At 60.2% G+C, this 55,855-nt stretch carries 59 protein-coding genes and 1 pseudogene (2 of these 60 running past the window's edge); 30 read left to right on the forward strand and 30 right to left on the reverse strand.

The features are described 5' to 3' along the window. The first annotated feature begins 171 nt into the window (after window positions 1-171). From AS026_RS22145 to AS026_RS22155, 3 genes are read left to right on the forward strand one after another with little or no spacing between them, the layout of a single operon-like run. Window positions 172-1,758 carry a Mu transposase C-terminal domain-containing protein gene (locus AS026_RS22145; RefSeq protein ID WP_235777076.1) on the forward strand — a complete coding sequence of 529 codons (1,587 nt, stop codon included), beginning with the start codon at window positions 172-174 and terminating at the stop codon, window positions 1,756-1,758. 2 nt (window positions 1,759-1,760) lie between these two features. Then, a complete protein-coding gene (locus AS026_RS22150) occupies window positions 1,761-2,639 on the forward strand; it encodes a TniB family NTP-binding protein (RefSeq protein WP_028746973.1) in 879 nt (292 codons plus the stop codon). Then, window positions 2,636-3,658, forward strand: coding sequence for a TniQ family protein (locus AS026_RS22155; protein WP_028746974.1), 1,023 nt, complete (start codon window positions 2,636-2,638; stop codon window positions 3,656-3,658). Before AS026_RS22150 ends, AS026_RS22155 begins: the two co-directional genes overlap by 4 nt. Before the next feature lie 29 nt (window positions 3,659-3,687). On the opposite strand, the gene scpB is transcribed toward AS026_RS22155, so the two are convergent. Beyond that, a complete protein-coding gene (gene scpB / locus AS026_RS22160) occupies window positions 3,688-4,380 on the reverse strand; it encodes an SMC-Scp complex subunit ScpB (protein ID WP_051321166.1) in 693 nt (230 codons plus the stop codon). A 2-nt stretch (window positions 4,381-4,382) separates the two neighbouring features. After that, complete coding sequence (locus AS026_RS22165; RefSeq protein ID WP_028748909.1) at window positions 4,383-5,342, reverse strand: DUF1403 family protein; 960 nt, start codon at window positions 5,340-5,342, stop codon at window positions 4,383-4,385. A gap of 127 nt (window positions 5,343-5,469) precedes the next feature. Between AS026_RS22165 and AS026_RS22170 the strand changes: the two genes are divergently transcribed. Then, window positions 5,470-6,582, forward strand: coding sequence for a tyrosine-type recombinase/integrase (locus AS026_RS22170; RefSeq protein WP_028748910.1), 1,113 nt, complete (start codon window positions 5,470-5,472; stop codon window positions 6,580-6,582). A 446-nt stretch (window positions 6,583-7,028) separates the two neighbouring features. After that, window positions 7,029-7,946, forward strand: a complete 918-nt coding sequence (locus tag AS026_RS22175; protein ID WP_007539569.1) for a recombinase family protein — start codon at window positions 7,029-7,031, stop codon at window positions 7,944-7,946. A 2,914-nt stretch (window positions 7,947-10,860) separates the two neighbouring features. On the opposite strand, the gene AS026_RS44040 is transcribed toward AS026_RS22175, so the two are convergent. The 4 genes from AS026_RS44040 to repA form a co-directional block, all read right to left on the reverse strand. Next, window positions 10,861-10,986 (reverse strand): hypothetical protein, encoded by a 126-nt coding sequence (locus AS026_RS44040; RefSeq protein ID WP_268871461.1) that lies wholly within the window; start codon window positions 10,984-10,986, stop codon window positions 10,861-10,863. Between the two features lie 499 nt (window positions 10,987-11,485). Continuing rightward, window positions 11,486-12,700, reverse strand: a complete 1,215-nt coding sequence (repC, locus tag AS026_RS22195; RefSeq protein WP_062371842.1) for a plasmid replication protein RepC — start codon at window positions 12,698-12,700, stop codon at window positions 11,486-11,488. 185 nt (window positions 12,701-12,885) lie between these two features. After that, entirely contained in the window at window positions 12,886-13,893 is a 1,008-nt protein-coding gene (repB, locus tag AS026_RS22200; protein ID WP_007539588.1) for a plasmid partitioning protein RepB, read from the reverse strand. Window positions 13,894-13,990: 97 nt separating this feature from the next. Then, complete coding sequence (gene repA, locus AS026_RS22205; RefSeq protein ID WP_085989880.1) at window positions 13,991-15,223, reverse strand: plasmid partitioning protein RepA; 1,233 nt, start codon at window positions 15,221-15,223, stop codon at window positions 13,991-13,993. 358 nt (window positions 15,224-15,581) lie between these two features. Here repA and traI point away from each other — a divergent pair, with 358 nt between their 5' ends. From traI to AS026_RS22265, 12 genes are all read left to right on the forward strand, one after another. Continuing rightward, window positions 15,582-16,205 carry an acyl-homoserine-lactone synthase gene (gene traI, locus AS026_RS22210; RefSeq protein ID WP_028749343.1) on the forward strand — a complete coding sequence of 208 codons (624 nt, stop codon included), beginning with the start codon at window positions 15,582-15,584 and terminating at the stop codon, window positions 16,203-16,205. Window positions 16,206-16,216: 11 nt separating this feature from the next. Then, a complete protein-coding gene (trbB, locus tag AS026_RS22215) occupies window positions 16,217-17,194 on the forward strand; it encodes a P-type conjugative transfer ATPase TrbB (RefSeq protein WP_007539593.1) in 978 nt (325 codons plus the stop codon). After that, complete coding sequence (locus AS026_RS22220; protein ID WP_007539595.1) at window positions 17,184-17,561, forward strand: TrbC/VirB2 family protein; 378 nt, start codon at window positions 17,184-17,186, stop codon at window positions 17,559-17,561. Before trbB ends, AS026_RS22220 begins: the two co-directional genes overlap by 11 nt. Beyond that, on the forward strand, window positions 17,554-17,853 hold the full coding sequence (locus AS026_RS22225; protein WP_007539597.1) for a conjugal transfer protein TrbD: 300 nt from the start codon (window positions 17,554-17,556) through the stop codon (window positions 17,851-17,853). The genes AS026_RS22220 and AS026_RS22225 overlap by 8 nt, the downstream gene beginning before the upstream one ends. 10 nt (window positions 17,854-17,863) lie before the next feature. Beyond that, window positions 17,864-20,320 (forward strand): conjugal transfer protein TrbE, encoded by a 2,457-nt coding sequence (locus tag AS026_RS22230; protein WP_028749344.1) that lies wholly within the window; start codon window positions 17,864-17,866, stop codon window positions 20,318-20,320. After that, window positions 20,292-21,095 (forward strand): P-type conjugative transfer protein TrbJ, encoded by an 804-nt coding sequence (gene trbJ, locus AS026_RS22235; protein ID WP_007539602.1) that lies wholly within the window; start codon window positions 20,292-20,294, stop codon window positions 21,093-21,095. Before AS026_RS22230 ends, trbJ begins: the two co-directional genes overlap by 29 nt. After that, window positions 21,089-22,279 (forward strand): P-type conjugative transfer protein TrbL, encoded by a 1,191-nt coding sequence (gene trbL / locus AS026_RS22240; RefSeq protein ID WP_007539603.1) that lies wholly within the window; start codon window positions 21,089-21,091, stop codon window positions 22,277-22,279. Before trbJ ends, trbL begins: the two co-directional genes overlap by 7 nt. Before the next feature lie 23 nt (window positions 22,280-22,302). Further along, window positions 22,303-22,965 (forward strand): conjugal transfer protein TrbF, encoded by a 663-nt coding sequence (locus AS026_RS22245; RefSeq protein WP_007539606.1) that lies wholly within the window; start codon window positions 22,303-22,305, stop codon window positions 22,963-22,965. A gap of 16 nt (window positions 22,966-22,981) precedes the next feature. Next, window positions 22,982-23,788, forward strand: coding sequence for a P-type conjugative transfer protein TrbG (trbG, locus tag AS026_RS22250; RefSeq protein ID WP_062371844.1), 807 nt, complete (start codon window positions 22,982-22,984; stop codon window positions 23,786-23,788). Window positions 23,789-23,790: 2 nt separating this feature from the next. Next, window positions 23,791-24,225, forward strand: coding sequence for a conjugal transfer protein TrbH (gene trbH, locus AS026_RS22255; RefSeq protein ID WP_028749346.1), 435 nt, complete (start codon window positions 23,791-23,793; stop codon window positions 24,223-24,225). A gap of 10 nt (window positions 24,226-24,235) precedes the next feature. Beyond that, a complete protein-coding gene (gene trbI, locus AS026_RS22260; RefSeq protein ID WP_007539610.1) occupies window positions 24,236-25,558 on the forward strand; it encodes an IncP-type conjugal transfer protein TrbI in 1,323 nt (440 codons plus the stop codon). A gap of 224 nt (window positions 25,559-25,782) precedes the next feature. After that, window positions 25,783-26,487 carry an autoinducer binding domain-containing protein gene (locus tag AS026_RS22265; protein WP_028749347.1) on the forward strand — a complete coding sequence of 235 codons (705 nt, stop codon included), beginning with the start codon at window positions 25,783-25,785 and terminating at the stop codon, window positions 26,485-26,487. 3 nt (window positions 26,488-26,490) lie between these two features. Here the strand turns inward: AS026_RS22265 and AS026_RS22270 are convergent, their stop codons facing one another. Further along, entirely contained in the window at window positions 26,491-26,811 is a 321-nt protein-coding gene (locus AS026_RS22270) for a transcriptional repressor TraM (protein ID WP_007539614.1), read from the reverse strand. A 207-nt stretch (window positions 26,812-27,018) separates the two neighbouring features. Between AS026_RS22270 and AS026_RS22275 the strand changes: the two genes are divergently transcribed. After that, window positions 27,019-27,255 carry a helix-turn-helix domain-containing protein gene (locus AS026_RS22275; RefSeq protein WP_007539616.1) on the forward strand — a complete coding sequence of 79 codons (237 nt, stop codon included), beginning with the start codon at window positions 27,019-27,021 and terminating at the stop codon, window positions 27,253-27,255. On the opposite strand, the gene AS026_RS22280 is transcribed toward AS026_RS22275, so the two are convergent. The 5 genes from AS026_RS22280 to traA all read right to left on the reverse strand — a co-directional run bounded on the left by AS026_RS22280 (window position 27,252) and on the right by traA (window position 33,765). Continuing rightward, window positions 27,252-27,968: a nucleotidyl transferase AbiEii/AbiGii toxin family protein gene (locus AS026_RS22280; RefSeq protein WP_100248189.1), complete on the reverse strand. Its 717-nt coding sequence runs from the start codon at window positions 27,966-27,968 to the stop codon at window positions 27,252-27,254. The two genes, AS026_RS22275 and AS026_RS22280, sit on opposite strands and share 4 nt — an antisense overlap. 139 nt (window positions 27,969-28,107) lie before the next feature. Next, window positions 28,108-28,722 (reverse strand): TraH family protein, encoded by a 615-nt coding sequence (locus tag AS026_RS22285; protein WP_007539621.1) that lies wholly within the window; start codon window positions 28,720-28,722, stop codon window positions 28,108-28,110. 15 nt (window positions 28,723-28,737) lie between these two features. Further along, on the reverse strand, window positions 28,738-29,901 hold the full coding sequence (locus AS026_RS22290) for a conjugal transfer protein TraB (protein WP_007539623.1): 1,164 nt from the start codon (window positions 29,899-29,901) through the stop codon (window positions 28,738-28,740). Continuing rightward, on the reverse strand, window positions 29,891-30,457 hold the full coding sequence (traF, locus tag AS026_RS22295; protein ID WP_028749348.1) for a conjugative transfer signal peptidase TraF: 567 nt from the start codon (window positions 30,455-30,457) through the stop codon (window positions 29,891-29,893). Before traF ends, AS026_RS22290 begins: the two co-directional genes overlap by 11 nt. Beyond that, complete coding sequence (gene traA, locus AS026_RS22300) at window positions 30,454-33,765, reverse strand: Ti-type conjugative transfer relaxase TraA (RefSeq protein WP_062371846.1); 3,312 nt, start codon at window positions 33,763-33,765, stop codon at window positions 30,454-30,456. Before traA ends, traF begins: the two co-directional genes overlap by 4 nt. Before the next feature lie 257 nt (window positions 33,766-34,022). Here traA and traC point away from each other — a divergent pair, with 257 nt between their 5' ends. From traC to traG, 3 genes are read left to right on the forward strand one after another with little or no spacing between them, the layout of a single operon-like run. Beyond that, on the forward strand, window positions 34,023-34,319 hold the full coding sequence (traC, locus tag AS026_RS22305; RefSeq protein ID WP_028749704.1) for a conjugal transfer protein TraC: 297 nt from the start codon (window positions 34,023-34,025) through the stop codon (window positions 34,317-34,319). 4 nt (window positions 34,320-34,323) lie between these two features. After that, entirely contained in the window at window positions 34,324-34,539 is a 216-nt protein-coding gene (traD, locus tag AS026_RS22310) for a type IV conjugative transfer system coupling protein TraD (RefSeq protein ID WP_028749705.1), read from the forward strand. Continuing rightward, on the forward strand, window positions 34,532-36,454 hold the full coding sequence (traG, locus tag AS026_RS22315) for a Ti-type conjugative transfer system protein TraG (RefSeq protein ID WP_062368636.1): 1,923 nt from the start codon (window positions 34,532-34,534) through the stop codon (window positions 36,452-36,454). Before traD ends, traG begins: the two co-directional genes overlap by 8 nt. A 6-nt stretch (window positions 36,455-36,460) precedes the next feature. On the opposite strand, the gene AS026_RS22320 is transcribed toward traG, so the two are convergent. After that, on the reverse strand, window positions 36,461-36,688 hold the full coding sequence (locus tag AS026_RS22320) for a hypothetical protein (protein ID WP_028747014.1): 228 nt from the start codon (window positions 36,686-36,688) through the stop codon (window positions 36,461-36,463). Between the two features lie 605 nt (window positions 36,689-37,293). Here AS026_RS22320 and AS026_RS44240 point away from each other — a divergent pair. From AS026_RS44240 to AS026_RS42090, 3 genes are all read left to right on the forward strand, one after another. Further along, window positions 37,294-37,521 (forward strand): thermonuclease family protein, encoded by a 228-nt coding sequence (locus tag AS026_RS44240; protein WP_328285770.1) that lies wholly within the window; start codon window positions 37,294-37,296, stop codon window positions 37,519-37,521. Between the two features lie 735 nt (window positions 37,522-38,256). Continuing rightward, a complete protein-coding gene (locus AS026_RS22330; RefSeq protein ID WP_037075330.1) occupies window positions 38,257-38,514 on the forward strand; it encodes a WGR domain-containing protein in 258 nt (85 codons plus the stop codon). Between the two features lie 206 nt (window positions 38,515-38,720). After that, on the forward strand, window positions 38,721-39,038 hold the full coding sequence (locus tag AS026_RS42090) for a hypothetical protein (protein ID WP_007539635.1): 318 nt from the start codon (window positions 38,721-38,723) through the stop codon (window positions 39,036-39,038). 297 nt (window positions 39,039-39,335) lie between these two features. Here AS026_RS42090 and AS026_RS22340 read toward each other — a convergent pair whose 3' ends face one another. Beyond that, on the reverse strand, window positions 39,336-39,647 hold the full coding sequence (locus AS026_RS22340; protein WP_007539638.1) for a DUF736 domain-containing protein: 312 nt from the start codon (window positions 39,645-39,647) through the stop codon (window positions 39,336-39,338). 441 nt (window positions 39,648-40,088) lie between these two features. Here AS026_RS22340 and AS026_RS42785 point away from each other — a divergent pair, with 441 nt between their 5' ends. Further along, on the forward strand, window positions 40,089-40,265 hold the full coding sequence (locus tag AS026_RS42785; protein WP_202902590.1) for a hypothetical protein: 177 nt from the start codon (window positions 40,089-40,091) through the stop codon (window positions 40,263-40,265). 7 nt (window positions 40,266-40,272) lie between these two features. On the opposite strand, the gene AS026_RS22345 is transcribed toward AS026_RS42785, so the two are convergent. The 6 genes from AS026_RS22345 to AS026_RS42425 form a co-directional block, all read right to left on the reverse strand. Continuing rightward, the gene (locus AS026_RS22345) at window positions 40,273-41,196 is read right to left on the reverse strand and encodes an ArdC family protein (RefSeq protein ID WP_007539640.1); all 924 of its coding nucleotides are present in this window, start codon (window positions 41,194-41,196) and stop codon (window positions 40,273-40,275) included. Window positions 41,197-41,498: 302 nt separating this feature from the next. Further along, window positions 41,499-42,086, reverse strand: a complete 588-nt coding sequence (locus AS026_RS22350; RefSeq protein WP_007539642.1) for a hypothetical protein — start codon at window positions 42,084-42,086, stop codon at window positions 41,499-41,501. A 555-nt stretch (window positions 42,087-42,641) separates the two neighbouring features. Continuing rightward, complete coding sequence (locus tag AS026_RS43540) at window positions 42,642-42,860, reverse strand: hypothetical protein (protein ID WP_007539644.1); 219 nt, start codon at window positions 42,858-42,860, stop codon at window positions 42,642-42,644. A 53-nt stretch (window positions 42,861-42,913) separates the two neighbouring features. Continuing rightward, window positions 42,914-43,150, reverse strand: a complete 237-nt coding sequence (locus AS026_RS22360; protein WP_051177341.1) for a hypothetical protein — start codon at window positions 43,148-43,150, stop codon at window positions 42,914-42,916. 62 nt (window positions 43,151-43,212) lie between these two features. Further along, complete coding sequence (locus AS026_RS22365) at window positions 43,213-44,394, reverse strand: DUF3991 and toprim domain-containing protein (protein WP_007539646.1); 1,182 nt, start codon at window positions 44,392-44,394, stop codon at window positions 43,213-43,215. 137 nt (window positions 44,395-44,531) lie between these two features. Next, window positions 44,532-44,702 (reverse strand): hypothetical protein, encoded by a 171-nt coding sequence (locus AS026_RS42425; RefSeq protein ID WP_007539647.1) that lies wholly within the window; start codon window positions 44,700-44,702, stop codon window positions 44,532-44,534. Window positions 44,703-45,053: 351 nt separating this feature from the next. Between AS026_RS42425 and AS026_RS22375 the strand changes: the two genes are divergently transcribed. Both AS026_RS22375 and AS026_RS22380 read left to right on the forward strand, forming a co-directional pair. Further along, window positions 45,054-45,353, forward strand: a complete 300-nt coding sequence (locus AS026_RS22375) for a hypothetical protein (RefSeq protein WP_007539648.1) — start codon at window positions 45,054-45,056, stop codon at window positions 45,351-45,353. 690 nt (window positions 45,354-46,043) lie between these two features. Then, window positions 46,044-46,247 carry a cold-shock protein gene (locus AS026_RS22380; RefSeq protein ID WP_007539649.1) on the forward strand — a complete coding sequence of 68 codons (204 nt, stop codon included), beginning with the start codon at window positions 46,044-46,046 and terminating at the stop codon, window positions 46,245-46,247. 264 nt (window positions 46,248-46,511) lie between these two features. Here AS026_RS22380 and pmtA read toward each other — a convergent pair whose 3' ends face one another. From pmtA to AS026_RS22420, 8 genes are all read right to left on the reverse strand, one after another. Further along, complete coding sequence (gene pmtA, locus AS026_RS22385) at window positions 46,512-47,102, reverse strand: phospholipid N-methyltransferase PmtA (RefSeq protein WP_007539650.1); 591 nt, start codon at window positions 47,100-47,102, stop codon at window positions 46,512-46,514. Between the two features lie 231 nt (window positions 47,103-47,333). Next, the gene (locus tag AS026_RS22390; RefSeq protein ID WP_007539651.1) at window positions 47,334-48,029 is read right to left on the reverse strand and encodes an HAD family hydrolase; all 696 of its coding nucleotides are present in this window, start codon (window positions 48,027-48,029) and stop codon (window positions 47,334-47,336) included. Further along, complete coding sequence (locus tag AS026_RS22395; RefSeq protein ID WP_007539652.1) at window positions 48,026-48,835, reverse strand: phosphodiesterase; 810 nt, start codon at window positions 48,833-48,835, stop codon at window positions 48,026-48,028. The genes AS026_RS22390 and AS026_RS22395 overlap by 4 nt, the downstream gene beginning before the upstream one ends. Before the next feature lie 57 nt (window positions 48,836-48,892). Then, a complete protein-coding gene (locus AS026_RS22400; protein ID WP_028747010.1) occupies window positions 48,893-50,149 on the reverse strand; it encodes an ABC transporter substrate-binding protein in 1,257 nt (418 codons plus the stop codon). Window positions 50,150-50,194: 45 nt separating this feature from the next. Beyond that, entirely contained in the window at window positions 50,195-51,028 is an 834-nt protein-coding gene (locus AS026_RS22405) for a carbohydrate ABC transporter permease (protein ID WP_007539654.1), read from the reverse strand. Then, entirely contained in the window at window positions 51,025-51,975 is a 951-nt protein-coding gene (locus AS026_RS22410; RefSeq protein ID WP_007539655.1) for a carbohydrate ABC transporter permease, read from the reverse strand. Before AS026_RS22410 ends, AS026_RS22405 begins: the two co-directional genes overlap by 4 nt. Beyond that, window positions 51,976-53,124: an ABC transporter ATP-binding protein gene (locus AS026_RS22415; RefSeq protein WP_007539657.1), complete on the reverse strand. Its 1,149-nt coding sequence runs from the start codon at window positions 53,122-53,124 to the stop codon at window positions 51,976-51,978. A gap of 346 nt (window positions 53,125-53,470) precedes the next feature. Beyond that, window positions 53,471-54,292, reverse strand: coding sequence for a MurR/RpiR family transcriptional regulator (locus AS026_RS22420; protein ID WP_007539659.1), 822 nt, complete (start codon window positions 54,290-54,292; stop codon window positions 53,471-53,473). A 290-nt stretch (window positions 54,293-54,582) separates the two neighbouring features. On the opposite strand from AS026_RS22420, the pseudogene AS026_RS40250 reads away from it, so the two are divergent. The 3 genes and pseudogenes from AS026_RS40250 to AS026_RS44620 all read left to right on the forward strand — a co-directional run. Then, window positions 54,583-54,814 (forward strand): annotated as a pseudogene (locus AS026_RS40250) (IS110 family transposase); the annotation flags it as partial. Window positions 54,815-55,129: 315 nt separating this feature from the next. Then, window positions 55,130-55,429 (forward strand): hypothetical protein, encoded by a 300-nt coding sequence (locus AS026_RS22425; RefSeq protein WP_028747009.1) that lies wholly within the window; start codon window positions 55,130-55,132, stop codon window positions 55,427-55,429. A 23-nt stretch (window positions 55,430-55,452) separates the two neighbouring features. Then, complete coding sequence (locus tag AS026_RS44620; protein WP_412770328.1) at window positions 55,453-55,602, forward strand: hypothetical protein; 150 nt, start codon at window positions 55,453-55,455, stop codon at window positions 55,600-55,602. Window positions 55,603-55,650: 48 nt separating this feature from the next. Here the strand turns inward: AS026_RS44620 and AS026_RS43545 are convergent, their stop codons facing one another. After that, window positions 55,651-55,855: the 3' portion of a type II toxin-antitoxin system RelE/ParE family toxin gene (locus AS026_RS43545; protein WP_081593648.1), read on the reverse strand. 41 nt of this gene lie beyond the right edge of the window; 205 of the gene's 246 nt are visible here — the last part of the coding sequence; its start codon lies beyond the right edge, outside the window; it ends in the stop codon at window positions 55,651-55,653. Beyond that, on the reverse strand, window positions 55,845-55,855 hold the 3' end of the coding sequence (locus tag AS026_RS22435; protein WP_028747008.1) for an efflux RND transporter permease subunit. 3,160 nt of this gene lie beyond the right edge of the window; 11 of the gene's 3,171 nt are visible here — the last part of the coding sequence; its start codon lies beyond the right edge, outside the window; the stop codon is at window positions 55,845-55,847. The genes AS026_RS43545 and AS026_RS22435 overlap by 52 nt, the downstream gene beginning before the upstream one ends.

Below are 55,855 nucleotides of genomic sequence, written 5' to 3' on the forward strand. Positions count from 1 at the left end.
TGTGGCTTTTACTTTCGGATTTCAAATCGGAAAATGTCATACAGGCGTTAGGTTTAGACGCTAAATCGGTGTCGATTTTTCGCTAACGATTTCAAATGAAGCCCCTTGCCAAAGCGATTTCACGATCGAACCTTGCCGGCGGATCGCCCGATCTCGGACGAGCAGTGGTCGATGGCGCGTCGCATTGCCCGCGAGTTGGACAAGATCCTCGACGGTCGCGGCCCGAGGCAGGCTACCATCACGCGCGCGGCGGCTGAACTGCGCCTAACCACACGGCAAATCTACAATCTCCTCGCCCGATATCGCGCCGATCGGACGGTGACGGCCCTGCTGCCTCGCACTGCGGTCAGTCGGCGCAAACGGCTGTCGGAACAGATCGAGGAGATCATCGCGACCACACTTCGGGAGAAGTGGCTGACGCTCGAGCCGACCGGACTTGCTCCCGTGGTCGACGAGATCCGCGCGCGCTGCGAGGAAGCCGGTCTTGCCGTGCCGTCCTATGTGACGGTCGCTCGACGCATCCCGGTCTTGTTTTCGCCTGAAGAGATCGCCAAGAAGCGTTCGGCCAATCCGAAGCACTTTTTGCGGCTGAAGCCGCGACCCGGCTATATCCATGCGCCGCACCCGCTCGCCGTCTGCCAAATCGACCATACGCCGACCGATATCAATTTCGTGGAGGTTGTTGACGGGGCTGGTGTGTTCGTCGGCCGCCCTTACCTGACTGTCATCACCGACGTGGCGACACGATCCATCCTCGGCTTCTGCCTCACCTTGGAGAAGCCGTCGGTGCTGTCTGTCGCGCTATGCCTCGCCCAGGCCATGTGTCCGAAAGACGCATGGCTTGCCGCGCGCAATCTCAATCACGCCTGGCCGATGTTCGGTCGACCGCGGCTGCTGGTCGCGGACTCGGCGATGGAGTTCAAGGGGCATGCATTCCAACAAGGCTGTGAGGATTACGGCATTCGGATCCGCCCCCGCGATCGTGGCAGGGTCCATCACGGCGGCGTGGTTGAACGGCTGTTGGGCAAAGTCAACGGAGTTCTCGCTACCTATCCGGGCTCCTCGGGGCGTTCCGTCGCCCACCGCGATGAATATCCATCCGAGCGGCGCGCCTGCCTGAGCTTCGCCGATCTCGAGCGCTGCGTCGCGCTGGCCGTGATCGATCACAATCTGCAGGAAAATTCCAAGACCCTGAAGGTGCCGCTGACCGAATGGCAACGCAACGGTTCGGCATTGCCGGTCTTCGGCGACGATCCGCAACGCGTGCTGCTGTCGTTTCTACCAAGAACGGAGAGGCAATTGTCGCCGCAAGGGATCAGCATGTTCGCCCTGCACTATTATTCGGCGTGGCTGGGCGTCTTCGTTCCAGAGCGGGACCGGCTCGGAAAGCTCGAGGTGCGATACGATCCCCGCGACATCAGTCATGTCTATGTCCGCGACCCGGAAACAAGACAGTTTCGGCCGGTCGAGCGACGCGATGGCCAGTTGTCGCCAGTGACCCTATGGGAACATGCGGCCGAGCGCACCCGTCGGCGCACAACCAATCGACGCTCAAACGTCGAGAAGGTGGCGGTCCGCCGCGAGATCGCAGCCATAGCGGAGACCGCAAAGGCTTCCAAGCGCCAGTTGCGCGACGCTGTCCGCAGCGCACATGCCGCCACAGCGGACAAGCCTTATGCGGTCATGCGGCCGCCGGCGCCTCTACCGGCAGAGCATCCGCCGCGCCAAAAGAGCCGGTTGCCGGTCGAGGATTGGTAGCCATGTCGGATCATTTGCTCGAGCATGTCCGGCCATATCTCGGCCGTGATCGGGAAGAGCGGATCGCCTATATCCGCGCACCCCGTTGGATCGGGCATCATGTCGCCCAGGACAGCCATCGGCGGCTGGCCGAGCTCCTGGAACGACCTCCGTCTTTGCGAACCCAGGGGCTGATGTTGGTCGGCCCCTACGCCAACGGCAAGACGATGATCGCCGAACGCTTCGCCGTCGAGCACCTGAGAGCCGCGCCCGCGCAAAAAGTCTGGATGGTCCAGACACGCGAAGGCGCCGGCCTCGGCCATTTCTATGCCAGTATTCTGCAGGCGCTGCGCGCTCCCGGCGGCGATATGTGGGATGTCGGTCGCAAGGCGGAGCAACTCGACCACTTGCTGGAGAGCCTCAAGCCGAAGGTGCTGATTCTCGACGAGTTCCACAATGCGCTGCGGGGCCGTGCCCGCGACGTCGAAGCCGTCTTTGCCTTCCTGCGGCGGATCGGCCGCCAGTACGACATCTCGCCGGTGCTGATCGGCGAGGTGGCCGTCTGCGATTTCATCAACGCCACCAGCGAGATGGCGAGCCGCTTCGAGCTGGTCGCGGTCCCACGCTGGCAGTATGACGAAAACTATCTCATGCTGCTCGACAGTCTCGAGGCCGCATTGCCGCTGGCCAAAAGCTCCGATTTGTCGAACGAGCCGTTGGCGCGTCGGATATTCAGCCTCTCGGAAGGCTTGATCGGCGAGATCGTCACCATCGTCACCAAGGCGGCCGTCGCGGCGATTGGATCCGGAACCGAACGCATCAGCAAGGCCAGCATCGACGAGCTCCGCCACGTGCCGGTTTCTAAGCGGCGCAACGCGGCTCTGCGCGAGAGCCTTCTATGACGACGGTCGACGCGCCTGCACCGACGATCAGCATCCGTGAACACTATCGTGACGTCGCGTCCGACCGCTGGCCGGTCACCGTCGTGCCCCAGGCAGACGAGTTGCTGTCGAGCTGGCTACACCGGCTTGCACATGCCAATGGTGTTCCGCCGCGAGCCTTCGCTCGCGTGCTCCGGCGCAATGCGGTAATGTGGTCGCCAGCCCTTGATTTCCGGCTGCCGGGTGAAATCGCAAAGCTGCTGAGCGCCAACACCGGTATCGCGCCCGATGAGCTGGCGGCGATGATGTTGCCGCACGCCCTGCCGAGGCAGCTTCTGCTGCCGCTTCGCAACGGCGGACATCGGACAGAGTCAACCTGGCTGCAGTTTTGTTCTTACTGTCTCGCCGAGGATGCACAGCCCTATTTTCGGCGGAGATGGCGACTGGCAACCCGGGTTTCATGCTCGAAACATAGCTGTCGATTGCGCGACCGATGTCCGTCCTGCCAAAGCTGCATCGCGGTCTTTGACCAAGCTGAACTGGTGCCGCAACATTACTGTGCCCGCTGTGGCTACGACCTGCGTCGCGCATCGAGAATTGGCATCAGTCCAGCGGCAAGACAACTCGATCGCTGCATCGACGACATCTGTCGATTGGAAGGGATGAGAAATACGCCATCCAGCCGTTCGCTCATTCGACGCCTTTTGAACCTGCCCGATGGCATCTATTCGACGGCGAACCTGATCAGCCTGTCCACGGCGGCACGGGCGCACTGCATTGCGTGGGCAGCAAACCGACCGGACGACGACTGGCTGACGGCCGGCGACGAAACGGCAGCCGCGCAGTGGCGACTTCTGATCTTGGCGGCGAAGGGCCACCGGAGGCTCATCGAGCGTTTTGCGGACTGCCTCGAGAAACGAAGAGAACTCCGGGAACGCCAGGCTAAGACGACTGTCCAGCCAAAGCCCGTGGACGTGGCCGCCCTGCTCGGAGCGTATGCGCGTGTGATGGAGCGTGGTCGACGTCGTCGATCGGCGTGAGACAGGCCGAAACATAGCTCTTGGATGAATCAGTCGTTCTCCGATGCTTCGCTCTCGCGCATCGGCAGTGCATCCCCCTCGAGCGCCTGCCGGCTGAGCAGTCCCGCGTCCTCCAACCGTTCGAGGTCGGGAAGATCGCGTAGCGTCTCGAGGCCGAACGCCGACAGGAAATGCCTGGTGGTCACATAAGTATAGGGCGCGCCGGGTGTCGGGCTGCGCGGCCCGGAGCCAAGAAAGCCGGCGTCGCGCAAACTGGCGATCGTGTCGCGGCTCACCTCTTTGCCGAACATCTTCGACAGCTCGCCGCGGGTCACCGGTTGCAGGTAGGCGATGGCCGCCAGCACCGCGGCTTCGTGCTCGGACAGCGACACCGGAGACGACCGCGTCGGCGCCTGCGACGCGCGGATCGCGGCCGCATAGGCCGAGCGGCTTCGGTGCTGCCAGCCGCCGGCGACCGTAACGATGTCATAAGGACGCGACCGCAGGTCCTCGCGCAGATCATCGATGAGCAGCTCGATGCTGCAGCTCTTTCCGACCACCCGCGCCAGCGTCTCGCGGCTAACCGGTTCCACGGCGGCAAAAATGACCGCCTCCACCCTCAGCATCCATTCGCGCCAGCGCAGCTCCGGCGGTAGATCCTCAAGTTCCCGGTCATAGAGGATTTCATCCTCCGACCTCGATTTCCTTCCTCGATGTGTCCTGGTTGCCCCCGATCCGGTCATCGTCACAATCCAAAAATCCGGAAGGACGTGCGGCCGGAGAGTTCGCGCACCGCGCCAAAACTCTCGAGCCGCTCGAACAGCCGCGTCGCCGCCCAGCGGGAAAGATCGCTGCCGGGCGCGGAAGCCGGCACGGCATCCTCGTCGAGCAGCTTTTCGAAGACGACACCGGCGCCCTTCGTCCGCACCTTCGGCGCCGCCGCCAGCAATGCCTCGGCGCGCCGGCCGATGTCATTGGCCTGCCGCAGGGCCTCGGTCGTCCCTGACACGAGCGCCAGGCACACTGCCCGCGCAAAGCCAGGCTCGCCGGACCGCACCCGTCCGCGGCCGCCGATCGTCTTAAATGCGGCGCCATAGCGTTCGGCCATCAGCAGCGGCACGCCGCACGCCCAGCCGAGTTTTTCCGCCAACAGCCGATCGGCCAACCACCAGGCGAGGATTTCAGCGTCGGGCCGGGCGGCGCAGATTTTCGCCACCAGCTCGGCGACGGCGAAGGGTGCTGTGCGCGGCGACTGCAGCGCGGCGTCGAACAGATCGGCGAGCTCGTCCAGGCCGTCGCGGCGCAAGCCGATCAGTGCCGCCAACCCCTGCAGAACCTTGCTGCCGATCGTCCGCTTCTTCGCCGCCAGCCTTTGGAAGGCCAAAACCATTGTGCCGGCCGGTCCGGGATCGTCGTCGGGTGTGGTGAGCAGCAGCGCATCGCGCAAGGCCGGTTCGCTCTCGGTGCGGCCGATCAGCTGCACCGCCGATTGCGCGCATCTGAGCGCCAGCCGTTGACGCCAGCAGCCGGCCCAAGCGGGTTCGGTGCGCACCAGATCGTCCAAGGATTTCAGGGCGATGCCGGCGGCGAAGGCGGCGTCCGCCTCACCCAGCTCGCCGCCGCGCGGCAAAACCCAGGCCGGCAGGGGCGGCACGGCCGTGGGCGGAACTGGGGTGACGAGAGGCGAGCGGGAGCGCGAATCCATGCTGCCGAGCATAATCGAAGCGTGCAGTTTATGCCATGCGGTTCTGCCGAAACCGCACGGCCCGTCAACACTGTTTTATGTCCGGTAACCTTCCATTACCGGACATAAAGTGATAGCATCCCGAACCATGGAAAATCCCCCGGCAAACACGCCCAAAATCGACGATTCTAGCACCAACGTCGTCGATCCCGGCAGCGAATTGGGCGCTTCACCTCCCGCCCCCGGGCCGACACCCCGTGTCCCGGCGCGGCTGGAAGCCTTGGTCGAGACCGCGACAGCTTATGCCAACGCCGCCAGTTCCGAAAACACCCGCGATGCCTACGCCAAGGACTGGCGGCATTTCACCGCCTGGTGCCGCCGCGAAGGTTTTGAACCGCTGCCCCCCTCAAGCCAGGTGATCGGCCTCTATATCGGCGCCTGTGCTTCGGGCATCTCTGCCGAAAACCCGAAACGCAGTGCCCCTGCCCTCTCGGTGGCGACGATCGAGCGACGTCTCTCCGGCCTCGCCTGGAATTTTACCCAGCGCGGCGTGCCGATGGATCGCACCGACCGGCATATTGCGACGGTGCTCGCCGGCATTCGCCGCAAGCACGCCAAGCCGCCGCGACAGAAGGAGGCCGTGCTTGGCGACGACATCAAGGCGATGGTCAACACCCTCGGCCACGATCTGAGGGGCCTGCGTGACCGGGCCATCCTGCTCCTGGGCTTCGCCGGCGGCCTGCGGCGCTCCGAGATCGCCGGCCTCGACGCTGTCCGCGACGACAAGAGCGATGGCCATGGCTGGATCGAGATTTTTCCCGACCAAGGCGTCCTGGTGACGCTGCGCGGCAAAACCGGATGGCGCGAGGTCGAGGTCGGCCGCGGCGCCTCCAGCGAGACCTGCCCCGTGGCAGCCCTCGAGAGCTGGATCCGCTTCGGCCGGATTGCGCGCGGCCCCCTCTTCCGCCGCATCTTCAAGGACAACAAGACGGTCGACGTCGAGCGGCTTTCCGACAAACATGTCGCCCGTCTGGTCAAGCAGACCGCACTCGCCGCAGGCGTCCGTTCCGATCTTACGGAAGGGGAACGTGCGTTGCTGTTCTCAGGCCACTCGCTGCGCGCCGGCCTTGCCTCCTCAGCCGACATCGAGGAGCGGTATGTTCAGAAACAGCTGGGTCACGCCTCGGCGGAGATGACGCGTAAATATCAGCGGCGGCGCGACCGCTTCCGCACCAATCTGACAAAGGCGTCAGGGCTTTAAGAGGCCCCTCCCCTCGCCCGGCATGAAATCGTTAGGTCAAAATTGCGTGCCGGATTTTCAGCTTAGCGCTTCAATTGAAATCGGGAAGCAAAAGCCACAGCGGCATCCGAAATCGGCCGCAGCAGGCTTGTGATAGGCAATTTGGAAAAATCATAACGCATTGAATTTATGATAAATGATTTGGTGAACAGACGCTATCTGATAGTTAGTGTCCGTCACTGGGTAATGTCACGGACACGTGGCTCACCTCAGATACGTAGGGCATATCGAATTGAACAAAGCGCCCTGGACGGAACGCTTCTTGGCCAAGGAATCCCTGCTTTCCAAGGCATTCAGGCCAGCCCGCTGCTGGAGAAATTGCGCTAGAGACGTTTACAAACGATCATTTTCTCACGCATTCCTTATCTGTACAAAGCATCTTTAAACCAAACTCGTAAAGGCGCGCCATGGCGAAGCCACAACCCGTCAATCCCCACCTGCGTCCTAAGCGGCTGATCGGCTACGCCCGTGTGTCGACGGACGATCAGGTCCACGATGCCCAGATCGATGAATTGAGGGCCGCCGGCTGCGATCGGATCTATCAGGAGCACGGCTCCGGTGCATCGCGCGCCCGACCAGTATTGACGCGGCTGCTCGGTGAGCTCACCACCGGCGACGTCCTAGTCGTCGTCCGGCTTGATCGGCTGGCCAGATCGGTGAGCCATCTCTTATCCGTGATCGAGGACCTCGAGGAGCGGGGCGTGCATTTCCGGTCGATACGTGACCCGATCGATACTTCGACGCCACAGGGCATGTTTTCCCTTCAGGTGCTCGGCGCGGTCGCGCAGCTCGAGCGTGCTCTGATCGCCGAACGTACCAAAGCTGGCATCAAGGCCGCGAAGGCGCGCGGCAAACTTCCTGGAAACCCGGGTCTGCGAGAAAGACGACCGCAGGCAATCAAAGCGGTCTCGCAAGCGCGGGAGAAACGCTATCTCGATGAGCTCATTGTCTCGGCGCAGACATGGCTGCCGGTGGTGCGACAACTTCGGCCGCAACATAGCTGGGACAATGTTGTGCGGGTTCTTAATCGCCGCGGTCACGACTGGACCGTCGAACGCCTCCGTCGCGCCGTTCGTCGCCTAGTCCGCGAAAAGCTCGCGGAAAACGAACTGTTGGGCCGGTCCCCTCGCCGCGCGCCGGAGGACCATCTGATGAAGCTGGTAGCAGCGATCGCCATTGCCGATCCTGATCTGTCGCTTCGCGACATTGCCGCTCAGCTGGACCAGATGGGAGAACGGCCTGCGCGAGGCGGCAAAAAATGGCAGCCCTCCTCCGTCCGGCACCTACTGAACGAGGCCCACCGGTTCGGCCTTATCCGGCGCTGAGGTCGTCGTTCATGGGCAACCATCGTGCGATTCTCTTTCCTGCCGAGGAGGGTCGACCGGCTCACAGGTTCGGCCTGTTGAAGATTCCTGTAACTGCTCTTCGACTGTCGGTGATCATCTCGTCAGCCAAACACATCTTCGACCTAGCGGTGATTGCAGACCCTGTCTACCAGCCCATCCATGGCGTTGGCGAATTGCATCGGTGCGATCCTGTTCGTCATCAGTACTGAGCGCAGAATAGACCGTCTGGGTATATGCCGGTGAATTTTAAAAGAGGAGCAAAATTTTTATCTGAGAAAGGCGACGGGATCCAAATGCTTCTGGATAGGTGTGCTTTCCGTTGCGCTTGCCGGCCGTCGTATAGTCCGCCATTCGGCCGGCTTCTGCAACGGTTCGGGCGAATAGAAGGCGCTTACATGATCCAAACTTCCTCAGTTTCCTTATGCCGGACGAGAACATGGATATCGCCTGCGTTCATCGCCCGCGCCGAAAAGACTCATTAGTTGGTGCGGCTGCGTCTCAAAGCCGTTCGACGGAGGCTGTCGACCACCGCATGATTGTTTCACGATCTTTCCGATCCAACGATCGATATCCCGCCTATCAAACATTTCCGAGCCAACCGGCCGTCAACTACATCGAAGATTCTTCGACCGAGCCAAGATGTGGGAAGGGGACAGATCAGCATTTCCGGATCAGCGTCCTCAGTGATCTGGATCCATGGCCGGCGTGAGGCGTCACCATAGGCTTCAGCCGCATCATGAAATGCGCGGTCGCCTTGGGTATACATGTAGGGCAGATGGAGCTCTTCCAAGAAACTGCTGTCAAAGATGAAGCTGCCGTTCCTTGCGATTTCAGGTCGACACTATCGCAAGACCGTCATGGTAGGCATCGCTCTCCCTCCAGTTCGCCAAAATCGATAGCGGAGCAGGAACGACCGCTGTCGACCGGCGAGGTGCAGATTGCCATTTCTACAAGGCACGGCCCGCAACGCTCGAGGTCGCGGTGTAAGGCGAAAAGAGGTGCTGCCGTCTGCGACCAATCAAAACGCTCCTTGTCAATTACCTCGTGATTGAGGATCGCCAATTCGACGACGCTGCGATAGATCGTCTCCAATCGAGCCTTGATGCGCGCAGAGAAAGCCAACTCTTGAAATGATGAAGCGATTTGACATCAGCGTCGGGCACGACCCTCTGCCCCGCCACGGCGAGCCAGTCTACAAAGTGTGACCAGGCGCGATCTTCCTCGAGCCAAAAGCGGGGCTGGGTAGAGGAACTGCTGACAGGAGCATTTTTGGTATTTCTTCGGCAGGAATGCGTGAATGAACTCGCCCCCACCCGTTCCAACTACCCTCAAGCAGATCTGTAACGCCGGCGAGCTCGCTTGAACCCATTGCCATTGCGGCAATCAGATGGGGTTCGGCGATATTGCTGGCATTGACATAGCCCCCGAAGGACTGGGACGGAAGAAGTGATATGAACAGCGCTTCCTAGCAGCCTGACACTCGGCCGCTGTGGTTCCTCATCAGCTTTGGGCAGGCTGTCATCAAGATCGGTACTGTCCGGAAAGTCCAGGCGAAGGAACCGGTCAATCTAGTAGAGAGCGAAGATCCGCTTCAAGAAGTGGCGCGAGCCGCACCAGCCATTGCTGGGCGGCGTCCAAGATCCGCAAAGTCAATTCGAGCCTATCTTTCCCGGTCCTGTGATACGCCGGCCACAAAGGCCGGCGCCACGTTTGGGTGATCGCCATAAAACATCGTTTACGGCTTCTTCGCGATGAACAAAGGGTGCGCCTCACACCTCCTAGGCTAGAAGGACGATGCAGTTGACTGGCGTTCGACTTCGATCAAAGTGCGGCCCGTCGCACGAAACGTCAGTTGGTAGTCGGTGGCCTTTTCGAAGGCGCGCCCTCTCCTGCCCCAGGAATTCCTCCGAGATAACGAGCATGTCCGCCGCGGTCTTCTCCGCCGGCAGAAGATCGAAACGCTGGCTGCGCCGATATCCATAGAATTTGAGGAAGCCGCCGAAGTTGACGAGCGGGTTCCCCTCAGCGGCAGCCTCGTCCTTACGCGACAGGAGCTTCCAGATGGACTTCCCGGTGAAGTCGATGCGCGAGCCATTCTGGCCGCGTCGCCAAGCTCCAGCTTGGCGCGATGCAAGCCAACCGGCGCGCTATCATACGCCCTGCCCGCCGCGCACGAATGCGGTCAGCCCGCCGCGACAATTCGCTCGCTCGGCAACCTCCCGCTCAAGACAAGAAAAGGCCTCGCAGATGCTAGGTGATAATGGTTCATGTCAGTGAGGCCCATACGGCGGACCGCCTTCAGATCGTTGGACAGCTGGACGATTAGCGCGTAGGCGGCTTTATCAAACTGGGATTCGATCACATGGATATTCTGGCTGAGCTCGACCGCGTTCGCGTCGTTTGTCATTTCCCAGCCGGTAGGATTCTGTAATAGATCTCCTGCGGCTCGACGGCCCTGAGTACCTTGCCAGAACGGGGAAGGGCAGAGGCATCGTACGCTCTCTACAGGATAACCCTACGCGGCGACACCAATGGCAGTTAGCAAAGCAACGAGCCTTGCGGATGAGCGGGTAGCTTTCGAGGCTGCTGTGGGAAGCGTCCTCCGACGCCAAAAACGCCATAGTACCGGGCATCAAGGTCAAAGGGCGCAATATTGCGGGCCACGACGTGGAGCCCGATGATGTCCGCGAAGGAAAATTGAACGGCGCGTCGTGCCAACTCCACGCGATCTGGCGTCACTTTGCCCCTTTTGCTGCGGCACAGCGGTTGTCATTTTTTGCGTTGGCGACCCTTTCAACAATCTGCCGTGCAAGCTGAAGCAACCCTCATCATGTGAGCCATCGCGGAAGCCGCTCAGGGTTCCCCATCAGCCACTGCAAGGCAGCCATCATGTTTAGAGGCAGAAAGCGTTATCACGCCACGTACCCTCCAACAGGATCGCGCTACCGCTCGGTGAGGGGACGACAGCGGCGAAGAGGTCTTCGGCGAGATCTTCGCCTGCGCCAACGGCGTCGCTCAAAAGGATCTCATTCTGCTCATTCACGAATGAGCAGAAGAGTTGGCTTCTCGGTTCCCCGGCAGAGCAAGAGAGCCGAATAGATTAGGGCCTCGATGGGGTGCGCAATGATTATCGGAATAAGTTAAGAGGGCGGCGAGAATTTCAACAATCTCGACAAGATCAAACTTCGCCGGTCGTCTGTACCGTTTGGCCGGAGAGAGTGCGCACCTCGGGCTCACCTTCGCCCGCGCGTGGGTGCGCCATGGCGGCAGCGGCTGCGCCGAAAGGACCGTTGTTCGAATGACTTCATGGCGATGACCTATCTATTGATTGACAATCAACGCAGGCCCCCTCCCGCTTCCAGTCCTTAGCACTGGGGCAAAACTGGAAGGCGTGCGAGTATGGAGGACGGTTTCATATTATGAGTACGCGATGAGCGCGCGGCGTCGGATCACCCCTTGCTTTCCGCCTCTTGCAGTTTGTTGGGAGCTCCCAACAGAATCGCTTCCCATCGCAATTGCTATGCCGATTTGCCCTGAGCTGACGCGGCGCCTCGCATGAGTGCCATCAACATAGGGCCGAGGCTAAACTCACCCCGTTCCGCGCGAGCGGTGAGATCCCGGAGATATCCGCCCGCTGAATTTATGTGGCCTCCCCGCTCCAAAATGCAGGCAATCACCGTGGCAGCATTCTCTGGGCCCATGATTTCGCAGGCCTGCTGATAGGCAGAGGGCGACACGCCCAGCATCGAACGAACCACCACAGCAGCGGCCATCATATCGCGCCATTGGTCAATTCGCCCGCCGGGCGCGTAATCTGATATTTGCGGGCACGCTCGAACGACCATGCCAAGTGGAAATGATTTTATCGGCTCCCCTTGACGCCTCGGCGCCTGGCTCGGCTTCCGCCCCAGCTCATTTCTAGAGCTAGGTTCAAGTTCATTAAGAGGTTCGGTATTTGAATTCTGTATGTGCTGGCGGATTTCGATACCATTGGCAACGGAATTTGCTGAAAGAACCTGCGCTTCCAACATGTTGACCACACCTTCCCGCAGCAACGTCAATTCGTCCAGGAGAACTGCCAAGTCCCCCGCCGCTCTGGCGTTCCGAAGCCGTGATACAACGGCAATAAACTGCTCCTCAACCCTTTGCCAATCGCCGGAAGCGCCTTCCTCTATTGCAGCGGAAATGAGCTTCCGAATATCCCGGCGCTCGATTGTGATTTTTTCCTTTACCACCTTCAGGCGCTGGTTTTCATCAGCCACCCGCTGAGCCATGATCGCGAGCTCTTCCGATCGCGCAAGCAGTGGAGCCAAATTGAAGCCGAAAGCGGTTTCGATGGTACCGTCCCGCCCCTTTCGCGCGTAGCGCTTGCCGTTCGGGCTATCGTTTCGGTGGATCAGACCGGCCTCGACGAGAAGAGCCAGGTTCTCCCGAAGTGTCGTGCCAGCGATTCCGTTGGCGCGAGCGGATAACTGCGCGTTTGACGGAAACACGATGAGATTGGCCCCTTCAGTCAGATTGGTCTCGGGATAGAATGACAGCAGCGCGTTGAGGACAGCCAGCGCCCGATCGCGCAGTCCAAGTAGGGTCCGCGCATCACAGGCGTCTCGGTAGATCTTCCATTTGTCGGCCGACTTGTGCTTTTTTATGCTCGCGGACTCGAATTGAGCTTTCACCAAGGCAAGCGTCATTGGCCGCCGCCCGAAGGGCGTCGCTATGCGATCAGTCTGCATTTTCCTTTACCTTTCGAAAGGCAACAGAAAACGATCACCAAAACGATGCCAAAGACTCTTGACGTGGATTCCGGGAAATGCGATTCTCTAGGTGCGAACTAATTGAGAAGGGCTTCCGGGATTTGTTTCGGGGGCCTTTTTCTTTGCCGTGTGAGTTTGGCCTGTTCACCCAACACACGCTTAGCTCATCGCTCTTCTCCATTACCGTTGAGTTCTTGGAATTCCCTGTACAGCTGATCCAGCTTCGTCGAGACGAACTGCCCAAAAGCGGGGACGACCTTTTCCTCGAAGATGATAGTCGTCTTGCCTTCACGCGCCTCGACGCGTGCTGCGCGCTTTCCATGGGGCGTCTTCCAGAGGTCAGAGCTCTTAGCGCGCTCTTTCTTGCGTGGCTCGCTAAGTGCGCGTAACAACGCGTCAAAACGCGCGTCGCTTTCCAGCCTCTCCTCTGCGAAGCCCGCGAGCAACTCGTGTGCGGTGTCAAGCTTGGCGGGGGAGGCGAGATGCTCGACGAGCGTCATCCAGCGCGCGCGTCCGGCTTTCGGTGCGGGACCGATCAATCTGACTAGGTCTTGCGGGACCTGGCGGGCGATGGCGACGTAGCGGCTGACGTCCGCTTTGTCCGAGACGAGCGCCGCAATGATCGTCGGCCGGTCGCATCCGTCATCCTCCAGGTTTTTTGCAAAGAAAGCCTTCTCGATGAACGACAGATCTTTCCGGTCGAGGTTTTCTCGGCCCTGGGCGACATATAGCTGGCTATCCGACAAGTTGCGAACGATCGCACGCACGGGACGGCCCAGCTTCTCTGCCGCTTTCAGACGGCGCCGGCCGTAAGCGATTTGGAATCGTCCTGGCGCCTGAGGGTTTGGCCGCACAAGGATCGGAACCTGCTGGCCATGTTCTGCGATGCTTTCGACAAGAGCGTCGAACGCAGGATCGACTTCGATGGGGATTCGATCGACGATCTTGGACGTATCGATTGACGCCGGTTCGATCGAGATGACCGCTTCACCTTCGGCAAGCTGCTGCTGGAGTTTGGAGGCCTGTTTGGCGTTTTCCGCCATCTCATGGAGCGACGAACCCATGGCCGAGATTGCGCCAGTGCGCACGCGGTCGCCTGATTTGGAGGCTGATGAAGCGGGAGCAACCGGCTTCTTCAGGAAGAGAGAGTCGATCGAATCCTTCCTGCTCACATTTCCTCTCCTATTCTATTCCGACTGCGAGTTTCGCTCCTTGTTGGGAGCTCCCAATAACCAGGCCGGCAGGGGAACATGGCGGTGAGAATGTCCATCACGCGCGGCTCCAGGCCTGCTTGATAAGGGTCTCGATCTCGACATTGACGGCGTCCAGGGCTTCCATCGCCCTGTCGTAGGTGGATCTGGTGAGATTTTCGCGTCCAATCTCATAAAGTGTTTGCTTCGTAAGACCGGCATCCGACACGGCCGCGGACTTAACCATCGGGTTCGTGAGGACGTGGTCGTCGAACAGATTGCGGAGGAGGGCGGCGACCTTGGTTTGTGGTGCATCTTGTGGCTCGAACCGCGTCAGCAAATAGCGGACGAAATCATACTTGAGGTCGCCACCTGCCTCCCGAACGACACCGAGGAGGTCTCGGGTCATCATCAGAAACTGGCTCATCGACGAGACGTCGAGCATTTGTGGGTGTACGGTCACGATCATCGCTGTGGCCGCGCACAGCCCACTCAGGGTAAGGAAGCCGAGCTGGGGCGGACAATCGATCACGACTACATCGTAATTGTCGGCAACACCGTCGAGCGCTTCTGCCACACGCGCGAAAAAAAGCGTTTCACCGCTACCACCAGCGCTCAGAGCCTTTGGAGTTGTGTGCTCGAACTCCATGAGCTCAAGATTACCGGGCACGAGATCGAGCCCGTCGAAGTAGGTAGGGCGAATTACCTCAGATAAATCGCGGCGCTCCTGGTCATATCGGATGGCAGCATAAAGTGTCTGATTGGAAGCAACATCCAGTTCCGGAAGAACGCCGAGCAGGGCCGATAGGCTCGCCTGTGGATCTAGATCCACAGCGAGAACGCGATAGCCCTGTAACGCGAGATATTGCGCAAGGTGAGCCGACGTCGTCGTCTTGCCTGATCCCCCCTTGAAGTTCGTTACCGCAAGAACCTGAAGATGCTCGCCCGGACGGCGATGTGGGATAAAGTCAACGCTGCCGCGGCCGCGGGTCGAATGGGCCAGCAGGTGTCGTATTTGATTTATCTCGGACAAGGTGTAGAGTCGCCGACCGTTGCTAGTCGTTTCCGGCTGCGGACCTTCGCCAGCCAGGGTCATCTTTCTCAACGTGGAATCGGATACACCCATCAGCCGGGCGGCTTCGCCGGATGTGAATTTTCGCAGGATCTTGTGAGAAGTAGGTGGAAACAGTGCTTCGCTCATCGACTGAAGGTGCGAGCTCAGCAGATCGGCCTGCGCGCCGATAGTCTCGTCGACGCTGGGCAAGGCCTCGCGGTTATTATTCGTCGCCACGCTCACGTTGAAATCTCTCATCACGGTTTTATCGCCAGAACAGAATATTTACCGTGACGATACCCGAAACGCTTTTGCTGGCAAGGTCTTAATGGTTAACGGCTGCTTAACACAAACGAGGCGACGAGATAGTCACGCGCAGATTTCTGATTTGTTTTCAAGCGTTTATCAAGGTCATGACCCTATTGCGTTCCCGATCTGTTTATCTGTGAATCCTACAACCCCTGCAATGGGCGTTTTGCTTCAAAGCAGCCTGAACCGCCCCGACTCAGAGATCAACGGATCGCGACTCACTCGCCAAACATTGTAGGATTCGACAACTGACGCCCGATTCCTATTCGTGCTGAGTTTCTGTCGTTCAACAACGACGGAGAGATTCATGCAGATTCTAGCGATCTCGAAACCAAAGAGTCATTCTGAAACCCAGCTGCTTCAAAACCATCATCAGCTCCGTGCGGCGGTCTTCTCCAACCGGCTGAATTGGGAGGTGAAGGTCGTTGACGGCTGCGAGGCAGATGCATTCGACGCTCTGGGCCCGAACTACATTCTGGCCATCTCCACAGGCGGACGACTAGCGGGCGCCGCACGCCTGCTTCCTGCTACCGGCCCGACCATGGTGGCGGACGTGTTTCCCTCCCTGCTTCCCGAAGGTCGGCTGAACGCCCACCCCGGTATGATCGAAAGCTCCCGGTTTTGCGTCGACACCACGCTCGAAGAGGGGAGGGGAGACGGTACCTTGCACGAGGCTACAGTCACCATGTTCGCCGGGATCACTGAATGGTGCGTCGCGAACGGCTTCTCCGAGATCGTCACGGTGACCGATCTCAGGTTCGAGCGAATTCTCGCTCGTGTGGAATGGCCGCTGCAGAGATTGGGCCAGCCTCAGAAGGTCGGCGTAACGACCGCCGTCGCAGGCACGTTGCCTGTGAACGCTGGGATCTTCGAGAGGCTACGGCCACCGAACTACCGATCCAACCTCAAAACCTTCAGCCAAGCAGCCTAAAGGAGACCGCCTTGAACCAGCTTCGCTCCCATCCCCGGCTCGTGCGCAAACTTCAGGAGGCGCTTGGTGATCAGCTCTGCGCCGCCCTCGACGATGCGACCGTTGTGGAAATCATGCTCAATCCGGACGGAAAGCTCTTCATCGAACGGCTCGACCAAGGCGTTACGCCGGCCGGAGAAATGTCCTCCGCGGCCGCAGAAATGGTGATCGGAACCGTCGCTCATGCACTTCAGTCAGAAGTGGATGACGAGCAGCCCATCATATCCGGGGAGTTGCCGATCGGCGGCCACCGGTTCGAAGGGCTACTGCCCCCGCTGGTGGCTAAACCCGCCTTCACCATTCGGCGCCGAGCGTCGCGGCTCATCCCGCTCAACGACTACATTCGGTCCGGGGTGATGAACGAACAGCAGGCATCGACGATCCGCAGCGCCATCGCCGCACGGCTCAACATCATCATCTCGGGAGGAACAGGTTCCGGCAAGACGACGCTCGCGAACTCGGTGATCGACGAAATCGTCAAATCCGCGCCAGAAGAGCGGCTGGTAATTCTCGAGGATACCGCCGAGATCCAGTGCGCGGCTGAAAACGCCGTTCTCCTGCACACGAGTGATACCGTCGACATGGCGCGTCTATTGAAGAGCACGATGCGCCTTCGGCCTGACCGCATCGTCGTCGGCGAGGTCCGCGATGGCGCTGCGCTCACATTGCTCAAGGCGTGGAATACCGGCCATCCCGGCGGGGTGGCGACAATCCACTCGAACAGTGCCATGTCGGCGCTTCGACGACTGGAACAATTAACTGCCGAAGCAAGCCAGCAGCCGATGCAAGAGGTGATCGGTGAGGCGGTCGACCTGATCATCTCGATCGAGCGGACGCCGCGCGGACGAAGCATCCGCGACGTAATTCAGGTCGAACGTTTCGCACGCGGCCAATACGAAACCGAGTCCGATCAGCTCACCGAAGAAGAGGAGGCGCGTCATGTCGCGTAAGGTTTCCCTCTTCACCATCGCGCTCCTTGCGGCCCCTATCGTGCTCGCCTCATTTGATCCGGCCCTCGCCAGCTCCTCGGGCGGTGGTCTGCCTTGGGAAGGACCGCTGCAGCAAATCCAGGAGTCGATCACAGGTCCGGTTGCGGGTGCCATTGCGCTCGCGGCGATGGCGATAGCCGGCGGCATGCTGATCTTCGGCGGCGAGCTCAACGATTTTGCGCGCCGTCTCGTCTACGTCGTGCTCGTGGCAGGGATCCTTCTCGGAGCGACCCAGATTGTCGGTCTATTTGGTTCGACCGGTGCGTCGATTGGATTGACGAACGAACGGCCCAATCCGACCACCATTGGGGAGGCGGCCAATGGCTGAGTCGCTAACCGGACTGCACCGCAATCTCATTCATCGGGCTCTCTCCCGTCCGAATCTTTTGATGGGAGCAGATCGCGAACTGGTGCTGCTCACCGGGCTTGCCGCCGTCATTCTGATCTTCGTCGTCCTGACGATCTATTCGGCAATCTTCGGCGTTGCTGTCTGGATCCTGATCGTGCGGGTTCTCAGGATGATGGCGAAGTCCGACCCGCTGATGCGCCAGGTCTATGTCCGGCACATTTCCTACAGGCCCTACTACAAGCCGACGAGTTCGCCTTGGCGCCGGTACTGAGGAGGCGCCCATGGTAGCTCTGAAACGCTTCCGGGCCACAGGCCCATCCTTTGCCGATCTCGTTCCTTACGCCGGTCTCGTCGATAACGGCGTTCTTCTTCTGAAGGACGGCAGTCTCATGGGGGGTTGGTACTTTGCCGGCCCGGACTCCGAAAGCGCGACCGCTCTCGAACGCAACGAGCTGTCGAGGCAAATCAATTCAATCCTCTCTCGGCTCGGAAGCGGCTGGATGATCCAGGTCGAGGCGATCCGCATACCGACCGTAGACTACCCGTCCAACGATCGGTGCCATTTCCCCGATCCCGTGACACGCGCGATCGACGCCGAGCGCCGGGCGCATTTTGCGCGCGAACAGGGACATTTCGAGAGTAAGCATGCAATCGTTCTCACCTACCGGCCGCTGGAGTCGACGAAGACGGCGCTGAGCAAATACATCTATTCGGACGCGGAAAGCCGCAAGAAGTCCTATGCAGACACGGTGCTCTTCGTGTTCAAGAATGCCATTCGGGAAATCGAGCAGTATCTTGCGAACAACCTTTCGATTCGTAGGATGGAAACGCGTGAGGTCAGTGAACGAGAGGGGACGCGAAGTGCCAGATACGACGAACTGCTGCAGTTCGTTCGCTTCTGCATCACCGGTGAGAGCCATCCGATCCGGCTTCCCGACGTTCCCATGTACCTCGACTGGATTGCGACAGCTGAGCTCGAGCATGGGCTGACGCCGAAGATCGAGAACCAGTTTCTCGGGGTTGTCGCAATCGACGGATTGCCGGCGGAAAGCTGGCCGGGGATCCTAAACAGTCTGGATTTGATGCCGCTCACCTATCGGTGGTCGTCGCGCTTCATCTTTCTCGATGCCGAGGAGGCGCGACAGAAGCTCGAACGCACCCGCAAGAAATGGCAGCAGAAGGTCCGGCCCTTCTTCGATCAATTGTTCCAGACGCAGAGCCGATCCGTTGACCAGGACGCCATGACCATGGTTGCCGAGACCGAGGACGCAATTGCACAGGCTTCATCGCAACTGGTCGCCTACGGCTACTACACGCCAGTGATCGTGCTGTTCGATCACGACCGCGAAGCTCTCCAGGAGAAGGCGGAGGCGATCCGACGGCTGATCCAGGCCGAGGGCTTCGGAGCCCGGATCGAAACGCTCAACGCCACCGATGCGTATCTTGGCAGCCTGCCGGGCAATTGGTACTGCAATATTCGCGAGCCATTGATCAACACCAACAATCTGGCCGATCTTATCCCGCTCAATACGGTCTGGTCAGGTAGCCCCGTTGCGCCATGCCCGTTCTACCCGCCGGATTCGCCGCCGCTGATGCAGGTGGCCAGCGGCTCCACACCGTTTCGCCTCAACCTGCATGTCGACGACGTTGGACATACCCTGGTGTTCGGTCCGACGGGCTCCGGCAAGTCGACGCTTCTGGCGCTGATCGTCGCGCAGTTTCGGCGCTACGAGAACGCCCAGGTCTTTGCCTTTGACAAAGGCAACTCACTGCTGCCGTTGACGTTGGCGGGTGGCGGCGACCACTACGAAATTGGCGGAGACAACGAAGGGGAGGGAAGGGCGCTTGCCTTTTGCCCTCTCTCCGAACTCGGAAGTGATGCCGATCGGGCCTGGGCGAGCGAATGGATCGAGATGCTGGTCGCGCTGCAAGGTGTGACCACAACGCCCGATTACCGCAACGCCATCTCCCGACAGGTTGGCCTGATGACAACCGCTCCGGGCCGATCTCTCTCGGACTTCGTGTCTGGCGTTCAAATGCGCGAGATCAAGGACGCGCTCCACCATTACACTGTCGACGGTCCGATGGGCCAGTTGCTCGATGCCGAGCAGGATGGTCTTTCGCTCGGAGCCCTGCAGACCTTCGAGATCGAGCACCTCATGAATATGGGTGAGCGCAATCTGGTGCCGGTGCTCACCTATCTGTTCCGGCGCATCGAAAAGCGCCTCGATGGCTCGCCAAGCCTGATCGTGCTGGACGAAGCCTGGCTGATGCTCGGTCACCCCGTTTTTCGCGCAAAGATCCGCGAGTGGTTGAAAGTGCTGCGCAAGGCGAACTGTGCCGTGGTTCTCGCCACACAATCGATCTCGGACGCGGAGCACTCCGGGATCATCGACGTCCTGAAGGAATCCTGCCCGACGAAGATCTGCCTTCCGAACGGTGCGGCGCGCGAGCCGGGAACGCGGGAATTCTACGAGCGCATCGGCTTTAACGAGCGCCAGATCGATATCGTCGCTGGCGCGACCCCAAAGCGCGAATATTATGTCTCCACACCAGATGGCCGGCGCTTGTTCGACATGACGCTCGGCCCTGTCGCGCTGAGCTTTGTCGGGGCCTCAGGCAAGAACGATCTAAAGAGTATCCGGGCGCTGATTGCCGAGTACGGCCGCGACTGGCCAATCCACTGGCTGAACACGAGAGGAGTTCACGATGCCGCATCGCTGCTCAATTTCGAATAGATGGATGACGGGCTTAAGCGCCCTCGCAATCGGATTTGCTACCATGGCGCCAGCCGAGGCTGGCACCGCCACCGGCGCAGCAACTGAGTGGACACAGGTGCTCAACAACAGCGAACTGGTTTCGCTTGTCGGTCAATCCGGGGAGCAGATCCAGAACCAAGTGACGCAGATCAGCCAGCTTAGCCAGCAGATCGAAACGCAGCTGAACATCTATCAGAACCTGCTTCAAAACACAGCGACCCTGCCATCTCACATGTGGGGACAGGTCGAGAGCGACCTCAACCGGCTTCGCAGCATCGTTGACCAAGGCCAAAGCATATCGTTCTCGATGGGTAATGCCGATGATGTCTTGCAGCAGCGCTTCCAGAGTTATGCCAATCTCAAGACCAACCTTCCGAATGCCGCCAGCTTCTCGTCCACATACCAAACCTGGTCAGATACCAACCGTGACACGATCGCCAGTACATTGAAGGCGGCAAGTCTCACGGCCGACCAATTCGACAGCGAGGAAGCCACGATGTCTTCGCTGCGCTCGATGTCCGAGACCGCCGACGGGCAAATGAAGGCACTCCAGGTCGGTCACGAAATCGCTTCGCAGCAAGTCGCGCAGATGCAGAAATTGCGAGGGCTCGTCTCACAACAGATGACCATGATGGGCACCTGGCTCCAGACCGAGCAGACTGACAAGGATCTCGCACAGGCTCGCCGGGAAAAGTTCTTTAGCGCAACTGCACCTTCAACGTCCGGCGGCGAAAGGATGAAAGTCGAATGGTGAGCATGCGCGCCACAACAAGCTTTCACGTGCTGCGCGCCGCAGTGTTGATCGCCGCACTTGCGGCGGTGGCAGCCCAGCCTGCATTCGCCCAAGAAGGATCGGTGCTAACATCACTTCAAAACCAGATCTCGACGGCTGCCAAGGGGTGGGAGACCACCGTCATGGATGCTGCGAAATCGTTGTTCCGGATTCTCGCGACGATCGAGATTGGCATTGCAGCCGTCTGGCTGGCCATCCAGGCAGCATCACTTGATAGCTGGTTCGCAGAGCTGGTGCGACGGATCATGTTCGTCGGCTTCTTCGCCTTCGTGCTCGGACAGGGGCCGACCTTCGCCAAGGCTGTGGTCGACAGCCTTTTCCAGATTGGGGCTGGCGGTGGAACTGCTTCACCTGCCGACGTCTTCAACGCTGGCCTCGCCGTCGCAACGAAAATGTCGGAGAATATCCAGTTCGGCCTCTTCGAGGACAACGCGCTCGCGATCTCGGCAGCATTCGCCATGGTCGTCGTCGTCATCTCATTTTCGCTTGTTGCCGCGATTTTCGTGAGTGTGATGGTGGAGATGTATATCGGTCTGCTCGCCGGCATGATTATGCTCGGGCTTGGCGGATCATCCTACACCAAAGATTTCGCAGTCCGTTATTTGGTCTACGCTTTCTCGGTGGGAATGAAGCTCATGGCGCTTGTCATGATCTCGCGTATCGGATCGGAGGTCCTGATCGGACTCGCGAACCAACCCGATATCGGAGACCAGTTTCGAACTGCCTTGGCGATAGCCGGTATAGCCGTCGTCATCTTCATCATCGCAAGCTACGTTCCGAACATCATGCAGGGCGTAGTGCAGGGGGCATCGGTTTCCGGAGGGATGGAGGCTATTCGCCACGGCGGCCAAGCCACGTCCTTCGCCGCAGGCGCCGGTTTTCTCGGAGCAGGGGCGGCTGGAGCCGGATTTTCGGCAGGCCAAGCGGCTCGAGCCGCGGGCTCGTCGGTCATCGGGGCTGCCTTCAAGGGCGTCGGCGCCGGCATCGGCTCGGCCAGCAGAGCTGCAGGATCCGCAGCCAAGGAGAAGGCGATCGGCTCGCCTGGCGCGTACGCGGGATCGATCCTAGGGCTCGCAAACGCCAAGCTCGAGGAAAGCCGCAGTGGCCACAGCGCCGCCAAGCGACCACCCGAACGCAACGACTAACAACAAGAGAAGGGGATGATCGAATGGGCGCCAAGAACGCTCCCGAAAACCCGTATCTCGCCGCACGCCAGGAATGGTCGGAGCGATATGGCTCATACGTCAAAGCCGCGGTCGCCTGGCGGGTGGTCGGGATTCTCGGCATGACAATGGCGGTGATCGGCTTCACTTACGCCTTGTATTTAAGCACACAGGTTAAGCTCATGCCCTACATCGTCGAGGTCGACAAACTCGGAACCTCTGTGACCGCCGGCTTTCCAGCACAAATCGAATATGCTGATGTGCGCGTTGTCCGCGCGACCCTTGGCAACTTCGTGAGCAGCTTCCGTTCCGTCACGCCCGATGCAGTTGTGCAGAAGCAATATATCGACCGGACGTACGCACTCCTCAGGACTTCAGACCCGTCCACCGAGAAGATCAATGCCTGGTTCCGCGGCAATTCGCCGTTCGAAAAGGCGAAGACCTCGACGGTTGCGATCGAGGTCAACAACATCGTCGCGCTCTCAAACCAGACATATCAGATCGACTGGACCGAATATGAGCGCGACCGCAAAGGCATGGAGATGGGCACGCGCCGGTTTCGGGGCATCGCGACGGTCACACTGACCGCGCCGCAGGATGAGGCGACAATCCGCCTCAACCCGATCGGTCTATACGTCCGCGATTTCGACTGGACGGCACAGCTTTAAGGGCAGGAAAACTCACATGCACAGAACAGGATTAATAACGGCCGTCGGCTTGGCAGGACTCGCGCTAGCGAGTGGCACATGTGCGCAAAGCATGACATCGAACGAGGTAAAGGGCACCAGCATTTCAAGGAAGTGGCGCGGCACGGCAGGTCTCGTCACCACCGGTCCGGATGGTAAGGTTATCTTCCTCTTCGGCGAAACCCAACCCTCGGTCGTCTGCTCACCGCTGCAGGTCTGCGATATCGAATTGCAGAGCGGCGAGATTGTCCACGACGTGCTTGTCGGCGATACCGTGCGTTGGAAGGTCGAGCCAGCGACCTCGGGGGCGACCGGCGGACAGGCGATCCATTTGATCGTCAAACCGTCCGAAGCCGGCCTGGTGACCTCCATGGTTGTTACGACGTCGCGACGCACATACCATATCCAGCTCAAGTCGCATCCGAGCCAGTACACGGCCCGGATTGGTTTTGAGTACCCCGATGATGTTTCGACCAAGCTCGCTGACATCAATGCGCAGCTTGAAACCGGCATTCCAGGTACCGCACCCGATAAGCTGAACTTCTCCTATTCGGTAAGCGGCAGCGCCCCTTGGAAACCAAAACGGGTCTATTCCGATGGAGCAAAGACCTACATTCAGTTTTCAAAGTCAATCGCTGGCCAGGACGCTCCGGTCCTCTTCGTTGTCTCCGGCGGCCAGAACCGCATCGTCAATTACCGTATGAAGAACGACATGATGATCGTCGATTACGCGGTCGACAAGGCGATCCTCATTTCCGGCTTGGGATGGTGGCAACAGAAAATCACGATTAAGCGGGGAGGGTGACCATGGGCAAGCTAATGTTAGCCCTGATCGCGGCCGCCTTTCTTGCCGGTTGCCAAACGGCCGATGACGCACTGACCACCGGCACGACGCAGACGGCTGTCACAGGACCGGCCGCAAGGGCCGTTGCGGGCGACATGGCCGGACGGCTGGCCGAGCAAATCGGCTCTGCCGGGACGACAACGATCAAGATGAAGAACGACCAGTCAGAGTTTGCGACCGCCCTCGAGGCAGCCCTCAAACGAGGGGGATACACCGTCGTGGCAGACAACAGAGGCCGGGACATGAAGCCCCTCGAGCTTGCCTATGCGATCGACAGCATTGACGACCAAGTCCTCGCGCGGGTGACCACTGCTTCCATAGCGATCAGCCGCGCTTATAACCTGACGGCGGATGGCGCCACGCCAGTAAGCCCTCTGTCGGTCATGCAGCGCAATTAAGGAGGGGACCATGGTGCAATCGCTCCAACTCGGCGCATCCAGCCAGGCCCACGATCAGAACGCCATGCGTCGCCTCAACCTTCTGCCGATCATCCTCACTATTGTTCTTGTCGCGCTGTTTTGCGGCATCGTCGTGATCGGCCTGTCATGGCGAGGGCTTTCCTTCAACCGAGGTAACGACATCGACAGCGCCTCCAACACGCCAGCGACCAATTTCGGCGACCAGCTCAAGCGTGGCGTCACCGACGGCATCGTCGGCGAACCGGTTGAGCACGACACGTTTCAGCCGACACCTGTCATCGAGCAGAAAGTCGAGAAGGAAGAGCGTGTTGCCGAGGGGCGGCCGGTCGAGCCGGAGGACCGGCGTTCCCGTATGGAGTCAGACGAGGAATGGAAGGCGCGTCTGAAACGTGAGCAGGACGAACAATATGTTCGCGAAGCGCAGCGCCAACGAATGGCGCGACTTCAGGCACGCGCGACGGCGCTGGATTCGCCGCTTAAGGTGGACATCTCAGACGCGAATAGAGCGTCGGCAAACAGCAAGGATATCGGTCGCCAGAACCCCGACAGAAGGACCAACAACGCCAGCGATCTTTATGCGGCCGCGATGAAAGCCGGCTTTATGGGGCAGAACGTCGATTCGAACGCCCAGAGCTCGAAGGAGGATTTTTTCAACCAGGACATCCAAGACCTCGGCTATCTGCCGAACCAGGTCGTGCCGCAGATGTCTCCGTATGAGCTCAAGCGCGGCTCGGTGATCCCGGCCACGCTGATCACCGGCCTGAATTCCGACCTGCCGGGACGTATCACCGCGCAGATCAGTCAGAACGTCTATGACAGCGCCACCGGATACCGCCTTCTCGTGCCGCAGGGCACCAAGCTCTTTGGCCGCTACGACTCGAAAATCTCGTTCGGTCAGGAGCGGGTTCTCGTCGTCTGGACTGATCTCATTTTCCCGAATGGCTCGACGCTGCAGATCGGCGGCATGGCCGGCACCGATGCCGAGGGCTACGGCGGGTTCGAAGACGAGGTCGATCGCCATCTCTGGCAAACATTCGGTTCAGCCGCCCTGATCGCGCTGATCGGGGCCGGGATCGATATGTCCGTGCCGCAAAGCTCAACGCCTGCAGCGCAGGAAACCGCTTCTGACGCGGCAAGACGGAATTTCGGAGAAAGCTTCGGCCGGACAGCCGAGGAGACGATCTCTAAAAACCTGAACGTCCAACCGACGATCCGCATACGCCCTGGTTATAAATTCAATGTCCTTGTGGATCAGGATATCGTTTTCCCGTCAGCCAACAGCGACCGTTCAGAGCCTCGCAGATGGTTTTAAGAGGTGTGGACCGGTGATCCGCCAAGCGGTAAAATCTTCCATTCTTTGGTCATAGTTTAGATAGACCAGAGCTTGAATACTCGGAGAACGTAATTAGTCATATTTGTGCGCCACTGAGGCATCGCCAGCAGCCTTCGCGAATCCGAGTCCGGTTGCGCATGGGCCGGCGCTTAGCCGGCCCTGGTGTAAGTACCACACACTTGCGCAAGGCAGGAAAAAAGTCAGTGGACGAAGACTTTCGCTCTCTTATCGATATGGCCGAAGCCTCGCACAACGAACGTATGATCAAGAACGCAGTCAAGAGTTTTGCGAAGGCATGCGGATTTGAGCGATTTGCCTATCTGCAAACCGAAGGCGCTGAAGTAAAAACGTTCAACTCTTATCCCAGGCCGTGGGAGGGAGTGTACCTTGCCAATCGCTACGCGCGGATCGACCCCGTCGTGACGGAGGCCAAGCGCCGGATGGATATGTTCGCATGGACGGCCGACGATTGGCCGGATCGCGGCTCCTCCGAACTCCGGCAGTTTCGCGACAAGGCGGTCGAGCACGGTATTTGCAGTGGTGTGACCATTCCCGTTGAAGGAAGCTATGGCTCTACGGTGATGCTGACACTAGCGTCATCGGAGCGAAAGTCGGAAGTACCGAGACTGCGCGACGCTCGAAAGGCAACGCAGGCTGTCATGGCGATACACTACTGCCTGAAGATAGTAGGTGCGGCATCGGTCGTGGCGCCGAGACAGGCGCTTTCTCCACGGGAGGGGAGGTGCCTCATGTGGGCGATGAAGGGGAAGAGCGTACCGGAAATCGCTATGATTACCGGCATCAATGCCAGAACGGTCCAACACTATCTGGACAGTGCGCGTCGGAAGTTCGAGGCCAAGACCATTCCTCAACTCGTCGCCATCGCGAAGGATCGTGGACTATTCTGATCGTCAGTCCTTTTCCCCTGACGGAACAACAGGGACATAGCCAAGGGCATCAAGGATCTCGGAAAGTTCTTCCTGCTGGCCTTGAGCCTGTTTCTGCCTCGCAAGATATTCATCCTGCAGGGTCTGAGCAACATCACTTGAGACTAATGGATCGCCGCTGGCCCGAAGCCATTCCTCGTAGACAGCTTCATCGGCGTCGAGCAGGCGCCGATGTTCCAGGATTGCTGAGACTGCCAAGGCCTCCAGCTCGTCCTTCTTGAGCGAACTGTAGCGCGAGCCTGCCTCGTTGCGCGCAGGTTCTCCGGATGCAGTACACTCGGTCATCCGCATGTCCTCAACACATCATCACCACTCAAATACCATGCTACCCACCGCATATAGCGTTTGGGCCGCGGCTGCACGGCCTGAATCCTCGACAAGCGGTTTTCACCGACTCGGAAAGATAACAGGCGAGGACCAATAACACGCACCGCGCGGATTAGGAACTATACTTCCTGGAAGAACAGTTTCAATTCAGGTTCCGCTCACGCCATGGATCTCAACCAGGTCATGGCGACAAACTTGCGTCGAATACGTCATGGCAAAAAGCTGACGCAGGAAGAACTCGCCCACCGCACTGGTCTGAGCATGCGCCATATTGGCTCCATCGAGCGCGGCAAAACGTCGGCCACTCTCACCGTCCTTGGCCAGATCTCAGAGGCTTTGGACGTCGACCCAAGGGAATTCTTGTCAGTAGCCGGTCCCACCTCACAGGCGCGTCGGACCTAGGCGTTGCGGATCCGTTCGGCGATCTTTTGTACTTTCTCAAACGCTGACGCAAATTCAGGCTTTTCGCCATACACCATTTCACCGAGCAACTTGACATAGCCTTCCGCGAACTTCCCGTCCCTGGCCACAACATCATACGCGCGGAGCGTTTCAGCCCTGGGATCGGCCTTATACGCTGCATATTCGCCGCCTCGGCTTTCGGCGTCAGCCTTCATCGTACTCAAGGCGATCGCGGCCGCTTCATCCACATCATAGTGGCCATCCATTCGCGATAAATCGTAGACGTGCCGGACAAGCGTGTGGTCGAGGGGCTCAACCCCAGCGAAAGCTGAGCCGGCCCGACGCCCGATGGCAACGAACTTGTCTGCTGCGGTTTCCACCAGTCTCACACATGCGACATCTTCGGCTTTCGCAGTCGCGCCCGTGGCTTCGGCAACAAAGGAAGAGACGGAACGGCTTTCCGAGGCGGTGCAAATGGGAAATTCGGCCAACTCGATCTTGATCTCCGGGCGCAAGACGCCCTCTCCTTTTGCGATAGCTTCATAAGGCAGATCGTAGCGGACGTACCGGTCATTTTGCTTGACGACATAATTGCGGTCTGCCGCAAAACCCGCCGCTTGAAGCCGGTCGTTCACCTCGCCTCGCAGGCGCTTGAGCGCGCTGCGAGAGTTTGCTTTTTCGCCTATGATGTGCAGGTCGATGTCCTCGGACATCCGTTCAAGCAGGCGATATGCGCGGCCCAACGCTGTTCCCCCACCAATGCCAAAGTAAGCCCATCGACCTGTACATCGTGTATGGCAGCCCCGCTTGGCGCTTCAATTAGCCTTTCGATGTGTCGGGTTTTTGCCCCTATCACTTTCCGCCGATCCTTGACAGGTCAATCCGCATTTCAGCTTTCCCGACTTCTTGCGACTCCCGCGGCTCCACATCGGTCTGCGCAGGAGTTTCCTCATCCGCAGGCTCAGTTTCCCCGCCGTCATTCGGCTCAGCCTGATTCGTGATCGGGCCGCCCGGATCTTCCGCCTGAAACACACTGACGCCTTCGAACTCGCCGGTTTTCCAAGCAAAGACCGCGTCCTCGAATATCTGCGGGAAGGCGTCGGCGCTCTTCGGGTTGCCATACCATTTCGCGACGATCCTCATGATCTTGGCGAACATCACCGTTCCCATGCGCAGGTTCTGGCAAGCATCGACCAAATCTGGTTTGAGATCGGCCGGGTCCTTGACGCCCACACCGGCCGGAAACTGCGTTAGACCGACACGAACGACAGCCTTGCCGGCATATTGGCGCACGATGTCCATCGCCTCGTCTGGGGATCTGGCCTTCGGCACGAGGATCAACCGCCCACCGGAGCGGACGGTCACGGCGAGTGGATCGGCAGACGCCGCCGCCGTGACGAACTGCTCGACGATCGCGGGTTTCAGTGAAGGGTCGGCGCAGTCTTTGATCAGGGCGGCGTCGAGCATGGGGCCTCCTCGGCATCACGTGTTGAAAGAAAAAACGAGCGGTTTGGAAAACAGCTTTGCCCAGGCGGCGGTGCTGGCCCGCTGGATGGCCACGATAGACGTTCCCTTAGTCCACCAGCCGTTGCCGACCGCAACAATTACATCGGGATCACCGAGCATCGATTCCAAGGCCGGCCAGACGAGCAGTTGCTCGTAGCAGATCAGCACCACCACCCGGCCGGATCCAACCGCCACGACCGGGTTCGCAAAAACGTGCGCTTTCGAGCCGGCGTTACCGCCGAAGAGCGGCTCCCAAGGCTGCCACATCGAGCCGGGAACGGGCATCCGTTCCCGATAGAGGATCCGACTGTCACCCGCAGATATCGCGACAACCACGTTATCGTATCCGACCGCGTCGACGACTGCAGCACCCGCCAGGACGGTCACGTCATGTCCGGCCAGCGCACGTTTCCAAAGCCGTTCGACCGTCGACGTCCAGAAGCCCAAGGCACTCTCGGGAAGGACGATGATTCGAGAACCGCCCGACGCTCGTTCGGTGACCGTTGTAATTAGATCACGGTGGCGGGCCATGCTGGTGTCCCGCCCGAGCGACGCACCAAATTCGAGATCGACGCCCCGCCAGGCTTCCGGTAGCTTCGGTTCGGTCCAGAATGCGGCGGACCAGAGCCAACAGCCCGTAAGGCCTATGGCCACAGCTGGCCAGAGGCGGGAAACGAGGCCTGCCAGGCCGGCTGTCATGGCGGCCAGTCCCAACCATCCCCATCCCGGAAACAAGACGCCTGCGGCCGTGATGGGATGCGCCCACCCGGTAATGCCGAAAGGGGGGACTGCCATCAGGACGGCCGCCAGAAGATAGCGGCCCGGATGAGGGCCAGTCTCCTTCGCCCATAGCAGCGCATGCACCGCCACAAAACTTGCGGAGGCAGCCAGCCACAGCAGCAGGCCCCGCCAGATATCCGCGGCATAGAACGTGGCCACACCTTGCGGCAGGCCGCGCGACGCCGACAGGAAATATGCGGCGGAAACCAACGTTGCCGTCAATCTCGTTTTCGACAGCGACCAGAGGACTGGAAAGCCGAGCGCCAGCGGCAACAACAGAACTTGGCCGCTCCATGCCACCGTTCCGACGCCGACCGAAGCGATGGTAAGCAACGCTGGACAACCCCAATTATGGCGCATAAGTCAGCACCTGACGCGCCAGACCGAGAATGCCTAATGCCGGCACAGGCCCGAAGTAACGGGAGTCAAACGAGCCGGCGAACGATGAATGCAGGAAGACCTCACCGCGCGGCACCACGCCGCCGGCAAACCGTGTCAGCGGCCGACCTTCTCCGTCTTTTTCGGCGACAGCGGAAGCACGAACGAGGCGTCGATCGACGGTCACCTCGGCCGCGATCTCGACCTGCTGGCCGGCGACCGCGACCACCGACTTGATCAGCGGCGCGAAGTGGCCGGGGCAAAGACCGGCGCGGAGATAGCCCCGCGCTCTCGCTACGCGCGTAGCGGCTGTATCCGGAGGGCAGATGAACACCAGGTCGCCCACACCAGGCGATCGGTTGAGTGGGACAATCCGCCAGACGCCGAGCGGCTCGCTCGGGGTCAAGTTGATGCGATAGCCGCCGAATAAACCGGCCAGCCCGACGACTACGACGGCGGCAGCCGACACCGACAGAGTGATAGCAGCTTGTCGTCGCTGCGCCATCGCTCGCACGCGTGTTGGAACGGGAAGCGTCATTTGAGCGAGAGCCCCTGGCTCCTGGTTTGCCGCAGCGTCTCGGCCTGCTTCAACGCTTCGGTCGTGCGTTCATGCGCGGAAAGTTGCTGCATCGTCCGCATAAAGCTCCAGGCGGATTGCACCTCCGCCTTCTGGCCGAGAGACATGGTTGAGGTCACTGACTGGAAGGTCTGACCTGTCGTGTCCTTGGCGGCGAGCGGCAAGAACGTGCGTTCGCCGAAACGGGCCGATACGGCTCTCGCGAAGCCTTCGAGTTCTGCTTTCACCATTTTGTCGGCGAGCGCGTATTCGAGGCCTAAGGGAAGGTCGTTGCAATCGATGGCGTCACGCACGCGTTCGAGCGTCTGCTTTGCCGCCAGCGACAGTGCCGGAATGTCGAGAGAGACCTTCAAGCGGACGGCGCGCTCCTCGGCTTCATATTTGTGTTCTGCCTCCTTGCGCTGACGCAGATAGCGTTCCAAGTTCCGGGCAAGCGCTGGCGCATTGGTGACGGCCTTCTCACGGACCTGCTTGTCCGCGCTGCCAACAAGAGGGCCGGTCTCGCCTTTCAGCCCACCAAAGGTCTCCGGCGCGGAACCGAGCTTGGCGATCGTAGATTTCGAGGGCGCCTCGTTCTTCAGCATCGCATTGACGTTGACAGCTTTGAACGCGTCTTCCGGCTGAGCGTAGACGAGATGGAAGCGCGCTGAGACTTCCTCCCATTGCTTCTTCAAGCCGGGGTCGGCGGCAAGTCGGTCTTCGACGGCCTGTTCCAGCGATTTTGGGAACGTGGTGACGCCCGATACCATGGGTTTTGCCTCCTTGATGCTGTGCGATCGAGTGGTCTTGGCCGCGCGGGCGGACAGAGCAAGCCTGCTGGCGATCGCCGCCAGACGCGCGCCAAGCTCGGTGAGCTTCGACTCTTGCCGGACCGCCCATTCGAGCCGGTCGCGAACGACCGTGCGTGCGACGTTAATGAGGTGAAGGCCACGAGCCTCGGCGAAGCGAAGGGCTTGGGCGTAGAAGCGGCCGCTTGCATAATCGAGCGTCGTTTCTTTGGCTTGTCTGCGCGACAGGATCGGGATCAGTCCGCCTACCTTGGCGAAGGATCGGCGGCCGTAGTAGAGACCTAGGTCCTCACGGTGACGAGTCATGGCCACGTAGGTGAGATGGCGGTCAAGCGACAGGGACGCCAGCACCTTCACCCGATCGACGGTGGCACCCTGGCTCTTATGGATCGTGGTGGCATAGCCGTGATCGAGATTTGCATAGAAGCGTTGCTCGACCGTGACCTGGCTGCGATGTTCGCCTTCTCCGACTTCCGCGACGATACGCCCGGGCGCCGCTTCAAGGACCTTGGCCAGCATGCCGTTCTTGATCCCGAGCGAACTCTCGTTCTTTAGGAACACGATCTGGTCACCGGCTGCGAAATTTCGGTGACCGTCTTCGGTTCGGAAAGCAAAACCGTCGGCGACGAGGCCGCGTTCGACGAGCTTTGCGCGAGCCATGTCGTTGAGCATTCGGACGTCACGGCGCAAGTGCGCAAGAATGAGACTCGACTTTTGCGGATCATAGTCGCGGTTCCAATCGGCAATCAGCGCCTGCACGACATCGGCCTTGAGATCGGCTCCGCTGACGCGGCCCTGGGCGCGATAGGCTTCGACAGCTCTTCCGATATTGCCGCGGGCCAGATCAAGCGACGCGTCGCGCATCCACTGCTCGCGCTGGCGATAGATGGTTTCGAGTTCGCCATAGCCGATGCGGTCGGCAATGGCGCGGAAGGCCGCACCCGCTTCGATCGGCTGAAGCTGTTCCGGATCTCCGACAAGGACGAGTTTGGCGCCGGACTTCGTCGCTGCTTCGACGAACAGCGCCATCTGCCGCGACGACACCATGCCCGCTTCATCAAGAACGAATACTGTCTTGTCGTCCAGCTGATTGCGACCTTGGTTCCAGCGCAGTTCCCAGGATGACAGCGTGCGGGAGACGATACCGGCTTCCTTCTCCAGGCCCTCAGCGGCCTTGCCCGCAAGCGCCCCGCCAACGACGCGATAACCGGCGGCTTCCCAGGCCTCGCGCGCGGCTTTCATCATCGTCGTCTTGCCCGCGCCTGCACGTCCGATCACAGCAGCGATGCGCTCGCCTCCGGTAACATGTGCGATCGCCGCCTTCTGCTCGTCCGAGAGGCGCAGGTGACGGGCGAAGACCGCGTCCCGCACCGCGTCCGCCACGCTGTGAGAGGAGCGTTGATCCAACCAAATCGACCGACTGGCCATTTCCGCTTCTAGCCGGATGAGGTCGCGCGTCGTGTATTTCGCCGGCACGCGTAGACCGCTTGAAAATTCGATCCGCTCGCGTTCAAGCCGGAGCGTCTCGGGGCTCTGCAGGATCCTTGCCATCAGATTTTGGAAGAGGTCGGCGTCGTCAATGTAGCGGTGGAGGATCTTGGCAACGTCACGTTCGTCGAAGACGCTCTTCTCCCGGGTGATCAGGTCGAGCACCAGTTCGGGACGGCGCTGAATGCGGCGGGCGTTTTCCGCCCGGCGCCCCTCCTGCAGCTCCATCCGCTCCAGCGAAGGGTCCCGCTCGGCCTCCGCCGACTTCCTTTCGATCGCCTTGACGCCGACGCCGAGGTGAATGGTCGGCTCGAGTTCGATCCCCTGCTTCTCGAAGGAACGGCCGTCGACGCGGAGATCGAGTCCGGCACGCGCCAGGTGTCGGTTCTGACAGGCAAACCAGCCGTCGCGAAAGACATTGAAATCATCGAGGCTACCGGCCCAGAGCTCGTAGACGATCTTGCCGGCATCGTTGCGCACCGGCGTGCCGTCAGGGCCGGTCACTGCGACCTTCTTGGCGCCGAACCCGTCTTCGGTCAGCGGCCGAAGCGTCGTCATCAGGTGCACATGCGGATTGCCTGGCGCATCGTGATAGACCCAGTCCGCCACCATCCCCTTCGATGTGATGTGCAGCTCGACGAAATCCCTCACGAGTTCGATATTCTGCGCGGTCGAGAGTTCCACCGGCAGCCCAACGGTCACGTCCTTGGCAAGCTGGGCATCGACACGCTTCTCGAAAGTTTCGACGCTATTCCAGAAGGCCTCGCACGCCCCGGAGACGGAGCGATCGGCAATCATCGCCCGGAGCCATTTCGGTGCATCAGCCGGGATCACGAACTCTTCGTGCAGCAAGCCTTGCTTGCGTGTGTAGTCGATCGTGCGGGCCTCCCGCTCGTACTCCATCTTGGCGCAATGCCGGTAGGCCGCCGACAGCACGGCGCTGCGGCCGGAGCCGCGGGCGACGATGCTGACGGAGAAATGAGGCACGGCCACGGCGGAGTTCTTTCCCGATTGCAAGCAAAATCAACATGTTCGGCAGCGAGATCGGCCCCGCCGGGGCGCTCTCAAAAGAACGTCGCGCCAGCGACGTATAATTGCGCCCTTCGGATGCCGCTCTTGCCGAGCGGCCGGGATCATCCACGAAAGCATCGCCCTTGGCGATTGTAGGATTAACAGTAGTGCGTTCCACACCGACGTCCGGAAGATGGGGTCCGAGAGACAAGTTTTCGCACCCAAGGAGCTATCCGGACATGAAGAAGCCATCCTCGAAAATCCGCGACGAAATCGCCAGGCTCCAGGAGCAGTTGAAGCTCGCCGAAACCCGGGAGGCCGAACGCATCGGCCGGATCGCGCTTAAAGCCGGTCTCGGTGAGATCGAGATCGACGAGGGTGAACTGCAGGCAGCATTCGAGGATCTGGTGAAACGCTTTCGCGGGGGCAAGGCCCGTACGACCGGAGGGAAGGGGGCAGGCGGCGCAGGCGACGGCAGCACGCCCACCGCGCAGAACCCGCCTGGCGCGGCTGAGGGCAGGACTGGCGAGGCTTGAGCGGATGCGAAGATCGACGACTTCAGATGCCCGCAAGAAGGACACACGCGAAAAGATCGAACTCGGCGGTCTGATCGTCAAGGCGGGGCTGCGCTACGAGAAGCGGGCGCTGCTGCTTGGGCTCCTCATCGATGCCGCCGCGCGGCTGAAGGGAGACGCACAGGAGCGCTCACGGCTTGCCGCACTCGGTGCTGAAGCGTTCGGAGAGAGAGATGACTAGGATCCTGCTGCTCGTTGCACCCTGCGCGTTGATGATGCTGACGGCCATCGGCATGACCAGGATCGAACACTGGCTATCCCACTTCGGCAAGAGCGATGCCGCCCGGCAGATGCTCGGCCGTGCGGGCATCGCTCTGCCCTATGTCGCCGCGTCGATCGTCGGCATCGTCTTTCTGTTTGCGAGCGCCGGCTCGGTGCGGATCAGGACGGCAGGATGGGGCGTTGTCACGGGCGCGACAGCGACGCTCGTCCTCGCGGTCCTGCGCGAGGCATCGAGGCTCTCCGCGTTTCTCGGACAAGTCCCGGCCGGCAAATCCATCTTCAACTATCTCGATCCAGCAACGACGATCGGCGCCGCCACGGTGCTGATGTCGGCGCTGTTGGGCACGCGGGTGGCGATTGCCGGCAACGCCGCGTTCGCAAGGCCCGAGCCCAAGCGCATCGTTGGAAAACGGGCGGTGCATGGCGAGGCCGACTGGATGAAATTATCGCAAGCAGAAAAGCTTTTTGCCGAGAGCGGCGGCATCGTCATCGGCGAGCGCTACCGGGTCGACCGGGATAGCAGCGCGGCACACTCGTTTCGCGCTGACAGCGCCGAGACCTGGGGAGCGGGTGGTAAGTCGCCGCTGCTTTGCTTCGATGGCTCGTTCGGCTCATCGCACGGCATCGTGTTCGCCGGATCCGGTGGTTTCAAGACGACATCAGTCACGATCCCGACGGCGCTAAAATGGGGTGGCGCCCTCGTTGTTCTCGATCCTTCGAACGAGGTTGCGCCAATGGTATCGAAGCACCGTGGCGACGCCAACCGCGACGTCTTCGTGCTCGATCCGAAACACTCAGAAATCGGCTTCAACGCGCTCGACTGGATCGGCCGGTTCGGGGGAACCAAAGAGGAGGATATCGCCTCCGTCGCGTCGTGGATCATGAGCGATAGCGGTGGCGCGCGTGGCGTCCGTGACGACTTCTTTCGCGCCTCGGCCTTGCAATTACTCACTGCGCTGATTGCTGACACTTGCCTCTCCGGCCACACGCCGGAAAACGACCAGACACTCCGGCAAGTGCGCAAGAACTTGTCCGAGCCGGAGCCCCAGCTGCGCCAGCGGCTGCAGGAAATCTATGACAATTCAAGTTCGGATTTCGTAAAGGAGAATGTCGCGGCCTTCGTTAACATGACGCCGGAAACATTCTCGGGCGTTTACGCCAACGCGGTCAAGGAAACCCACTGGCTGTCCTACCCGAACTACGCCGCCCTGGTCTCGGGCAAGACCTTTACGACGGGTGATCTTGCAGATGGAAAAACGGACGTGTTCATCAACGTAGATCTCAAGGCATTGGAGACGCATGCGGGCTTGGCGCGCGTCATCATCGGTTCGTTTCTGAACGCCATCTACAACCGCAACGGCGAGATGCCGGGCAGGGCGCTCTTCCTTCTCGATGAGGTGGCGCGCCTTGGATACATGCGCATCCTGGAAACCGCGCGTGACGCAGGCCGCAAATATGGAATCACGCTCACCACAATCTACCAGTCGATCGGCCAGATGCGTGAAACCTATGGCGGCCGAGACGCGGCAAGCAAGTGGTTCGAGAGCGCAAGCTGGATTTCATTCGCCGCCATCAACGATCCCGAGACGGCCGACTACATCTCGCGCCGCTGCGGCATGACGACCGTAGAGATCGATCAGGTCAGCCGCAGTGTCCAGTCGAAAGGATCGTCGCGCACGCGATCGAAACAACTTGCCGCCAGACCTCTGATCCAGCCGCATGAGGTGCTGCGCATGCGTGCCGACGAGCAGATCGTCTTCACCGCCGGAAACGCGCCGCTCCGGTGTGGGCGCGCAATCTGGTTTAGGCGTGAGGACATGAAGGCATGTGTGAAGCCGAACGCGTTCTTCCGCGATACTGCGGACAAGCCGTAAGATCGGTCAAGTCGCATCGGCGGGCGGCCCGTCCAGCAGCCCATCGAAGACTTCGAGCAGCGCGTTGGTAATCGCCTGCCCCAGAGCATTGCCTGCAGTACGGAGATCATCCTCCGTGCCGTCACGCGCGGCCTGGGCAAGCTCGAAGCCCTGCTCGCCGACAATCTGTTTGGCGACTTCGATTGCCCAGAGACCGAAGTCGCCGCGGCTTCCAATTTGAACCGTATCGTCCATGATCAACCTTTGGATATTTTTCGCGCCCATACACTCGGCTGCGACAAATGACAGTACATGAGCCATAGCGCAACGCCGAATACCGCCTTCCGTCGCTCTTCCAGAACCCTCGGAAGAGAAAACGGCAAGATGCGTTTCGTTTGCCAGCTTGAAATCTATCCGATCGGCCGAAGGGAGGCGGGACCGACTGCGCCCCACTCCTAAACACCACCTGAGGCCGACCTGTTCATAAAGACAGATGAAACCGGGCTCGACGTAGATTGATGCAAACAGCAGAGGACGGGCACGTGGCGAAATCGAATGTGGTTCCGATGAGACCACGGCGCAAAAACAGCAGCGGGAACGATCGATATCGGCCGGAGCGAAAATTCCGAACGGGACAGAACGGCCCGCGCAAGTCGCTGATGGGTCATCTCAGCCATCATCATTGGAGCGGGTGGTTGGCTTACCTCCGGCGGCGCTGGTGATCTCTCCGGCGTGCTGGCTCTTGCCAAGATACCGACAACGGATACGTCGCAGGCCGTTTTTCGTTGTGCGGCGAGAGCGTGCGAATGAACTGCGTCGTCGACGGCGACACTTTCTGGTTTGGGGGGAGAAAAAACCGCATGGCGGATATCGACACGCCGGAACTCAGCCCTCCTCGCTGCGAGGGGGAGCGGATCAAGGGCGAGGCGGCGAAGGCACGCCTGCTCACGCTTTTGAACGCGGGCAAGTTCTCGCTGTCATCAGGTTTGCGGGACGAGAACGAGCATGGCCGAAAACTCCGGAACGTCACGCGGGAGGGACGATCGCTCGGCGACCACCTCATCGATGAAGGTCTTGCCCGGCGCTAGGACTGCGCAAGACTTTTATGGTGCGAGTAAGGAGCTGCGAGAGGATCGTCACCTGGATGGGCGGAGACCGTTTTCGGCCACCGTGAGCATCGCGAATAGGGCCGTACGCCGCAGGCGTCTCGCCCAAAGACTTTCGGCTTTGCACGTTCGATCGACCGAGGCCCGACATATATCGATGGATTGTCACATCAGCGCGTGTTCGTGACCCGCGATAATAGAAGCGCTCGACCAGCGCAGCACCCAGGACCGGCAGCAGCGCCAAAACCGCAAGATGGAAGATCCTATGGAGGCCGAAAAAAATGGACACGGCGATAGCAAAGATGGCGCCCAACAACGCGCCGATGACATAGGCAGATAGCCTTTCATGTGACATCCTCATGCTGTTTTCGAGATCCATAATCTTCTCGGAGGTGAAATCCGGGCGAAGAGAAAAACCTGCGCCAGCGCACGCCTGAAACAGTCGAAGCTCCCGGAAATAGACCTCTCTCATTGGATGTTCGAGATTCGGCGGCAGTCGCAGACGCTCATTGTGCCAAGCCCAGTCTTGAAGGGAAACCCCGCGCAGATCCTTTAAGTTCCTTATTGATGGTCGCCCGCCGCACGGACCGGCATCCAGGTAAATTCGCGCAAGCCCGTCGTGTCCGATGGCATGCCATCAGCGATATGAATCAATCCCTGCCGACCGATTCATAAGTCTCGTTGGACGCGATTCCGCTGATCGGCGATTCTGATCTCATGATCGCGCAACCCTACCATCTCTATGTCGAACGCGTTGACTCCGCCAGAAACATGGCGCGCTACTACGCCATGTCGATCGAGCCCAACCTGTTCGGGGATGTCTGCCTGCTCAGGAAGTGGGGCCGCATCGGGACAAAGGGTCAGATGATGGTCCACCATTTTGGGCGGGAAGAGGAAGCAGTTGAACTGTTTCTCGATCTGCTTCGACGGAAACGAAAACGCGGCTATCGTCCGCGCACCTCCGTGCCAACATGAGAATGGCCCGCCGAAACGGGCCATTATGCCTTATCGGCACCTGTTCCAGAGGAGCCGCGGAATGCGGCGGGGAAAATTCTGGCGGCGCCAGGTTACAGCCGAACGCGCGGGCTGCAATATCCCCGATGAGAGATGACAGCTCGTTGACAAGGAGAGTTGCAATTGATTGTGATCTCTTTCGTTGCTAACGGAGATCGGCCACTCTGTTGCAAAGAGGGGTCAAGGACCGCAACCGTGTCCGTCTGCCGGCGGGAGTGTCGAGGGATGAAATCCCTGACAGCCGGGAAGCCCGATCCGGCGCACCGGCTCCCCGTCCAGCTGCAAAAGAGCCGCCTCAAAAGGGGCGGCTCGGCATTGATCGCACCGTCCTGTTCGGCAAGCGTCACGACCAGATCAGCCTGGGCAAGTTCAAGCTCGCCCCCGATCTGGCGGCGCTCGGCGGCATCGCAGGCGTTCTTCAATTCGAGGCGAAGTTTTTCGATGTGCTGTCCGATCGTCATCATCTCATCTCCTTGAGTTCGTGAAAGACGAGACCGCTGGGCGGGAGGAGATGACGGGGTCAGGGAGCGCGGCAGCCACCGGCGGAGCAAGCGCATGGGGGAGCCGATTTTGTTGGAGCTGAGGTTCGAAGCGGAGGCAAAATTGGGGGAACCGCGCGTCCTCTGACGCCGGCATTTCTGCCCGGCACAATCGCTCCATCTGAGCAGACAATATTCCGGTTCCGTATCGCACCGAGAAAGCCGGCGGCAGGCTCGATGCCCGCCGCCGGCTTGTCTCTATTCAGTTCAGCCCCGCCTTGGCGGCGGGGCCCTGTCCGGGTCTCAGTCGCGGTGGGGGCGGGACCAGATCAACTGGTAGCCGTCCTCGCCCTCGACCTCGGTCAGCGTCGCGTAGATCGGAGCGGGGAAGCTCGGGTCATCGAGCTTGACCGAGAGATAGTCCCGATCCGTCTCGGCGGAGCGCTTCTGCCAGGCCGCACCCAGCTCGACGTTGCCTGCGTAGATGCGGAAGTGCGGGCCCTTGTCGGAGTGATTGTCGATGCGAGCGATGCGGGCCTTGACGTTGAGGGCAAGGGTGCGGATCGAGCCGTTGAAGCCGGTTTCGGAAGTGGTGAAGGTGCCGATGGTTGCCATTGTCGTATTCCTTTGCTGTTTCGGGCCGCGCCCATCGCGGCCTCGATGGCTGTCGCAAGATCGGGGACGATCGGACCGCACCTGAAAGGCCAAAATGAAATGGAGGGCGGCCACGAGAAATTTTGTTGTTCCGCGAGGAATGGGCGCGCAGCGCTCAGGGGAATAAAGTTTCGGAGGGCCGTTGCGGTAAGACGATCGAGGCAAAGCCGGTCTTCGATCAGACATGCCTCATCGAGCCCGCGACGGTCGTGGCCTGGCGCAGTGGTCGAAGGAATATGGCAATGGCGGTTCGTCCCTCGACTGCTCCCGAACGCTGCAACGATCGCTCCGCGGTCCTGTCCACGTGCGAAACCGAAACCTCGCAGAACCAACGAGCAGGGGGCGTTGCATTGCCCGCTCCGCGCTGTCGTCGCGCCTCGCAAGCCGTCGCCTGGAGGATCCATGCATCAGCAGACAAAGCCCTTTATCGTCGAAATCAAGCCGTCCCGGAAGCTCAAGCCGATAGACCGGGAAAACTCGATCTGCGGCAAACTGCACCTTGCGACGGATCGTGACACGCCCACCGCGACCGACGGCCGAGAGTTGTCGGCCGCCGGCGAGGCCGACGACCGGCGCTGACAAGTCGTTACGCAGCGAGCCGCTTGTCGGCCGCGTCCGGCTGCAGCGAATGCAGGAAAGTCACGGCCCGCTGCGCATGCGCCGCCGCCTGGAAGATCGCCCGTCTGTCATCGGCCAGGACCTTGAGCCAGGAATCGAGGTAGGACGCGTGATCGGGGCGGGGCTCGAGCTCGGGAACAATCCCGAGATCGGCGCACAGGAAGCAGCTGCCGAGCTCGGCGATCAGTTCCTCGCGGGCTCGTTCAGATTTGTCCTTGGCATAGCGGCTGAGGTCGCGACCGAGGCGATGGGCCGGCGCCGTCCAATGCGTGACCTCATGACTCAAGGTCGCGTAGTAGCTTGCCGCATCCTTGAAGCTCTCAAATGGTGGCATCTGGACGACATCGGCGGCTGGCGCAAAGAAGGCCTGGTTGCCGCCATGACGAATTGAAGCACCGGTGTTGCGGAAGAACCGATCCGCGTGCCCGATGCGCTCGACAGGATCCGGAACGGACACCGGCCGGTGATGATACTGATCGGGGAGTCCCTCGATCTGTTCGACGTTGAAGACGCTGTATGCCTTTAAGAAGGGGATTTCCCGCTCGACCTCGCCGCCGTTCCCGTCGGTTTCGGACTTAGTGAAACGGCTGGCGAAGACGACGGTCGTGCCCGTCTCGCCTTTGCGGACCGCGGCGCCCAATTCGAGGGACTGCTTGAACGTCATCCACGTGGATGACGCGTAACCTCGCGCGACACCCTCCGACCACAAAAGCAGCACGTTGACGCCAGAATAGGGTTGCCCATTGTAACGCAGCGGCCGGGTAATGCGACCTGCCGCGTTCGCTGAATTCCATGGTTTCATCCAAGGCCGCACGCCCTTTGCCAGGTCTTCGATGATCTTGTCGGTGATCCGGCTGTAGAGATCGACCCGCTGATTTTCTGTGTTGCTCATATTCAAACTTCCCCGTTTCAAGGCCGCGCCCCTCGCGGCCCGTTACGAAGGGCGAAAGCAGGAGCAGGTTAGCCGGCGGATGCACCGGAACGGCCGCAACGCAGTGGAGGACGGCGAAGGCGTTGCGTCCGTCGGCGGCTCCTGCAGACCCTACGAAGGAACGGGCCACGACGGGCGTGCCATCGACTTCATTTCCTTTTTCTTGCTGGCGGGGTCAGCGACACGAAACAGGCCGGTCCCGCCACGGAAGCGGCCGGCTCGAGTTGATGGAAAGGCGGGGCCGAAGCCCCCGCCGAAAGTGGTCAGTCGAAGGCGGAGATCTGCGTTTCGGTAGCCTTGCGGTAGAGCGCGTGGCCGGGCTGTTCGACGGGACGGTCGAACGGTTTCCAGGTCTCGCCGATCACCTGGACATAGGCGGCGACGGCGCCTTCGGCCGCCATTCTGAGCGCATGGACCTGTATGCCCATGTCGGCGGCGAATTCGCGCTTGCGCTGAGCGGCGCTGTCAAAGCCGACGGGGCCGTCCAGGTCCTCGTCGCGGGCATCGTTGGCGGCTTTGGCCGTGGCATCGCGCCCCTCGGTGACCGCGCGGCTGTAGAACTGGCCGGCGCCGTGGGCCGAGCCGACGTAGGCACCGACGATCCGCTGCAGGTGGATCTGCATGGCCTTGTCGCCAAGGCCGTCGCCGAGCGCATCGGCTGTCTCCGTGACCAGCCGCTCGTGCAAGTCGCGGATGCCGTCGCTGTCGATGACGGCGGTTCCGAAACTCTCGGTGATCTTAAGTGCCTGGCTGACGTCGGGGCAGGTGAGCCGGACCATTTCGATGGTTGCGCCCTTGCGCAGTTGCACGACGCGTGTGGATTGGCGGGAGGAGGGTGTAGGCTTGGCCATGTCGTTTCCTTTCGAAGTCGTCCGGAGCGGCTCCGGCCCATGCCGGCTTGCCCTTCGGTGCGGTCACCTCGAACCGGCGGAAAGACGGGCGCTTCAGGGTCCGGCCCCACCTGGACGAGCGGAGCCGGTTTGCTTGCGACGAGGGCAAGCTGCCCTCGACGGAGCACGCGAGCCTGCTCCGAGAACGACGGCGGGGTCCGGCCGCGCCGCGGCGCGACAGCGGCCTTGAAGCGCACGGACGCCGGTTCAGACCTCAGCAAAACCGAAGGGCGATCCGGCGTGGGGAGGAAGATGACGTCCTCGAATGAACGAACAGGCGTTTCCGGGGAACCCTGGCTTCCCCACGCGCTGCACATGAACGCTCGGCCTATCGCTTGGTCAGCTTAGGCAAGCGATAGGATTGCAGCCAGCCGGACCGTGCGAGTTGCGAAGGCCGCGCAGCAGACCGCTGCCGTCATGAGGCGGGCCCGCCCCAACCAGGCGTTGTTGAGGATTGATTTCCAGCGTCGACGATGCCTGCGGCGTAGGCCGGAAGCGCCGCTTGCTGCTCCGCCGTCAGGGCGGGCAATGCTTCACGGCGACAACCGGCAACACGCGTATTTGGCCGCCATCCGGCTCCGCTTCCCTGGCCGCAATCAGGCGCCTGAGCTCAGCCGGGCCGGCGCTCAGAAAGGCTTGGCCTTCGAAATGGTGAAATTGCCGCCAGAACGCGGTTCGCTCGGCCGGCGATCCTCCGATGCCGGCTCTCCGCTCCAGGTCGCCGATGGTGCTCATGGCAACGCCCTCCACGCAGTTGCGACGACGCGGCCATCCAATTCGGCTCGCGCTCAAAGTGCGGCGATTGTCGCGTCCTGCCGAGCAAGATTCCGCGTAAGCGCATCGACTTCCGGCTGTCGCTCGGCCGTCAGACTGCCAGATTGGTGCGGTAGCGTTCGAGGAAGGCGCCGTCCAAGCAGGGGAATGAGCGCGGTTAGCCGGTCGATGAGATCGAGCTGGTGCTGCGTCTTTCGCCGTGCCGCTTCCATTCTGGCAAGCTCGCCGAGCTGTCGTTCGGAATTGGCCATTACGCCGCCCTCCCGCGCCAACCGGCGCAGCTGGAGGGGCCGTCTAGGCGGCATGCTTCGTCTCATTGATGACGAAACCGACGGAATATTCTTGGCTCGGCACAAGGAAGCGGCGCGTCTACGTGGTCGCCGCGCTTGCCGCCGACCGCCGCGATCACCTGGGTCATGCCGCCGACATCGCGGCCGGCGGGGTCCAGGGCCGGCTCACGGGCAAAGCCTCCGTTGACGCGGCCGGAGCGCATGCGGCACGCCTCCTCTTCTTTCCTCCCACCCTCGCTTTTCCTGTTCTCATTCCTTCGCTTCGCGCGAGCCTTCAGGGCCTCGTTCCAGTCTTCTTGCGGTGGGCGGAGCCGCATCCAATCGCAGCCGGCCCCATGGGCAAGCGCGCGCAATCGCTCGGCAAACAGATCGCCTTGGGGATTGGCGTCGGTGGCGGCGACAAGCTGAACGGTGGGGCGTGAAGCCAGCGCGCCAAGGGCTGCGGCCGTGATCGGAGACCAGCCGCCGCCGGTGCTGAGATAAAGTGTACCATCACGTAACCCCTCGATTGCCGCCAGGCTCATGGCGTCGATCGCAGCTTCCGTCACGGCCAAGCGCATTGCAGCGTCAGGGCCGAGGCGGAACAGAACCTTCGCTCCCCCGCTGGCAAAGCCACGATATTGCGGACCGCGCGCCTCCCAGCCTGTGATGTCGCCCGCATGGTTCGTATGAGCGGCCCATAGGCTGCCCTGCGGCCCTTCCCGGAGGAGTTCGCGTTTGATCGCCGTGCGGAGCAGGGATGTTGGAAGGCAGCGCTCGTCGTGCAGGTAGCGCCATGTCAATGAGCCAGGCCACGGGCGGCGGCGTGCTCGCCAACGATCGGTAAGGGAAAGGTCGGATTTGTCTGCAGCGCTTAGAGATTTCCATTCGGGCGCGGAAATTTCGAACCCCACCAGAGCCGCGACCTTTTCGATGGCCTCGTGAAAGCTGGCGCGATCCAGGTGCTCGACGAGCCCGAAGACATCACCCTTCGCCTCGCTGAGCGGGTCGAACCATCCGCGCCCTTGATGTGTGACGATGACGATCTCACTGCTGCGTCGAAACTTTACCGCCCGGCGGGTGCTTTCCTTGACATCAATGGCAAATCCGGCCTGTTCCAGCACAGCTGCGCAGCTTACGGCATCGCGTAGCGCCTCTATCTCTCTTCTCTCCATCCTTCCTCCGATCGCGAAAGCGATCGCCTCCTGCTCGTCGGTTCTATTCATCGGCCACTTCACCGGGCGTGAAGAGCAAAGGCCGCAAGGGCGCGGCTTGCAATTTGGTGAATCATGCAAGGTCGGCCGCGGCGGAGCCTCCCTTGCGGCCTGCCGCTCGCAAGCGGCACGCCTAAGGTGCCGCCGGCTCAATGCCACGGCGTGTATTCATGGACGATCTCAAGATCGTCGTCGGCGTCGTTTTCGTCAGACGGCGGGATGCCGTATTTGCCGTCGACCGAGAAGAGGGTGATCGGAACCACAAGGTCGCGGGAGAGCTGGAATGCGTGGAACTGGGCGAGTGAGAGGTCGTGCGACATGTGAGAGGCCCCTTCGGAGCGGGCCAATTCCCGCTCGATGGCTCCTCAGAAGGCCCGGGGGGCGCGATCACCGCGACGCGAAGCAGAAGCGGCCGAAGCTTGCGCACGGACTCCTTGCGGGTTGATCGTGGAAGATCCGGAACCGGGCCAGGACGCCATCAAATGAGAGCGGGATTGGACTGCGCCGATGGATTGCGCCAAATGCATCCTGATCTTGCGATCTCGATAGCTCCAGCCGGCAAGGTCCTGAAAACAGATCGCGGGCGGCCGGCGTGACATTAGCCGATTTCAACTGGCGAAGAATCTTGGTATCTCACCGGGTAGGTGGCAGGGCGGCATAGGGAAGTGACAATGGATTCACGCAGGGACATAGCCGAACGGGTCATCGCGCGTTGGAAGGCGCGAGGGATCCGGATCGATGAAGACCCCGGTTTCATGGAACTGGTCGCACTTTGGACGGCAGGGACGATCGAGTCCGATGAAATGCGCCGCCGGTATGCCGCGCTCCTGCGCGAGCGGTCCCTGTCCAGATCAAGCCCACTTGACCTGCACCCCTCCGGCGAAGAGCCGGATGTCGATCATCAATCCATTGCCATTCCAGACGACGAACCGGATGAGCGGGAAGGCTTCGTTCAGCCGGCGCAATGGTGACTTTAACAGGGCACAGAGCGAGTCCTTCGCCCGCCTGTCAACCGGCGCTTCCTCGCGCGGGAATGCCGAGAATAAAGAGAGATGCCAGGTGCAGGCCTGAAGTCGCAACCCCGCACCGTCATCAACCGGCGAAAGGTCGCGGCAGCGCGCCTCGCGCGGCGAAGGGCTGCCTGGTGTTTACCCTCGCGTATTTTCCCACCGGCTGCCGACACCAGGATCAGCCATTGAGCAACGCACGAATTGCGCTGCCGCGTTCCGCCGCCTGCCAAAGGCCTTCCCAGCCTCGTGCGCCTCCCAGTAATACCGTGATTGAAGAGATCTTGGCCTCAGGCGAAACTGTCGGAGTTCGGCGGCGCCATCTCTGCGGGGACTGGGGACCCACGTGACAGCTGTGCCCCCGGGATCACGCACGGGGTGCGGCTGCCGACCCGGCAGATAGACCGGGAAATCTCTATGCGGTAACAGACGAGGACGTTTCAAAACGGGAGCCATAGAACAGCAGCACGGCAATGATCATCGACTGCCAAGAGATTTGAATCCATCGCGAGGTTCTTCCCGAATCCTTGGGACGAACCAATTTTGCCGCGACAGTGACGAATAAGATGAGGGCAACCGATTGCGAAGAAAACTCCGTCGCCTTAAAGATTCCGGAAGCGGCAATCAGCCGTGAAAGCGTCGAGGATTTTGTTCATGGCCACTGGTATGGTTAAATTTTTCAATGGAGACAAAGGATTTGGCTTCATCACCCCGGATAATGGGGGGGCTGACGTATTTGTGCACGTGTCTGCCTTGCAGGCTGGAAGCTCTCTCAGCGAGGGACAGAAGGTGAGCTACGAGGTGGGCCAGGATCGCAAAACCGGCAAGTCGAAAGCTGAAAACGTACGGCTTATTTGATTTCCGCGATCATGGGATCGGCCGCCTCGGCCGCAGCAAAGCCTCCGTTGCTGCGGCCGCTCGCAAGCGGAACGCCGTAGCCATGGCCGCCGGCTCAATGCAGAAGCGTGTATTCACGGACGATCTCAAGATCGTCGACGTCGATTTCGTCGGAAGGTAACGCCGAGAGCTTCCCGAAAGCAACTTGACGGTCAGCGGTAAGTCAACAGCGCCACGTCGCTCCATCGACGAAGCACCTATGTCGTTCTTGACCGATGAGAGAGCTCATCGCCTTTTTCTGTACGTCCAGAGCTGCGCCGGTGGAATGTTGCGCATCATGAAAGCCAGGTGGCGGACTTCGTAACCGGCGGGAAGCGCGACGACCGGAGACAGCAACCCATAGGTGATCTGAACAACGGGCCTTCCGTTCGGCACACGTTCCAGGAGGTCGAGGATCAGTGACAGGCGCTTGTCTGGAGGCAAGTGCAGGAGAGGTACAGCGGAAATGACGCAGTCGAACTTTGCGCCCCGCTCAGGACCCAGAACAAGATCGAGCGCGAAGGCGTCTCCGCATCGAACGTCGACTTCGGGAAACTCCTGCCTGAGATGCCGGCAAAACTCCGGCGAGTATTCAACGGAAACCAGATCCTTCGGCCGAACGCCCAGCGCCAGGATCTGTTTTGTGATGACGCCGGTTCCCGGGCCAAGTTCAAGCACCGGAAGCCCCGAGGATGAATCAATGACGCTCGCCATCTTCCGGGCGGTCACGACGGAGGTCGGCGTTATGGCGCCGACGGCTGTTCGGTCGCGCTTCCAGCCTTTCAGGAATTCTATCTCATCCTTGAACTTCGATCCCACCCGCTGTCGCACGCCCATTCTTCGCCTCCGCTTCGATGCCCACGATGATTGCCGCCACAAACATCGCTTAAACGCGACAAAGGCAAGCCCCCAAGCGCCATTTTCCGTCCGCCTATTGTATTTTGCGCATAAAAAGATGCCTTTGAGAACCTGGGGGGCCCGGGAGGCGCTGCCATGCGGTTGGTTTTCGGCGTGAGGAATCAGAGCGACTTTTTTTGCTCTATTCGCGCGAAGTTGGGGATTGACAATCTAGCCGGCGCCTCGAAGCCGGACCTGATCTGTGCACAGCAAAGCTTTGAGCTGCGCGGCAGAACGCGTAACTACCGAGGCCCCGACGGAAAGGAGCCGCTCATCGTGATCGTTGAGGCAATGGCCGCCGGCTGTGAAGCCGATAACCGTCATCCCGGCCGCGACACCGGCCTGGACGCCGGCGATGCTGTCTTCCACGACAACCGTACGGGCAGGATCGGCCCCCATCCGGTCGGCCGCGAACAGAAAAAGATCAGGTGCGGGTTTGCCCTTCGATACCATGACGGTGCTGAAGACATGCGGTTCGAGCAACGGCCAAAGGCCGGTCCTCTCAAGACCGAGACGCAGTTTTTCAGGCGCGCTGCTGGAGGCGACACAACGCGGCACTGCAATTTGGCCAAGAAGCTCGGCGATGCCGTCGATCGCCTCCAACTCGGTCAGATACTTCTCCTTGATCTTTGCGGCGACCACTTCTTCGAAATCGGGAGGCAGAGGCCTTCCCCACTCCTCCTCGACCATGCGTCGCATCGTGGCGGCAGACAGCCCGGTATATCGGCGGACAACGTCTTCGTAAGAGGTCGGAAAACCAATGCGCGCCAGTTCATCGGCGTCGATCTGGGTAGCGAGCTTTTCGCTGTCGATGAGGACACCGTCACAGTCGAAGATGACAAGGTCGAATGGTTTGGTCAGGCTCATTGGAAACCCTCCGGCATGAATTCCTCGGGGCTGATTGCGACCACGACCCTGCTGCTGACCTCGAACTGATTGATCAGGACGCTGTCGTCGCGAACTAAGGCGACATTAAAGGCCGGCGCATCGTTGACGAAGCGCGCATCGCGCCGCTCGAGATGCGGAATGATCTGGTGCGCAACGCCCCGGCTCGCGCTAAACGGTACGCCTTGCCAGGTGCCGCCAACGTCGACATGGACATGGCCGCAGAAGATGTGGCGGACCGAACCTGTCTTGACGAGCGGCCCCACGGCGTTTCTTGGAACCAGGGTGATGTGCGGCGCAAAATGCGGCAGCCCGATCGATTGCAGCGGGTGATGGCAAAACAAATAGCTTGGCCGAATTGGCTCTTCAGCAAGGCGCTCTAGAAGCCATTCGAACCGGCCGCAGCCGAGCGAGCCATGACCGTGGTCGGTCACCAGCGTGTCGAGGAAAATCAAGCGGCCAGCCGGCAGATCCAGGACCGATTGGACGAAGCCTGTTGCGTCGATTGCGGCGTCGGGGAAAACCCGACGGAAATTAGCCCGATGATCGTGGTTCCCGAGCAAGAGGCGATGCGGCACCCGGAGGTCCTGCAGGATGTCGCGCAGAAGCTGGTAGGCGGCGGCGTCGCCTTCATCGGTCAGATCGCCGGTGATGACGCAGAGATCAGCATCCGCATGCTCGTTGTTAATGGTCGCGATCACAGTGCGGAGACGGGCGGCGGGATCGAAACCGTAAAGGGTCTTGCCCGGAGCCACCAGATGCAGGTCGGTGAGGTGGATGAGTTTCATTGATTGATCCATGAAAGCGAGCGCCGAAGCGGGTCCGGCGCTCTTGGTAGGAGTGGCTTAGTTGGTCTTCGGGAGAAGCGCGCGAACCTTCTCTGCCATATCGGCGAGAGCTGCATCCGGCTCCATGCTGCCAAGCGCGATTGCGGACATGTCGTCGCGAATGACCTGCGAGATCTCGACACCGTTTTCGCCGGGCCAGGAGAACCACGGACGGGCGCGCGGCGTCTGCTGCACGCTTGTGTACCAGTTCGGGTGCTGCTTGTAGAAGTCGGCAAGGTGATCCTTGTCGAGAGCACCGGTATTCGTCGGCATATAACCGGTGTTCGGAACGACAATGCTCTGGCCGTCCGCGCTGGTGGCAAACTTCACATATTCCCAGGCTGCGGCACGCTTGGCTTCGTCCTTGGACAGGATGACCGCGACCATGCCGCCCGTCGGCATCGTTGCGGCCTCGGAGCCCAGCGGCTGTTTTGCCGTCGTCAGCTTGAAGCGCGTGCCGATTTCTTTTTCGAGGCCGCTGACGCTGCCAGCCGATGCGAAGAAGAAGCCGAGCTTGCCTGAGGTGAAGAGCTGACGGGCTGCACGGCTGTCTATCGCCGGCTGCGTGCCTTCCGTATGGAAGCGCTTGAAGAGCTTGGCGGCAGACTGACCGGTCGGACCGTCGAAAGCGATGTCGGTTTCCTTGTCGTTCATCATCTGGCCACCGAAATTGCGCACCAGGTTCTGTGTCGTCCAGTCGTCCGAACCGAGATCGTAGAACATGCCCGATGTCCCGTCGCCGAGCGCTCCGATCTTGCCGGCTAGCGCCACGAAACCGTCCCAGTCAGTCGGAATCTTTTCAGGATCGCCGCCGGCCCGCTTGATAAGGTCGGCATTGAAATAGACGACCGGCGTCGACATAGCGAACGGCAGGCCGTAGAGCTTGCCATCTATCTTGGCGAGCGACAGAACCTGATCGGTATAGCCCTTGTCGGTCAGGTGATCCTTGGCAACCAGATCGTCAATCGGCTCGATCAGGCCGCGGGCGACGAGCGGGCGCAGCACGTTGAAGCCGACATAATGGACATCAGGCAACTGGCCGGCCATGCTTTGGCGGATGAGCGCCTGGACGGCTTCGTCGTAGCTCGGGGCCGCTGCCCTGAACCCGATCTTGATATCGGGATACTTCGCTTCGAAGCTCTTGGCGACGGCTGCGTGAATAGGCTCGTGCTCGGCCCAGGCGTAATAGACGTCGAGCTTGGTTTCCGCGTGGGCGGGGGCGGTCAGGCCTGCCATGGCAAGGCCAGCCGCGATCATCATGGCAATCGTTTTCACGATGCTCTCCTGTCGTTCGTGGTTGGGTTGGGTTGTTGAGGATGCCTAGTGTCGGCCGACCACCAGACCCCTGATGAAATGCCTCTGCATTGAGAGGAAGAGGGCGGCCAGGGGCGCTGTGACGATCACGCCCCCGGCCATCAGCGCACCGACCTGACCGCCGCCGTCGCCTGCTTGCCGGAAATAGGCAATGCCAAGCGAGGGCATCATCATGTCGGGATTGGTTGTCACCACCAGCGGCCAGTAGAGGTCGTTCCAATGGGCCACGATGGAGAAAATAGAGAAAGCGGCGACTGCTGGCCATGCGGCGGGCACCATGATGCGCCAGGCGATCGAGAGCTCGCTGAAACCGTCAAGCCGGGCCGCATCAAGCACTTCGTCAGGGAAGGTGACGAAAAACTGTCGAAACAGGAAGATCGCGAAGACCGAGATGATCCAGGGCAGAATGAGCGCTGGGTAGGTGTCGAGCAGCCCCGATTTCGCGAGCGCAACGTAGATCGGAATTGTCGGGATCTGCACTGGCACGAGAAGCCCGAGCAGCACTGCGCCGAGCAGGAGCGGCCTGCCTGGAAAGGACAGCTTGGCGAGCGCATAGCCGCACGGGATCGCCACGGCAATTTGCAGGGTCAGGATCGCGAGACAGACCACAAATCCATTGGCCATGAAGCGCAAGAGCGGGATTGCGGTGAGTGCTGCGCCGTAATTCTGCGCGGTGCCGGCCAGTGTCGGCACAGGCAGAAGACCGCCATTGAAGATTTCGCTCTCCGGTGTACCTGAGGCCAGCACCATCCAGATGAATGGGAAAACCATGATGATTGCGCCCGAGAGCAGAACGGCGTGTGAGGCAATGCGCGATACGGGAGATTTCGCAAGGATCATGGCGTTCCCCTCAAGTTCTTCGTACCGGACGCCCTAGGGTCCGACAGGCGCATCTGGATCAGAGACAGCATCGTCACGAACACGAAGAAAGACACGGCGATCGCCGATGCATAGCCGACGCGGAAGAACCGGAAGCCCTCTTCGTAGAATGTATAAAGGACGACCATTGTCGACTTCATCGGTCCGCCCTGGGTGAGCACAGCAACTGTCTCAAACACCGAGAACGCGCGGATGACTGTCATGACGGTGACGAACAGCGTCACCGGAGCAAGCATCGGCCAGGTTACGAGCCGGAAGCGCTTGAAACCACCGTCTGCACCGTCGATCGCAGCCGCCTCGTAGAGCTCTTCTGGAATTGTGGAAAGTCCGGCCAGGAAGAGGATCATGTTGAAGCCGACCAGCTGCCAAATGCCGATGCAGGCAAGGGCATAGACCGCCATGGACGGGTCGGAGAGAAACCGTATAGGCGAGGCGCCGAGCAGGTGAAGGAACGCGTTGGCGGCGCCAAGACTAGGATGGAGGATCGCCTCCCAGGCGGTCGCGAGCGCCACAAGGGTTGCGGCGACCGGGAGGAAATAGGCCGTTCTGTAAAAAGCGGAAAAGGTGCACCGTGAAATCAGCAAGGCAACAAGCAGACCCCACCCGATCGATATTGGGACCACCACAAGGACATAGAGCGCCGTATTGCGGAGGCTGTTCGAGAAACCTGGGTCGGTCAGCATTCGACCATAATTGCCAAGACCGACAAAGCGGATACCGACCAGGCCCAAAGATGCGTCGGTAAACGAAAGGAACAGAACCAGGATCGCTGGGCCGATCAAAAGGGCAAGCAGGAGCAGCGAGGCTGGCAACGCAAGAACCAGCCCGGCACGGGCTTGCGCGCGGTCCGACTTGTAGATTGACCGCTCAGGGGCTGCTGCGAGAGAAACATCGTCGAGCACAGCCATCTAAGCAGCCTCGCGTTCGACACGTTCTCGCCGAGACCGACTTTCGGGGAAGAACCAGGCATTCTCCGCGTCTATCGTCAGAGCGAGGTGCTCACCAGGATGGACCGAGCGCGCTTGATCCGCCGACACTCGAACGACGAATTCGGCGCCCGCCTCAGCCTCGACAAAAAGGTTTGCGTCCGTTCCGGAATGTTCGATACGCGAAAGGCAGACGCGGAGGGTACCGGGCACATCATGCGCAGCAATGCTTGCGTGCTCGGGGCGAAACGCCAAGGTGCCGGGGCCGGTGGAGCCGATCGCGTCACGGAGTGCTATTTTGCCACCCCCGATGGCGACCATCCCGCCCACTGTGGCGGAAACACGGACCTCATTCAGGAAAGGCTGCGCGAGAAAACGGGCGACCTCAAGATCGACCGGATCACGATAGAGATCGGCTGGCTTGGCGATCTGACGAACGTGCCCCCGGAACATCACCGCGACCCGGTCAGATATTGCTGCTGCCTCAGCCTGATCGTGAGTGACGAACACCGTCGTCGCTCCCATTTTCTTGTGGAGTCGGGCGATTTCACCTCGTGTGTGAATTCGCAGCGCCGCATCCAGGTTTGCCAAGGGCTCATCCATGAGGAATATCCTCGGTGCACGGACCATCGCCCGTCCTAGTGCCACACGCTGACGCTGGCCGCCCGAAAGCGCCGGTGGACGCCTGTCGAGAAGGGCATCGAGTTTTAGAATCGCCGAGGTTTCACGAACCCGCTCGTCGATCGAGCGATAGCGTCCGGCGGCACCTGGCAGGGCAGCACCAAGGATCGGCAACCGCTCCAAGCTGCTTAGTTCGCGCATTACCAATGGCGCGGCGATATTGTCGTACACGCTAAGGTGCGGATAGAGCGCATAGCTTTGAAAAACAAATGCCAAGTCTCGGTCCTTTGCCGCGACGTCGTCGAGCTTTTTTTCGCCCGCGAACACATGGCCCTGGTCCGCTCGCTCGAGCCCGGCAATTATACGTAGAAGCGTAGATTTACCGCAGCCTGAAGGCCCAAGAAGGGTCACAAATTCGCCGGCGGCAACGCTGATCGACACGTCGCGCAGAACATTTACTTCGCCGAATTTCTTGCTGATTTTGTCTATGTGAAGTTCCAAAGCTGCCATTCCCTATCCACATGGTTAGCAGTTTTCTTAATGGTGCTTTATTTCACATTGATGACATCATGGAGTTTTATTTCATTTTTTGCAACTGGTTATTTGGAAGAGTTTTGGGGGAAGAGCGTCCGCCCTCCGGAAAAGCTCGTGGTGGTTCCACATGGATAATGTTGTAGGTGTTCGACTGCGGTGCAGCATGCTGAACGCCAGCGTAAGTGCACGTTCTCGAAAGAAAGCGTGCGGCTTACGGGCCACGCCAAGGGGCTTCTTACGGTCGCCATTCTGCCATCCTCGAGAAGAAGCGGACGCCATCGTTCTATTGGCGCTTTATTTCACCAATGTGACATATGGAGTTTTATTTCATTGGCCGGTTCAGGTGCTTGTCGAGCGCAAGCATCAGACATTCGATGACGAAAATCTTGCCAGCCACTGGCGTCAGCGTTCCGCCGAAAGGATTGTCATGCAGGCCTGAGGCTTGAAGGCTATAATGCGCGGCCTTGCTCAGAGGGCTTTGCGTTCGGTTGGTAACCGCGACGGTCGTTGCGCCAGTGGCGCGCGCACCTTTGAGGAACTGGACGGTTTCGACGGTCAAGCCCGAGACTGAGAATGCCACCGCAACGCAACCTTCGCCAAGCCCATTAGCAACTTCATGCGCCATATGCGAGTTCCGGAAGGCGAGCGCAGTCAAGCCCACGCGAAGCAGACGATATGCCAGCATCTCCGCGACAAAACCGGACATTCCCGCACCATAGATGTCGATGCGGCGGGCGGTCGCAAGCGCTTCGGCGATCCTGTCCAAGCTCGTAAGATCGACATGGCTGTGGGCGACCTCCAGGTTCTCGATCAGTGTTCGCTGCAGTTTGTCGATTGCGGGATCAGCACCTGAAGAACTGACAACGGCGAGTTGGGGTCGGCCGACTTCCGCTGCAAGCGCAAGCTTGAAGTCGCGAAACCCGGTAAACCCGATCTGACGGCAAAGCCGCAGGATACTAGCTTCGCCACTGCCCGCAAATTCGCCAAGTTCTGCCACGGACTGGCGCAGCACTTTCTCCGGGTTTTCCAGGATGTACTTCGCGATCCGAGCGAGTGCGTTTGGAAGCTGATCGATCTCCTCGTGCAACCGCGATAGGATCGTCTGCCGATCCCTGTTGCGCTTCTCGTCCCCAATGCTTACCAACCCGCGGCTCCATCTAGTTCGTGTCTTCGGGCGACGACAAACCGGCCCCGAACTTAGCCTTAGAACGCTACCGGATTCAAGATGCGGGCGATGTCACGTCGTTTCGCGAACGCGCTGACTAGGGCCTTGCCGGTGAACTCAGGCAACTGCGCCGGATCACGGCTTTCCACTGGGCCATGGCGCGGAGCCGATGAATGTAGGTGGAAAGCGGTGGTTCTTGTAGCTGATGGACGATGCGTTCATCTCAACCGAATTATCCGCCAACCGTTAAGGTGCCGACAACGTGACGTCGCCGCGGCGACCGTCATTTACGTGGGCTTCTCTACGTAGCTGCGTCAGTCATTCTGACACGTATCTCAAAGGAGAGTTACCTGCGGACATAGGGGCTTCAGCTCCGGGAACGCAGGCTTCAAAAGAGCCGCCGTGGCTGTGGCGCGCAAACTTGCGGTGATCATGCACACAATGCTGAAGACTGGTGAGTTTTTGATCCGAATGCGGGAGCCGCAACCTAAATCCGCATAGCGTTCAACGTCTGAAAATCCGAATCGTCCCTGCCGGGACGTGAGCCAAGCCATTCCATTGATGGGATTGCCTCGCTGTCTCAGCTGAATGAGTCGGAAGGCTCGTTCCGCGAAGCTCCATCATGCGGCGGCTAATGTCGACCGCGAAACACCATCACCCGGCAGCGTCTAATGATAAAACGAGGTCATGTCTTTCAACGGCCTCAAACATCAACGGGAGAAGCGCAGCATGAAACATATTGTGCACTGAATGTATCGGTCTTGAAGGGACCATCGTTGCAATGGCTTCAGAGGACTTGCCAAGGCAAGATTGCCGGTGATCCGCATCCAGGCCAAAGCATTTTTGAAAGCCAACCGAATAAGACGGACCGCAGGAAAAAGCCATCCCATCGCGAATGACATTCGCGGATTGTTGCGCAACTTCAGTCTGAAAGTCGGATTGGTCGGCAAGATCAAATTCGAGGAGCGGATCAATGAGCTGGTCGAACACAGGCCTGATCTACACGAAATCATGCAGCCATTGTTGGCTGCACGCAAAATGCTGCGCGACGAATTTACCAAGTTGCACAAGAAGGTTTTGGATTTGGTCGCGAGGATGAAGTTTGTCGCCGATTGACGACGATCCATGGTGTCGGCCCCGTGGTCGCTCTCAACTATACGGCAACCATCGATATTCCTGGTCGGTTTACACATTCAAAGGCGGTCGGTTCTGTGCTCGGGCGCCACCAGCGGCGGGGTAGGGGAGGGGCAGGCATTGAGGAAATGATGTCGCCCGCGATCTATGGATGAGGTTTTGATTTGCACTGAGAAGCTGGTTCTCGGCGGAAATTCGGGGTTTCATTTCTCGCCGGCCCAGTCTTCATGTCCATGGCGTATTAGGATCACGAAAATTGCTCCGTCCTCCTCGACACGGTAGACGATAAGATGGGCCTTGAACGGATGAATTCTGAACACATGCCATTCGCGGGTTGGCGGCAATGTGGGATTGATCGACAAAGAAAAGCATACGTCAAAAACGCCTGCAGTCCCGATCAAGGTGTGG

The organism is Rhizobium altiplani (genome assembly GCF_001542405.1).
In the GTDB taxonomy this organism is placed as follows: Bacteria; Pseudomonadota; Alphaproteobacteria; order Rhizobiales; family Rhizobiaceae; genus Rhizobium; species Rhizobium altiplani.

What these genes read in the sequence shown, in the direction of transcription:
- AS026_RS22145 (WP_235777076.1), top strand. Translation starts at nt 172, where the DNA reads ATGGCGCGTCGCATTGCCCGCGAGTTGGACAAGATCCTCGACGGTCGC.
- AS026_RS22150 (WP_028746973.1), top strand. Translation starts at nt 1,761, where the DNA reads ATGTCGGATCATTTGCTCGAGCATGTCCGGCCATATCTCGGCCGTGAT.
- AS026_RS22155 (WP_028746974.1), top strand. Translation starts at nt 2,636, where the DNA reads ATGACGACGGTCGACGCGCCTGCACCGACGATCAGCATCCGTGAACAC.
- scpB (WP_051321166.1), bottom strand. Translation starts at nt 4,380, where the DNA reads ATGACCGGATCGGGGGCAACCAGGACACATCGAGGAAGGAAATCGAGG.
- AS026_RS22165 (WP_028748909.1), bottom strand. Translation starts at nt 5,342, where the DNA reads ATGGATTCGCGCTCCCGCTCGCCTCTCGTCACCCCAGTTCCGCCCACG.
- AS026_RS22170 (WP_028748910.1), top strand. Translation starts at nt 5,470, where the DNA reads ATGGAAAATCCCCCGGCAAACACGCCCAAAATCGACGATTCTAGCACC.
- AS026_RS22175 (WP_007539569.1), top strand. Translation starts at nt 7,029, where the DNA reads ATGGCGAAGCCACAACCCGTCAATCCCCACCTGCGTCCTAAGCGGCTG.
- repC (WP_062371842.1), bottom strand. Translation starts at nt 12,700, where the DNA reads ATGCAGACTGATCGCATAGCGACGCCCTTCGGGCGGCGGCCAATGACG.
- repA (WP_085989880.1), bottom strand. Translation starts at nt 15,223, where the DNA reads ATGAGAGATTTCAACGTGAGCGTGGCGACGAATAATAACCGCGAGGCC.
- traI (WP_028749343.1), top strand. Translation starts at nt 15,582, where the DNA reads ATGCAGATTCTAGCGATCTCGAAACCAAAGAGTCATTCTGAAACCCAG.
- AS026_RS22220 (WP_007539595.1), top strand. Translation starts at nt 17,184, where the DNA reads ATGTCGCGTAAGGTTTCCCTCTTCACCATCGCGCTCCTTGCGGCCCCT.
- AS026_RS22225 (WP_007539597.1), top strand. Translation starts at nt 17,554, where the DNA reads ATGGCTGAGTCGCTAACCGGACTGCACCGCAATCTCATTCATCGGGCT.
- AS026_RS22230 (WP_028749344.1), top strand. Translation starts at nt 17,864, where the DNA reads ATGGTAGCTCTGAAACGCTTCCGGGCCACAGGCCCATCCTTTGCCGAT.
- trbJ (WP_007539602.1), top strand. Translation starts at nt 20,292, where the DNA reads ATGCCGCATCGCTGCTCAATTTCGAATAGATGGATGACGGGCTTAAGC.
- trbL (WP_007539603.1), top strand. Translation starts at nt 21,089, where the DNA reads ATGGTGAGCATGCGCGCCACAACAAGCTTTCACGTGCTGCGCGCCGCA.
- AS026_RS22245 (WP_007539606.1), top strand. Translation starts at nt 22,303, where the DNA reads ATGGGCGCCAAGAACGCTCCCGAAAACCCGTATCTCGCCGCACGCCAG.
- trbG (WP_062371844.1), top strand. Translation starts at nt 22,982, where the DNA reads ATGCACAGAACAGGATTAATAACGGCCGTCGGCTTGGCAGGACTCGCG.
- trbH (WP_028749346.1), top strand. Translation starts at nt 23,791, where the DNA reads ATGGGCAAGCTAATGTTAGCCCTGATCGCGGCCGCCTTTCTTGCCGGT.
- trbI (WP_007539610.1), top strand. Translation starts at nt 24,236, where the DNA reads ATGGTGCAATCGCTCCAACTCGGCGCATCCAGCCAGGCCCACGATCAG.
- AS026_RS22270 (WP_007539614.1), bottom strand. Translation starts at nt 26,811, where the DNA reads ATGACCGAGTGTACTGCATCCGGAGAACCTGCGCGCAACGAGGCAGGC.
- AS026_RS22275 (WP_007539616.1), top strand. Translation starts at nt 27,019, where the DNA reads ATGGATCTCAACCAGGTCATGGCGACAAACTTGCGTCGAATACGTCAT.
- AS026_RS22280 (WP_100248189.1), bottom strand. Translation starts at nt 27,968, where the DNA reads ATGTCCGAGGACATCGACCTGCACATCATAGGCGAAAAAGCAAACTCT.
- AS026_RS22285 (WP_007539621.1), bottom strand. Translation starts at nt 28,722, where the DNA reads ATGCTCGACGCCGCCCTGATCAAAGACTGCGCCGACCCTTCACTGAAA.
- AS026_RS22290 (WP_007539623.1), bottom strand. Translation starts at nt 29,901, where the DNA reads ATGCGCCATAATTGGGGTTGTCCAGCGTTGCTTACCATCGCTTCGGTC.
- traF (WP_028749348.1), bottom strand. Translation starts at nt 30,457, where the DNA reads ATGACGCTTCCCGTTCCAACACGCGTGCGAGCGATGGCGCAGCGACGA.
- traC (WP_028749704.1), top strand. Translation starts at nt 34,023, where the DNA reads ATGAAGAAGCCATCCTCGAAAATCCGCGACGAAATCGCCAGGCTCCAG.
- traD (WP_028749705.1), top strand. Translation starts at nt 34,324, where the DNA reads ATGCGAAGATCGACGACTTCAGATGCCCGCAAGAAGGACACACGCGAA.
- traG (WP_062368636.1), top strand. Translation starts at nt 34,532, where the DNA reads ATGACTAGGATCCTGCTGCTCGTTGCACCCTGCGCGTTGATGATGCTG.
- AS026_RS22320 (WP_028747014.1), bottom strand. Translation starts at nt 36,688, where the DNA reads ATGGACGATACGGTTCAAATTGGAAGCCGCGGCGACTTCGGTCTCTGG.
- AS026_RS44240 (WP_328285770.1), top strand. Translation starts at nt 37,294, where the DNA reads ATGGCGGATATCGACACGCCGGAACTCAGCCCTCCTCGCTGCGAGGGG.
- AS026_RS22330 (WP_037075330.1), top strand. Translation starts at nt 38,257, where the DNA reads ATGATCGCGCAACCCTACCATCTCTATGTCGAACGCGTTGACTCCGCC.
- AS026_RS22340 (WP_007539638.1), bottom strand. Translation starts at nt 39,647, where the DNA reads ATGGCAACCATCGGCACCTTCACCACTTCCGAAACCGGCTTCAACGGC.
- AS026_RS42785 (WP_202902590.1), top strand. Translation starts at nt 40,089, where the DNA reads ATGCATCAGCAGACAAAGCCCTTTATCGTCGAAATCAAGCCGTCCCGG.
- AS026_RS22345 (WP_007539640.1), bottom strand. Translation starts at nt 41,196, where the DNA reads ATGAGCAACACAGAAAATCAGCGGGTCGATCTCTACAGCCGGATCACC.
- AS026_RS22350 (WP_007539642.1), bottom strand. Translation starts at nt 42,086, where the DNA reads ATGGCCAAGCCTACACCCTCCTCCCGCCAATCCACACGCGTCGTGCAA.
- AS026_RS43540 (WP_007539644.1), bottom strand. Translation starts at nt 42,860, where the DNA reads ATGAGCACCATCGGCGACCTGGAGCGGAGAGCCGGCATCGGAGGATCG.
- AS026_RS22360 (WP_051177341.1), bottom strand. Translation starts at nt 43,150, where the DNA reads ATGGCCAATTCCGAACGACAGCTCGGCGAGCTTGCCAGAATGGAAGCG.
- AS026_RS22365 (WP_007539646.1), bottom strand. Translation starts at nt 44,394, where the DNA reads ATGAATAGAACCGACGAGCAGGAGGCGATCGCTTTCGCGATCGGAGGA.
- AS026_RS42425 (WP_007539647.1), bottom strand. Translation starts at nt 44,702, where the DNA reads ATGTCGCACGACCTCTCACTCGCCCAGTTCCACGCATTCCAGCTCTCC.
- AS026_RS22375 (WP_007539648.1), top strand. Translation starts at nt 45,054, where the DNA reads ATGGATTCACGCAGGGACATAGCCGAACGGGTCATCGCGCGTTGGAAG.
- AS026_RS22380 (WP_007539649.1), top strand. Translation starts at nt 46,044, where the DNA reads ATGGCCACTGGTATGGTTAAATTTTTCAATGGAGACAAAGGATTTGGC.
- pmtA (WP_007539650.1), bottom strand. Translation starts at nt 47,102, where the DNA reads ATGGGCGTGCGACAGCGGGTGGGATCGAAGTTCAAGGATGAGATAGAA.
- AS026_RS22390 (WP_007539651.1), bottom strand. Translation starts at nt 48,029, where the DNA reads ATGAGCCTGACCAAACCATTCGACCTTGTCATCTTCGACTGTGACGGT.
- AS026_RS22395 (WP_007539652.1), bottom strand. Translation starts at nt 48,835, where the DNA reads ATGAAACTCATCCACCTCACCGACCTGCATCTGGTGGCTCCGGGCAAG.
- AS026_RS22405 (WP_007539654.1), bottom strand. Translation starts at nt 51,028, where the DNA reads ATGATCCTTGCGAAATCTCCCGTATCGCGCATTGCCTCACACGCCGTT.
- AS026_RS22410 (WP_007539655.1), bottom strand. Translation starts at nt 51,975, where the DNA reads ATGGCTGTGCTCGACGATGTTTCTCTCGCAGCAGCCCCTGAGCGGTCA.
- AS026_RS22415 (WP_007539657.1), bottom strand. Translation starts at nt 53,124, where the DNA reads ATGGCAGCTTTGGAACTTCACATAGACAAAATCAGCAAGAAATTCGGC.